Raw genomic sequence first — 56,547 nt, forward strand, 5'->3', positions numbered from 1 at the left:
GCTTCCATCCAGCGGGGAATGCCCGCTTGGTCAAAGAGAACCGCGAGGCGGTATCGTCGCAGCGTTCCAATGGCTCGTACCAGTTGGAATCGGCAACGATATACGGCCCGTAATTCGGGTCCACTTCCCCCCCTGTTCCTTGCCCGTGGGGAGTCCTCACTCATTGGCGCGCTGAGCGCCGAGTGGGCTCGAACTCCCGTGCCCCTATCGACATGACCCATGATTTGGGTTGGCCGCAAGAATGACAACCTTTTTAGAGTCAGCTTAAGCGGAACATCGAATTACGGGTGGCGGCCTATGCCAGGCGTCCGGGGTGCGAGGGCGCAAGCCGCCACGCGCGGGAGCGAAGTCTGTTGTTTGAGCGCCGGGTGACACAAGGCCGCACGGCTCGCTGGAATCCGATCCGTCGCGCAGCAGATGGCGGCCGAGCGTGGTGACGGTGTGCACGACCTGACTGCCGCTACGGCGGCTCGAGATCAGTCCGGCATTCCGCAGCGTGGCGGTGTGCTGGCTTACCGCTGCTGGGGAGACGCCCAGCTTCTGGGCGAGATCGCCGTTGCTGCAGCCGTCCCGCAAGGCGTGGAGGATCGCTGCCCGGGTCCTGCCCACCAGGCCGGCCAGGCTCTCCTGTGGTCGGTGGGTTGCGGCAGGCACGGACGACAGGCCCTTGTCCGAGAGCACAGCGCACTGGTCACTGGGACGGTCGGGGAAGATCAGGACCGGGCTTCCACCCGCAGCCCCCGGAGACGACGGGATCACCACGCCGGCGTCCTGCAGGAAGAGAGAAGGTGACAGCAGCAGTCCCCGGCCGTCCGGCTTGATATGTGCGGTGCTTTCGGAGTCGATTTCCAGTACGGGCGCGGTCCACCGTATTCCCGGACCAAGACTGTTTAGTAGGGCCTCGATTCCGTCACCACACATGATGTCTCGACGGAAATCCCGGGTCGAGGCGAGATGAGCGTAAATGCGACTCCAATGCGGCTGCACGGCCACCTGGTACATATCTTCGACGGCGGATAATAACTGTTTCGGCATCTCGAGGATGCCGGACTGGGTGGTACTCGACGTGCCTGTGGCACCTGACCAGGCGGACAGGATCTCCCGGGACCCACCGTGCACCCTGGCCAGTCGTCGCACTCCGTCAAGCCGTTGACCTGCATGCAGGATTCTCGCATTGACCCTTCGGCGCCAGGCCCGGAAGAATTCGCTTTTCGTGTTGCGCAAGGCGTCCACAGCGAAAATCGCCTCAACTTGTCGCCCGAGCGGGTAGGCGATTCTGATTCGTGCCAGGTCGTCGGCGCAAAGGGTTATGCGTTGCATGAGTGACCATTCCTTCCTTCCCCTACGGGAATTAAGTGTGGAAAAGATGCGAGAAGGCCCGGTGTAACTGCCCCGAAAGGGCGGGGTGGTGCGCATTTGGTCTTTGTGTCGTGCCGCCCGGATCAAGGCGGCAGGCTCCGCATGAACGCAAACACACACGTGGCATGGATTCTCGCCAAGTGCGGCTGAGGGAAAGCCGAACTAGGCAGGTCGCTATCGCGGCTGCCGGACTCGGCTAAATCTGCCGGAAAGGTCGCCTCGGGCGCCGTATCGATTCCCTGTAATGCACGCAGCTCTACCCCGTTTACCCCCGTGCCCTCCCTTGTCCGGAAGAGCTTTCCCCGAGCCTTGAATGCTTCCACAGGAGCGCTGTCGCGGTCGGCGCCATGAGGAGAGAAGAGCCTGATCTGATGTGACCTGAAATAGCGTGTGTCAAAGGAGCCTGACGGCCATCTGGGAGTTCATGAGGCGGAGTGTCATGATCCTGTTCATTCGCTACGTGCCCATATTACTCAGCATGATCGGAAAGTTTCGAAGTCTCTCTTTGGTGCCTACTTGGGTCAGGGTGCATTCAGGCCACGCGTTCAGGCGGTGCCATTGGGCGTATGCGGCCAAGGTGGCTCGAAATTCGTTTCATCCGCATGGAACATGACTGTGTTGGCCTGAAGCTGCACTTTCGCTCGGCGTATGGGCTTGCTTGCCGTACGCTGCGCCGTTTGGATCTGGTGCCGCGGACTGGAATGGACTGACCCCTCGGGCTGTTCGGTGACGTCGGCGTGGACGTCCGTGCGCGCGATTTCATGGCCCATTGACCAGGTCCGGAGCGGGTTGCCGAGAGGGGGGACGGTGAAGCGGTGAGTCCGAGCCTGAGCAACCGCGAACTCCCTTGATCCATAGAACTGTTCGCAGCGGAGGGGGGCGGGTGCTCAGGACCACGAGCCTTTCCTCGGAAGGCCGCGCGAAGTGGCTCCCGGCGCCGCCGCGCGGGAAACCGGCCGAGGTCGGCCCGTCGCCACAGCCGTTTCGGGCATCGAGGAGATGACGGCATCGAGTCCAGTAGGCCGGTCTGTGCCGGATGGTGTTGATCCATCGGGGGAAATGTCGGGGTCTGGCGACCCGCCCGCTCACGCAAGCGGCCCCGGACAAGGAGTCCGGGGCCGACTGGAGCGCCTCCCCGGAGGAACCCCAGGTTGGAGCGGTCATGCATGGTGCCCCCGGCAGGATTCGAACCTGCGACACCCGCTTTAGGAGAGCGGTGCTCTATCCCCTGAGCTACGGAGGCAAGGCCTGAGCCCCTGACAGGGTAGCTGATGCGTTCGCTGTAGTTCGCTTCTGTTGGGGGTGGGGGTGGTTGTCGTTGCTTGTGGCGACGGTGCGGTCGAGGGCGGTGGTCCGGGGGACCACCGCCCTCGGCGGTGTGTGCCGTGCCGGGCCGGCTGTTGCGTGGTGGCCCGGTGGGTGGGGTGTCAGCCGCCGATGTGCCAGCTGACGGTGCCGTCCGTGGTGGTGAGGAGGGCCAGGAGGAGGAGGTCGGCGATGCCGAGGGTGATGCCCAGGAGGGCGCGGCCGCGGCGGGTGGTGCCGCGGGCCAGGGACAGGCCGCCGAGGACCAGGGCGCAGGGGCCGAGCACGATGTTGAGGACCAGGGTGCCGAGCAGGCCGAGGATGAAGGAGGCCACGGCCATGCCGTCCGCCTGGGGGCGGAGGCGCGGGGCGGGCCGGTGCGGGGCCTGGGGCTCGATGGTCTGCGCGGACGGGGTCGTCCGGGCGGCTTCGCTGAGCGTGGTCATCGGGAGGTCACCTCGTCGTGGTGGCGGCGTTCGCGGAGGAAGAAGACGAGCAGCCAGCCGGCGATGACGGCGGCCGCGACCAGGGTGACGGGGACGGGGAGGTGTGCCGCGGTGCCCAGCATGATCCCCATCAGGAGGAGGGCTGCGACGAGGAAGAGCATGATCTTCCTTTCCGATTCCAGAGGACAGTTGTTCACTCAGTTCCTTCAGTCTACGACTGCCCACGGGTGGAGTAGTTCAGAGAACGGTTGTTTACTGGATGACATGAGTCACAGTCTTGGAGTCCGGCAGGCCCAGAAACAGAAGACCCGTCAGGCGTTGCTCGACGCGGCGCTCGGCCTGCTGGAGGAGCAGAGCCTGAGCAGCCTGGGGCTGCGGGAGGTGACGCGGGTGGTGGGGATCGCCCCGACCGCGTTCTACCGGCACTTCCGGGACATGGGGGAGCTGGGCGTGGTCCTGGTCGAGGAGGCGCTGGGGAGCCTGCATGTGATGGTGCGGGCGATCCTCGCCGAGCAGGACGGGGCCGAGGAGCGGATCGACCGTACGGTCGCGGTCGTCGAGCAGCATGTGCGCCGGTATCCGCTGCACATCAGGTTCGTGGCGCGCGAACGGCACGGCGGCGTACGGGCCGTGCGGCAGGCCATCGCGGACGAGCTGGACCGGTTCGCGGAGGAGGTCGCGGCGGCGCTCAAGTCCCAGCCGGTGTCGGAGGGCTGGCGCGATGACGACATACGGATGCTGGCGGAGCTGTACGTGGACCGGCTGGTGACGACGGCCGCGGCGCTGCTCGACGCGGAGGCGGACGGGGCCGAGGGGGCGGCCGGACAGGTGGTGCGGGTCGCGCGCCGGCAGCTGCGGCTGATCAGCATCGGGCGACGCCACTGGCGGGAGGAGGGGCGGGGGGACGACGACGGGGGAGGGTAGGGAGAGCAGGGGCGGGGGTGTCCGCCTGTGGTGTTCGTCTTCGGCGGGCGTGTGCGGGGGTGTCCGCCTGCGGTGTTCGTCTTCGGCGGGTGTGTGCGGGGCGCCCGCGTGCGGTGTTCGTTCTCGGCGGGCGTGTGTCGCTGCGTCCGGCCGCCTGTCCGTCCTGGTCGGCCCCGGGCCGCCCCCCCGCCCGTCGTCGTCAGCCCCGGGCCGGGGTGACCCGTACGCGGTAGGTGCCGTCCGGGTTTTCCGTGAGGACGGTGACGGCGGCGCCGCTGTGGCGGTCGGTGTAGGTGTCGCCGGGGAGGAAGGTGGCGTCGGTGAGTTCCGGGTCGACGTATTTGTTGTCCTGGTAGCAGCCGCCGCTGTGCGGGGTGGCGTCCACGATGCGCAGGGGGCCGCGGCCCGAGGGGACGTCGGTGGCGACGCGGTAGACGAGGATGCCGGGGCGGCAGACCGTGGGGTCGAGCGCGCTGCGGGTGCGGGCCTCGACGACCAGGGCGGTGCGGGGGGAGGTCGGGATGACGACGATCTTGGTGCCGCCGGGGGTGGAGATCGGGGTGAGGGTGTGTTCGCCGGGCGTCCCGCGGTGCGGGGCGCAGTGCACCTGGTCGGGGGAGAGCCAGCCCAGTTTCCACTTGTGCCAGCCGACGAAGTCGTTGCTCGGGCCCCAGTCCTCGTCCATCGGGTCCCAGTGCCCCGCCGCGGGCGGGTCGTCGCGGTCGTCGGTGTAGTAGAGGTCGGGCAGGCCGAAGCTGTGGGCGTTCTCGTGGTTGAGGACGCGGAAGGCGCTCACCCCGGTCTGCCGGCTCCAGATGAAGGACGCGTTCCGGAACGGCACCCGGTCGGCGGTCCTCAGGCCCATGTCGCCGCCGCTGAAGGTGACCGAGAGGACGGTACGGGTCGCGGGCGGGCCCGCGTTGGGCGTGGCGATGACGTTGATGACGTCGTAGTCGCGGAAGTCGACGACCGGGTCGACGGCGCGGACGATCTCCCGGGAGAGGGCGTGGTAGCCGTCGTCGGAGGCCGGGTCGAAGTTGGCGCCCCGTCCGATGCCGTACGCCGCGAGCGGGCGCGACATGTGGATCCACCGGAACAGCGGCACGGGGCGGTAGGTCAGCCTGCCGTACGAGCTGGTGCGGAAGTAGTCCGTCGCGGCCGGGAAGAACTCGGCGAACCGGTCCTGGGGGGACAGCGTGGCCGGGGCGTCCGGGAAGTCGATGAAGAGGGTGAGCGCCCTGACGGTGCCGGACGAGCGGGCGTAGCCGGCGGGGGTCTCGGCGGTTTCGGCGACGTCGTCGGTGATGCCGCGCAGGGCGCAGGGGCCGCTCGGCGCGGCGCCGGGCACGGCGGGTATGGCGACGGCGCTGGGCGGTGAGCCCAGGGCTATGGCCGCGGCCGCGGTGGCCGCGCCCGCGGCCAGAACCGCCGAAACCTTGTGCTTCATATCGATCACCTTGTGGCGGCGGGGGACCGCTCGCGCGCGGGGTTACGTCAACCGGAGGCATGGCGGGGCCGGATGGGTCGGTGCGAGCGGTGCGGGCCGTGGGCCGGACCGGGTGGTGGGTCGGCGCGGGCGCGTACGGGGGCGGGTGCCGTCGCGCGCCGGAGGGGGAGCGGACGGGGTGTGGCTCAGGTCACGTGTGGGCGTGAAATATCCGGGGACTGTCTCCCCGTTTAACCAGGCGTCCGGATGAACCGGGGAGCGTCTCCCCGGTTCGCGCCGGGTCCCGGTCGGCCGCCTGCTCCTTCGCACGTCGGCCAGTCGTCCGCTCGTCGCCCGCCCCTCGGTTCACCCGACCGGGCGCGCGGGGCGAGGTCCGGCCGGGAACCGGGACCTCCGGGAAGTGCCGAGAGCCGAGGGGAGTGAGCTGCCGTGACCGCTGTCGCCGCATGCGTGAAGACCGGGGGAAAGGGGCAGCCGCCCCGCCTGCGGGCCGACGCGCTGCGCAACCGGGAGCGGATCGTCGCGGCCGCGCGCGAGACGATGGTCGAGTGCGGGCCCGAGGTCCCGCTCGATGAAATCGCTCGACGCGCGGGTGTCGGCAATGCGACGCTCTATCGTCACTTCGCGGATCGCCTGGAGTTGATCCACCACGTCACGCTCGCCGTCATGTCCCGTACCGCGGACCGCGCGGAGCGTGCCCTTGCCGAGGAGTCCGATGCTTTCCATGCGCTGAGGCGCTTCGTCCACGCTGCCGTGGAGGAGCGGATCGGGGCCCTGTGCCCGCTGCTCTCCGACGGGGTCGACCGGGATCACCCCGATCTGGTCGCGGCGCGCGACCGCCTGGAGGCGGCCGTCGAGGCCGTGATGGGCGCGGCGCGCGACAGCGGCAGGCTGCGGGCCGATGTCGCGGCCGGTGATCTGATGGTCGCGATCACCCAGCTCACCCGGCCGCTGCCGGGCAGCAGTTGCGCGAACTTCGACCAGTTCGTGCACCGTCATCTGCAGCTGTTCCTGGACGGTCTGCAGGCGCCCGCCCGTTCCGAACTCCCCGGCTCCGCGGCCACCTTGGACGATCTGAGGCGCCGCTCGTAGACCGGGCCGCGGGCCCCGGCGGCCCGACGCCTTCCCGCACGCCCCTGGCCCCTGGCCCGCAGCCCGTTCTCCACGTCCGTACGCCCGTTTCCCCTCTTCGTCCGTCCCGTTCCTCTTCGCTCGTCCCGTCCCGTCCCGTCCCGTCCCGTTCTTCGCTCCTGTTCGCTCACCGCACCACTAGGTGGATACCGCCATGCCCGAAGCAGCCGCATACGTCGATCCCCGGCGCTGGAAAGCGCTGATATTCATCGCCCTCGCCCAGCTGATGGTCGTCCTCGACGCGACCATCGTGAACATCGCGCTGCCCTCCGCGCAGCAGGATCTCGGCATCACCGACGCCAACCGGCAGTGGGTGATCACCGCCTACGCGCTGGCCTTCGGCGGGCTGCTGCTCTTCGGCGGGCGCGTCGCCGACCTGTGGGGCCGCAAGCGGACCTTCATCATCGGCCTGACCGGCTTCGCGGTCGCCTCCGCGCTCGGCGGGGCCGCGGTCAACCAGGGGATGCTGCTGGGCGCGCGTGCGCTGCAGGGTGTCTTCGGCGCGCTGCTGGCGCCGGCCGCGCTGTCGCTGCTGGCCGTGACCTTCACCGAGGCCAAGGAGCGTGCCAAGGCGTTCGGCATCTTCGGCGCGATCGCCGGTGGCGGCGGCGCCGTGGGCCTGATCCTCGGCGGCGTGCTGACCGAGTACATGAACTGGCGCTGGACCTTCTTCGTCAACATCCCGTTCGCCGTGGTGGCCGCGACCGGCGCGTACCTGGTCATCCGCGAGCCCGCGGGCAGCCGCAACACCTCCCGGCTGGACGTCCCCGGCGTCATCCTGGCCACGCTGGGCCTGGTCTCGCTGGTCTACGGGTTCACCCGGGCCGAGTCGGACGGCTGGCTGGCCGGCTGGACGCTGGCCCTGTTCGCCGCGGCCGTCGTGCTGCTGCTGGCGTTCGTGCTGGTCGAGTCCAAGGTGAAGGCCCCGCTGCTGCCGCTGCGGGTGGTCGCGGAGCGCAACCGCGCCGGCATCTACGCGTCCCTGGGCCTGGCCGTGATCGGCATGTTCGGTCTCTTCCTCTTCCTGACCTACTACCTGCAGATCGTGAAGGGCTACACCCCGGTCACGACCGGTCTGGCGTTCCTGCCGATGATCGTCGGCATGATCACCGGCTCGACGCAGATCGGCGCCCGGCTGATGACCAGGGTCCGCCCGCGGCTGCTGATGGCGCCGGGCTTCACGGTCGCCGCGCTCGGCATGCTGGTGCTGACCCAGATCGACCTGGACACGTCCTACCCGGCGCTGATCCTGCCCGGCTTCCTGCTGATGGGGCTCGGCATGGGTACGGCGTTCATGCCGGCCATGTCGCTGGCCACGCACGGGGTGCAGGCGCGGGACGCCGGAGTCGCCTCCGCGATGGTCAACACTTCGCAGCAGGTCGGCGGCGCGATCGGTACGGCCCTGTTGAACACCATCGCGGCCAGCGCCACCACCGCGTACGCCACCTCGCACGCGGCCGGCGCGCGCTCGCTGGATCTGCTCAAGCTCCAGGCGATGGTGCACGGCTACACCACCGCCATCTGGTGGGCGGTCGGCATCCTGGCCCTGGCGGGCGTGATCGCCTTCACCTTCATCAACGCCGGGAACCCGGGCGGCGGCCGGCAGGTGGCCTCCTCGGAGGACGGCGAGGGCGCGGCCCACGAGGACGAGGTGCACGTTCCGGTGATGGCGCACTGATCGTGCGGGGGTGAGGCGGGGCGGGGTGGCCGTACGGCCCGCCGCCTCGGCTCACCCGCCGTTCTCTTACCGCATTCCTACCCGGCTCCTGGGCAGGCCCGCTCGGGAGCGCGCCCGCCTTCCGCCGTCGCCGGCCTCCTCCGGCCCGCCGATCCGTCAGCGGAGCCAGGGGAGGTCGGCGCCTTTCGGCTGCAGTCCTTCGACCATGACCTGGCAGATCTCGGCCAGTTGGGACACCTGCTCCGGGGAGAGCCGGTCGAAGATCGCGGCGCGTACGGCGGCGACGTGCCCGGGGGCGGCCTTCTCCAGGACCCGCATCCCCTCGTCCGTGAGGTGGGCGTTCTGGCCGCGCTTGTCGGAGGGGCAGTTCTCGCGTTGTACCCAGCCGTTCCGCTCCAGCCGCGCGATGGCGTGGGAGAGCCGGGAGCGGGTGATCTTGGCGTTCTGGGCCAGCTCGGTCATCCGCATCCGGCGCCGCGGCGCACGGGAGAGCTGGACGAGCAGGCCGTAGTAGACGTGCGGCATTCCGGCGTCCCGCTGCAGCTGGCGGTCGAGGTGATCCTCCAGGAGCGTGGTGGCGTGGAGGTAGCACTGCCAGGCGAACTGCTCCTCGTCACTGAGCCAGCGCGGCTCTGCTGCGGGTTCGATGCTCATACCATCCACTCTCTCACCACTCGGAGAGTTGTTTAAGTTTGAATAACGTCGAGATGCCCCGGTTCTCGGCGTCTGAACCTTTTCGGCCTTCGTCGTCCGCGGCGGTCGAATCGTCACGCGCACCGACTACTGCCCAGTGTGCCGCCGCGAGGTGGCGTTGTCCGCAAGACCGGTGCGCTCACTCCGATCCGGGGGTTGAAGCTGCCGCTGCGGCAGCTTCTACCGTCCTGAACAGGGCCGGACAGACCGGCCCGGTGAAGCGACTGTGAGGGGGACGGCGATGGACTGGCCGATCGCGGAGGTCGCCCGGATGTCGGGCGTGACGGCCCGGACGCTGCGGCACTACGACGAGATCGGCCTGCTGCCGCCCGCGCGGATCGGGGCCAACGGCCACCGCTACTACGCGCAGCACCAGCTCCTGCTGCTGCAGCAGATCCTCGTGCTGCGCGCGCTGGGCCTGGGGCTGCCGGAGATCGGCAGGGTCCTGGCCGACCAGGTCGACGAGGTGGCGGCCCTGCGCGGGCACCACCGGCGGCTGCTCGCCGAGCGGGACCGGATCGGCGCCCTGGCCCGCACCGTCTCCCGCACCATCGCCGAACTGGAACAGTCCAGGAAGGACGGCACACCCATGACCACCGTCAACCGGCCGGAGAACCTGTTCGAGGGCGTGCGGCCCGCCCAGTACGAGGCCACCCTGCGGGACTTTCCCGAGCACGCCGAGGCGGTCGCCCGCCGGGTCGCCGGGATGACCCCGCAGGACGTCGAGGCCGGGCAGCGCGAGCGTACGGCGCTGATGATCCGGCTGGCCGAGCTGATGGCGGCCGGCCACCCGGCCGACGCCGAGCCCGTCCAGGCCGAGATCGACGCCCAGTACCGGGCCCTGGCCGGCCTGCGGGCCGTCTCCACCGAGGAGTACCGCGCCATGGGCCGCGCCTGTGTGGACAACGAGGCGTGGCGCGCCGCGTACGACACCATCGCGCCGGGCCTGTCCGCCTTCCAGCGGGACGCCATCGAGGCGTACGCCGCCGCCAGGCTCGACTGACCCGGGGCCGGGCCGCCCGGGGGACCACCCGCCCCGGGCGGCCCGCGCCCCCGCCTGCCGTCCGTCGCTCCCGCCACGCGGCCCCGTCTCACGCGGACCCGTCTCGCTCGGCCACGTCTCACTCGTCCTCGTCGATCAGGGCGAGGGCGTTCAGGGCCGCCGACAGGGCGCGGGTGTCGCCGTCGTCGGAGGCGGCGGCCACGTCCAGCGCGGTGTCCGCGAACTTGATCGCATGCTCGTTGCCGTGGGCGACCGCCCGCTCGAAGACCTCGCCGGGCGTGGCCGAGGCGGCGTCCGGGGCCTGGCGCGGGGCGTCGGCGGCGTAGATCGCGGTGATCGCGGACGTCGCCGCCCAGGCCACCGCGTACGAGCTCGCCCACAGGTCCCGGGGGAGCGCGGGCAGGGTGCGCAGCACCGCGTTGGGCGCGGTGGCGGCGTGCACCAGCATGATGCCGTTTCCGTGGCCGTAGCGCCCGTAGTTGAGGGTGGCGGCGCGCACGAGCGCGGTCAGGCCCGCCCGCGCGGCCTCGGGGTCCTCGGGGACGTGCAGGGACTCGGTGGTGCTCAACCACGCGGGAGTGCCGGGGAGTTGCGCGTAGCCGTCCTGCGGCGACACGCGCTGGTCGGTGATGCGGGGGAGGGCGGCCAGCGCCTCGGCCGGGGTGGCGCGGCCCGCGGGGCGTACGGCGACGGGCAGGGGCAGATGGCGGGCGGCCCAGTAGCCGAGAGCGTGGGCGAACTCCGCCAGCCGCGCCGTGTCCTCACCGTCCGTCAGCAGGCTGCGCACGGCGTGGCCCATACGGATCGCCGGGTGGGTGGCGGCGCCGGCGATGCCGGGCAGCAGGCACGGCCACCAGGTGGCGAGGAGCGCGCGCCAGGGCCGCTCGGCGAGCTGGTCGGTGAAGTACGCGGTCCAGTCGGTGACCCGGCTCGGATCGCCCAGCGCCGCACGCCAGTTGGCGGGGGTGATCCGGGCGTGCGCACGCGGTACGTCCTCCAGTCTGGCCGCGTAGGAGTCGAGCCAGCGGTGGACGGTCCGGGCCTGGCCGTTGCGGATCATGGCTTCCACGGCCATCGGTCCGTGATTGCTCAGAAAACCCCGGAACTCGGGGCCGGCGGCGTGCAGGCGCGACAGGGCTTCGTCGAGTGTGCCGGTAGAGGGCTCCATGGGGTGGAGGCTAGGAGCGCGGGCCGGCACGCGTAACGGGCTTCCGGCCTACCTCGCCGACGGTCTTCCGGCTTAGACCGCTGGGCTTACGGCGGATGACCGGGGCCGGGGGAGGGCCGGGGGTGAAGGCCGGTCCGGGGCCGGTCCAAAACTGGTCCGGGGGCGGTCCGAGGCCGGTGACGGTGGTGCCTGCCCGAACCGCCGTCTCGAACCCGTCTCCCTACCCGACAGAAGGTGTCAGGTATTGCCGGGAGAGCGGCCGTCATAACCCGGGGCCGGGCACCGATCTGTCCGGCGGTGACGTACGGGTGTCCGGGCGGGCCGTGGAGGTGACGGACCCCGCGGTGGTCGCGCGCTATGCCGCGGCGGTGGGGCCGCCGGAGCCGTTCCACCTCTTCCGGGCGGAGCTGACGGAGGCGGTGCGTACGTATACCGAGGACGGCTGGGTGGTGCTGGAGAGCTGGGCGCCGCGGCGGCCGCTGCGCACCCTCCGCAGGACGTCGGACGATCCGGCGCTCCGGGTGGAGTGAGGGGCGCCCGCTCTCCTGCGGCGCTGTCTCCGCGGGTGTCTCAGTGGGGCCTCAGTGGGTGGCCACGGGGAGGCTGGGGCTGCGGGAGTGCTGCTTGTGGTGATGGGGGCGGTGGCGGCCGTGCGGCTCGCGGACGCGGTGGGTGCGGAAGACGTAGAGGGAGACGACGAACATCACGGCGCCCATGGTGAGGCCGAAGGCGCACGACTTGAGGATGGCTTCCCCGCCGAGGCTGTACACCCAGCCCAGGGAGCAGCCGAAGAGCGCGCCGTAGGCGAGTGCCCGGGTCTCGGTGATCAGCGACGACTGGAAGTGGGCCACCACCAGCCCGAGCGCCCCGGAGACCACGAACGCGGCAAGCCCGTACAGCATGGCCGGGCCGCCCTTGGTGCCGTCGGTGTGGGTGCGGAAGATGGTGAAGAGGCCGAAGGCGAGGGCCGTGACGAGCGGCAGGACCACGGTCGCCGGGAGGTGCTTGGCCCGCTCCGCCAGGCCGGCCCGGCCGGCCGGCAGCGAGGTCCGCTGCGGGGCGCGGGAACGGCCGTCCGCCGTCGCGCCGTGTTCCCCGTCGACGGTGCCGTGTGAGCCGGCGGCCCTTGCTCCGTGCCGCTGAGCGTGCTGGTCCATGACGGGCTCCTCTCGTTCGCCCCCTGTCCCGCTGCCCCTCCTGTCCAGGCGACACCAGGGGGCCGTCGGCGGCAACCGGAACGGCGGGTGCCGGAGCCCGGCCCCTCAGCGCAGATCCTTCTGGTACCAGGCCACGTCCCAGTAGCGGCCGAACTTGCGGCCCACCTCCGTGAACGTCCCGACGTGCCGGAAGCCGAAGCGGGTGTGCAGGCGGGTGGAGGCCGCGTTCGGCTGGGTGATCCCGGCGTAGGCGCGGTGGACGTCCTCGTCGGCCAGTGCCCGGAACAGGGACGTGTAGAGCAGCGTGCCGATGCCGCGGCCGGCGGCGTGCGGGGCGCAGTAGACGGTGACCTCGACGGAGGGGGCGTAGGCGGCCTTGGGGCGGAACGCGCTGCTGGTCGCGTAGCCGAGCAGGGCGCCTCCGGGGTGCCCGGCCCCGGACGCGGCCACGTCGGATTCCGGCGCCCCGGAGATCGTCGCCCCGGGTGCCGTCGCCCCGGCCCGAGGTCCGCTCGCCGGCCCGTTGTGCGGGTTTTTCGTCCGGTCTGTCGCCTCCTGGGCAACCAGAAGGCGGTGCGGCCCGTCTTGGGGGTGGGAGAGCAGCCACGGGCGGCGCTGATCCGGGGTGAAGGGCTCCAGGTCGAAGGTGATGCATGTCTCACGGATGTAGTGGTTGTAAAGATCCGTAAGGGCCGGAAGGTCGGCTTCCGCGCCCGCCCTGACCTGCACTTCTCCCTGCTCACGCAGCATGTGACCTCCCTAGGTGGGGGCGCAGGGTACTGCATGATCAGAAAAATAGCGGGGCCGCGTGGGAATTCTGTCCGGATTCCAGCCGTTGTTTCCTTCGGACGGTTCGCTCGGTGAGCATCGGGTGCGATGCCCCTTCCGACCCGCCCATCGTCCCGCGACCGACTCATCGCAGAGGGAGCACACGCATGGCAACCCGTGCCGTCGCCCGACGTCAGGAAAGCAGCAGCGGTTCTGACGGGGCCAACAGTGTTCGCGCCGTAGGCGGGGAGATCGCCGACCGCGACCTGGTCGGCATGTACCTCGACGAGATCGCGCGTACGCCACTGCTCGACGCCGCCAAGGAGGTCGAGCTGTCCCAGACCATCGAGGCGGGCGTCTACGCCCAGCAGATCCTGGACGGCGAGGTGACCGACGGCAACGCCGCGGGCGCCGGCCGCGAGGAGCTCGAAGCGCTGGTCGAGGAGAGTGCGAAGGCCAAGGACATCTTCATCCGCTCCAACCTCCGCCTGGTCGTGGCGGTCGCCCGCCGCTACCCACGCGCCGGACTTCCCCTGCTGGACCTGATCCAGGAGGGCAACGCCGGTCTGGTGCGTGCCGTGGAGAAGTTCGACTACGCCAAGGGCTTCAAGTTCTCGACGTACGCGACGTGGTGGATCCGCCAGGCCATCACCCGCTCCATCGCCGACCAGTCGCGCACCATCCGGCTGCCCGTGCACCTCGTCGAGGAGCTGGGCCGCATCCGGCGGGTGCAGCGCGAGTTCAACCGTGAGAACGGCCGTGACCCGGAGCCGGCGGAGGTCGCCGGCGAGCTGGGCTCGACGCCCGCCCGCGTCACCGACGTCCTCGACTGGGCGCGCGACCCGGTCAGCCTCAACATGTCGGTGGACGACGACGGCGACACCCAGTTCGGCGACCTGCTGGAGGACACCTCCGCCGCCTCGCCCGAGCAGTCCGTGCTCTCGCTGCTGCGCAGCGAGGAGCTGGAGGACCTGATCGACCGCCTCGACCACCGCACCGCCTCGATCATCAAGGCGCGCTACGGCATCGAGGACGGCCGTGAGCGCACGCTGACCGAGGTCGGCAAGCAGCACGGCCTGACCCGCGAGCGGATCCGGCAGATAGAGAAGCACGCCCTGCTGGAGCTGAAGCGGATGGCGCGTGACACGGGGTTCGACGCGGCCGCTTGACGGGTGCGCGCCCCGTCGCGCGCGCGAGCCCCCGCCCCTGGTGAGACGTGTGTCCGCAGCGGACGAGCCCCGGTGCCCTTCGTGGCAGCGGGGCTCCGCTGTGTCCGGGGCGGGGTGTAACAGGGGGGCCAGAGCGTGCCCGTTTGAGTCCGACCCAAGTCCGTTTGTCTTTACTCTGCGGGAATCTCGCCGTAGCATCGCGGTGAAACCACAGGTTCGGGCATGAGAACGGACACAGACGCAGATGTATGCACCGGAGCGCCAGCAGGAGATTCTGCGGCTCGCCCGTGAAGGCGGGCGGGTCGATGTGCTGTCCCTGGCGGAGGAGTTCCAGGTCACCGCCGAGACCGTACGACGCGACCTGAAGGCGCTGGACCGGGCCGGCCTGGTGCGCCGGGTGCACGGCGGAGCCATCCCGGCCGGCCGCCTGGACTTCGAGCCCGACCTCGCCGAGCGGGACGCCGTCGCCGCCGACGAGAAGCAGCGCATCGCGCGGGCCGCCCTCGCCGAGCTCCCCGGCGGCGAAGGCGCCGGCTCCGGGAGCGTCATCCTGGACGCGGGCACGACCGCCGTCCGGCTCGCCGCCGAGATCCCGCTGGAAGCCGAGCTGACCGTCGTCACCCACGGCCTGCCGGTCGCCGCGCGGCTCGCCGACCACCCCGGCCTCACCCTCCACCTCGTCGGCGGCCGGATCCGGCGCCGCACCCGGGCCGCGGTCGACGACTGGGCGCTGCGCGCCTACCGCGAGATCAACGCCGATGTGCTGTTCCTCGCGACCAACGGCTTCTCGCCCGACGGCGGCCTGACCACCCCCGACCTCGCGGAGGCCGCCGTCAAGCGGGCGCTGATCGCCGCCGCCCGCCGGGTCGTCCTCCTCGCCGACTCCGCCAAGTTCGGGCAGCAGCACTTCGCCCGCTTCGGCGAGCTGTCGGACGTGGACCTGCTCATCACCGACACCGGCCTGAGCCCCGACGACGCCCTCGCCCTCGAACGCGCGGGCACGGAAGTGGTACGCGCATGATCCTCACCGTCACCCCCAACCCCAGCCTGGACCGGACGTACGAGATCCCGGCGCTGGACCGCGGTGCCGTGCTCCGGGCCACCGCCGACCGGATCGACCCCGGCGGCAAGGGCGTCAACGTCTCGCGGGCGGTGGCCGCCGCCGGCCACCGCACCGTGGCCGTACTGCCCCTGGGCGGTCCGGCCGGCGCCGCGCTGGCCGGGCTGCTGGAGGCCGAGGGCATCGAGGTGGCGGAGGTGGCGGTGGCCGGCCAGACCCGCTCCAACATCTCGGTCGCCGAACCCGACGGCACCCTGACGAAGATCAACGCGACCGGGCCCGAACTGACCGCCGCCGAGTCGGAAGCGCTGCTCGGCGTGGTCGGCGAGCGTTCCGCGGGCGCCGACTGGATCGTCTGCTGCGGCAGCCTGCCGCGCGGTCTGGCGCCCGAGTGGTACGCGGAGCTGGTGGCCCGCGCCCACCGCGCCGGCGCCCGGATCGCCCTGGACACCTCGGGCCGGTCGCTGACCGCGGCGCTGCGCGAACGCCCCGACGTCGTCAAGCCGAACGCCGAGGAGCTGGCGCAGGCCGTCGGCCGTCCGCTCACGACCCTCGGCGACGCGGTCAAGGCCGCCGAGGAGCTGCGCGCGGGGGGAGCCCGCGCCGTCCTGGCCTCCCTCGGGGCGGACGGCCAGCTCCTGGTCGACGACGAGGGCGCCTACTTCGGCAGCGCCCCGGTCGTCGCCGTCCGCAGCAATGTCGGCGCGGGCGACGCCTCGCTCGCGGGCTTCCTCACCGCGGGCGGGACGGGACCGATGGCGCTGGCCGCCGCCCTGGCCCATGGTGCGGCCGCCGTCCAACTGCCCGGCAGCCAGATGCCGGCCCCCGCCGATCTGGACACGTCGGCCGTCACCACCACCGACGCGGTGCCGCTCAACCGCCTCCTCACGGAGCCGGTGTCATGAGAGCCGCGGGGAGACCGGGCGGGGCGGTGGTGACGGTCGGCCCGGTGAGTTCCGCTTCCGGCGGGCGGAGCGCCGTTCGCGCGGCCGGAGTTCCGGGACCGTGCCGCGCGCCCGGCCCGTCCGCGGGCGCCGCGGACTCCTGGGCCCCTGCGGCCTTCAGGTCCCCCGTCGCCGTGGCCTTCTGGCTCTCCGCGGACTCCTGGCTCTCCGCGGACTCCTGGCCCGTCCTGCCCCTTGGCCCCCGCGACCTCTCCCCGGTCCCCCGCGGCCCCTCGATCCCGTCCTCCGGCCGTCGCCGGAAGGACACTTCAGCCACCCCCCCCGTTCCGTCCCCACCGTCCCCGTGGCGGTACCGCGCGCAAGGGAGCCCGCGATGAGTGAGCTGATCACCGCGGAACTGGTCGACCTCGACCTGTCCGCAGAAACGAAGGACGCCGCCGCACGGTCCCTGGCCGAGCGGATGGCCGCCCACGGTCGCGTCACCGACCTGGAGGGCTTCCTCGCGGACGTGGCCGCACGGGAGGCCCAGATGCCGACCGGTCTGGACGGGGGAATCGGCATCCCGCACTGCCGCAGCGCGCATGTCACGGAGCCGACCCTGGCCTTCGGACGCAGCGCCTCCGGTATCGACTTCGGCGCGCCGGACGGCCCGGCCGACCTGATCTTCCTGATCGCGGCCCCGGCGGGCGGCGACGCGGACCACCTGTCGATCCTCTCGACCCTCGCCCGGCACCTGATGGACGACTCCTTCACCGGCGCGCTGCGGTCCGCCACCGAGGCGGAGCCCGCGGCGGCACTGATCCGCGGGGACGCGCCCCCGGAGGAGCCCCCGCCCGGGGAGCCGCCAACGGACACGCGATCGGCACCGGCCCCCGAGCCGGAACCCACCACTGCCTCGAAGTCCGCCCCCGAGCCGCAGGGCGTCTCCGAGCCCGCCCCCGAGCCGCAGCCCACCCCCGCCGCGACCCCTCACACCCCCTCCGCCGAGGCCCCCTCCGCCCCCGCCCCCTCCGCCCCCGCCCCCTTCCGTATCGTCGCCATCACCTCCTGTCCCACCGGCATCGCGCACACCTACATGGCCGCCGAGTCGCTGGAGAAGGCCGGGCAGGCCGCCGGCGTGGAGGTGTTCGTCGAGACCCAGGGCTCGGCGGGGTTCGAGCGGCTCGATCCCCGGCTCGTCGCGGACGCGGACGGCGTGATCTTCGCGCATGACGTCGAGGTCCGGGAGAAGGAGCGGTTCGCCGGGAAGCCGACCGTCGACGTCGGGGTGAAGGCGGGCATCAACCGCCCCGCCGAACTCATCGCCGAGGTGCGGCAGAAGGCCGAGCGCGGCGAGGTGGCCGCCCCCGCGCGCGCCGCCGCGCCCATGGACAAGGACGCCGCCACGGGCGACGGCTTCGCCACCCGCCTGCGCAAGTGGCTGATGACCGGCGTCAGCTACATGGTCCCGTTCGTCGCCGCGGGCGGTCTGCTCATCGCGCTGGCCTTCGCGATCGGCGGCTACACGATCAACAAGGCGCCGTCCGTCGCCGACCACTTCCTGTGGACCGATGCCACGAGCTGGGCGGCGCTGCTCTTCCAGGTCGGCAACGTCGCGTTCGGCTTCCTCGTCCCGGTGCTGGCGGGGTTCATCGCGTACGGCATGGCGGACCGGCCCGGCCTGGTGCCCGGTTTCGTCGGCGGCGCCATCGCGCTGACCATCAACGCGGGCTTCCTCGGCGGTCTGATCGCCGGACTGATCGCGGGCGCGGTGGTGAGGGCGATTCAGCGGGTGGCGGTCCCGCCGGTGCTGCGCGGCATCATGCCGGTCGTGGTCATCCCGCTGATCTCCTCGGCGCTCGTCGGCTTCCTGATGTTCCTCGTGATCGGCAAGCCGGTCGCCGCGCTGCAGAAGGGCCTGACCGACTGGCTGTCCGGCCTCACCGGCGCCAACGCGATCATCCTGGGCGTGATACTCGGCCTGATGATGTGCTTCGACCTGGGCGGCCCGCTCAACAAGGTCGCCTACGCCTTCGCGGTCGGCGGCCTCGCCAACCCCAACGAGGGCAGCCTGAAGGTCATGGCCGCGGTGATGGCGGCCGGGATGGTGCCGCCGTTGGCGATGGCGCTGGCCACGACCGTCCGCGGGCGGCTCTTCACCAAGACCGAACGGGACAACGGCAAGGCGGCCTGGGTCCTCGGCGCCTCCTTCATCACCGAGGGCGCGATCCCCTTCGCCGCCGCCGACCCGCTGCGCGTCATCCCCGCCGCGATGGCCGGCGGGGCGGTCACCGGAGCCCTGTCGATGGCCTTCGGCTGCACCCTGCGCGCCCCGCACGGCGGCATCTTCGTCGTCCCGCTGATCGGCCAGCCGTTCGTCTACCTGCTCGCCATCGCCGCGGGGACGGGCGTCAGCGCGGCCCTGGTGATCCTCCTCAAGGGCCTCGGCACGCGGCGGCGGGCCGGCGCGGCGGACGCGCCTGCCGACGGCGGCGCCGAGGTGAAGGCCGCCGCATGAGGCCCCGGGCCGCCGCCTGATCCGCGGCCGCCTCCCGGCCGTCCAGAGGCCCTCACCGGACACCCGGCGGGGGCCTCGGCGCGTGTGCCGCCCTCCCCGGGGCCGCCCGCCAAAACCCGCGCTGACGGGGCGTAAGGCGTGGTTACCGGTGCGTTAGCCGACCTTTAGCGACCGCGACGAGAGTCATGGGTGTCAGGCCGACGGGTCCGCTCACCGCCCGCTCACCATCCGCTCACCAGTCGGGGGACTCCTCATGTCGCTCTCCACCACCACCCTGCGCCGGGGGCGCCGGGTCGCCGCAGCCTCCCTCGTCGCGGCCGCGGCGCTGTCGCTGACCGCCTGCCAGAGCGGGGACGGCAAGGCGTCGGACGTGCCCTCCGCGTCGAGCGGCCAGGACGCGCCCGGTGGCGCGGCGGCGCACGCCATGTCCGGCGGTCCCACGGCGGGCGGGCAGGCGGGCGGCGACTCCGCGACCGGGACGGGCAAGCGCGCCCCGGGCGGCGCCCCGGCCGACCTCAGCGGCGTCAGCGGCAGTTGGGTCGGCAAGCTGAAGTGGCTCAGCGAGGACAAGCTCTCGGTGGCCCCGGACTACGGTCCGGAGCAGGCGTTCCACATCGCCGGCAGCACCAGGGCGCTCGGCGCGGCGGCGCTCTGCGAGGCCCCCGACGGCCGCGTCCACACGGACGGCCCCGGCTACGGCACCACCGCGTGCACCCTCGACGACCTGCGCAAGGCGGCCAGGATGGGCACCGTCGACGTGCGGGTGACCGTGCAGGGCGGCGTCGCCGCGAAGATCGCCGAGCGCTACCACCCGTAGATCCGCACCGTCCCCCTCCAGCCGAAACGGCGGTGGCCGGCCCCCTCCCGGGGACCGGCCACCGCCGTTCGCGTGCAGGCTCGGTGAGCGCCGTCCGTCAGACCGCGCTGCCCGCCTTCCAGTCGGACCAGGACAGGTTCCAGCCGTTGAGGCCGTTGTCGGGCTGGACGGTCTTGTCGTGCGAGTTCTTCACGATGACGACGTCGCCGACCAGCGACTGGTCGAAGAACCACTTGCCGGGGGTGTCGCCGCCGCCGCCCTTGTTGTCGCGCAGGCCGACGCAGCCGTGGCTCGTGCCGGAGTTGCCGAACACGGACGAGGAGCCCCAGTAGTTGCCGTGGATGAAGGTCCCGGAGGACGACAGGCGCATGGCGTGCGGGACGTCCTTGATGTCGTACTCACCGCCGAAGCCGACCGTGGAGCCGTCCATGCGGGTCTGCTCGAACTTCTCGGAGATGACCATCCGGCCGTTGTAGGTGGGGTGCTCGGGGCTGCCGCCGGAGATCGGGATGGACTTGTAGGTCTTGCCGTCACGCTTGACCGTCATGGTCTGGGTGTTCATGTCGACGGTGGAGACCTGGGAGCGGCCGATGGTGAAGGTGACCGTCTTGGACTGGACGCCGGTGATGCCCTGGCCGCCCTTCACGCCGTCCAGGTCGATCTTCATGGTGATCTTGGAGCCGGCCTTCCAGTAGTCCTCGGGCCGGAAGTCGAGGCGCTGGGCGCCGAACCAGTGGCCGACGACCTCCTGGCCGCTGCTGGAGCTCACCTTGATGTGGGACTGGACGTCCTTCTTGTTGGTGATCGCCTTGTCGAAGTTGAAGGACACCGGCATGCCGACGCCGACGGTCTTGCCGTCGTCGGGGGTGTAGGAGCCGATGAAGCTGTTGGCCGAGGAGACCGTGGTGAAGGTGGTGTTCTCGGTCGCGGAGCGGCCCTTGGAGTCCTTGGCGTTCGCGACGATCTTGTACTTGGTGCCCCGCTCCAGCTGGACGCCGGGCTTCCAGGAGGCGCCGTCGGGCGATATGGCACCGGCGACGTCCTTGCCGGAATCGGCCTCGGTGAGCTTCACATCGGTCAACTTGCCACCGGTGACCTTCACACCGGTGTCGTTGATGCTGGCGTTGGTGGCGCCGTCCTTCGAGGACACCGTGATCTTGGCGTCCGAGGCGTCCTTCTTGGCCGCGGCGTCCGCACCGGCCTGCCCGTTCTTGCCGTCGTCGTTGCCACCGGCCGAGGCGTCCCCGCCACAGGCGGACAGGGCCAGCGCACCCGCCGCGAACAGGGCGGTAACGGCCAGGGTGCGGCGCATCCGGCGGCGCGGGCGCGGTGCCCCGGCCGCCTGCTGCTCGGCTGACGGGAGCAGCTGGTGCGGGGTGCGGGACCGAGCGGGCGCGGGGTTGTCCGGCGATGTCACGAGCTGCTCCATACAAGGGTGTTGTGATTCCGTGCTGATAAACAGCACCTACGGGCGAATTCGGTTGCGGGTGGGGCCCGGTTGTGACGAAGGTCACATTCACGTAGGGAGAGGTTGGTCGGCCGGTCCCGACAGCCAGGTTCGCAGTGGCGTGCCGTGTTCGTCCAGGCGGGGTGGAGCCGAGGGTTGGGCCACCGGCGTGGCCGAAAGGCGGAGCGGGCTGGCGACTTGGGGGATACGGCCCGCGCCGACGGGGGTCACCGGGTCGAGCCCGAGGCGCTCCGCCAACTCCAGGGCCTGCGAGAGGCTGTTGACGGGACCGCAGGGCACCGAGACCGCGGTCAGCCGCTCGGCCCAGCCCTGCGGGGTGTCGGCGGCCAGTCGGATTTCCAGCGCTTTGATGAGATCTGTACGGTTTTGCACCCGGTCCTGATTGCGGGCGAACCGGACGTCGTCGGCGAGCTGCGGTGCGCCCAGCTCCTGTGCCAGTGCCCGGAACTGACGGTCGTTCCCCACCGCCACCGCGAGTGGCTGCCCGTCCCGGCAGGCCAGCGTCTCGTACGGGGCGATGCTCGGATGGCGGTTGCCCATCGGCCCCGGGTCGCGCCCGGTGGCCAGATGCCCGGTGGCCTGGTTCACCAGCGAGCCCAGCAGAGAAGAGAGCAGATTCACTTCCACCAACTGCCCCCGGCCGGTGCGGGCGCGGTGGTGCAGGGCGGCCAGGATGCCGGTGGCGGCGTCCTTCGCGGTCAGCACGTCCACCAGCGCGACCCCCGCCTTCAGGGGCGGACCGCCGGGCTCGCCGGTGATGCTCATCAGCCCGCCGACGGCCTGCACCACGAAGTCGTAGCCGGGCAGTTCCGCGCCCGCGCCGGAGCCGAAGCCGGTGATGGTGCAGTGCACCAGGCCCGGGTTGGCGGCCCGGGTGGCGGTGTGGTCCAGGCCGTAGCGGGCGAGCGAGCCGGGGCGGAAGTTCTCGATCAGCACGTCGGCCCGGCGCGCCAGCTCGCGGGCCGCGGCGGCGTCGTCCGGATCGGCGAGGTCGAGGGCCAGGCCGCGCTTGGAGCGGTTCGCGGCGTCGAAGTACGCGGCCGTCCCGTCCCTGAACGGCGGGCCCCAGGCGCGGGTGTCGTCACCGGTGCCGGGCCGCTCCACCTTGATCACGTCGGCGCCGAGGTCGGCGAGGGTCGCGGCGGCCAGCGGGCCGGCCAGCACCCGGCTGAAGTCCGCGACGAGGATCCCGTCCAGGGCGCGGGCGGGCGGCTCGCCGGGCGGGGCGGCGGTGGTGGCGTCCGTGGTGGCGGTTGCCGTGTCGGCGTCGGTGGACGGCCGGGGCTGCGGCCGGTGCGGCTGCGGCACGTGCGTGCTCCTCACGTCGCGGACGAAGTGCCGTCATCGTCCGCGACGATCTTCGCCGGGGGAAGGCTCCGGGGTGTCCAACGGGGCGGCGGGCACCCTGCCGTGGCGGCCTCCTGGGCGGCCCGTTGTGCCGCACCGTGAGGGGAATGTAGCGAAATGTCATAGGAGATGCGTCACTTCGGGACTTAAGTCCCAAGATCCCCTGTCGGAAGGCCCGAGATGTGGTGTCTACTGGCTCTGCCCCAGCGCCCTTACCCGTCCGGGAGGACCGCATGCTCCCCTCCGCTTCGATTCTGCAGCAGATCGGCCTCGGCGCGCTGCTCGCGGTGGCCCTCGTCTGGACCCTCGGGCTGGCCAGACTCCTGCGGCGGGGGCGGTACGAGACGGCCATGTGGCGCGACCAGCGGGAGATGCGGGCGCGGTACGCGCCGCGCGGGCGGCTCGCCCCGCCCGGCCCGGCGGGGCTGCCCGCACAGCCGGGCCTGCTCGGCTCCGTGCCGCGGCAGACCGGTCCGGCCGGTCCGCCGTCGGAGTGCGTGGAGCTGAGCGCCGCCGAGCGCGCGGCCTTCGAGGGTCTCGTACGGCAGTTGTCCGGCCGGAGCTGACCGGACGGCGGCCGCGGGCTGCGCGCACCGGGCCCGGCCTCAGTGCACCGGGCCCAGCCTCAGCAGGGCGAGCGCGGCCAGCATCTGCACCGACACCGCCGCCGCCGACTTCCCCGTCGACAGGTGGTGCTGGCCCCGTATGAGCAGGACGGCCAGGACGTAGCCGAAGCCCCAGGTCGTCCAGGTCGCGGCCTGCACGAACGTGGCGTCGGTCGGCAGCCAGGCCGCGATCGCCATCCGCGGCAGGTCCGTCACCCAGAAGAGGACGATGAACAGGCTCGCCGTGGGCGCGAACCGGCCTATCCCGCCGAGCGTCCGGGCGATCGCGTGGGCGACCGAGCCCAGCGCGAGGCTGGCGGCCAGCACGCCCGCCTCGCCCAGCCCGAGCAGCTTGAGCGCCGCGGCGTGGTCGACGGCCCACTGGGTGTGGAACGCGTCCACCGACAGCACCCCGATGCCGCCGCTGATCAGGGACAGCAGCACCGCCGCGCTCCAGGTGCTGCGGTCCCGCGCCTCGTCGAACACCTCCACCGGGCGGTACCAGAGCCCGAATATCAGCTGGTGCCACCACAGACGGCGGCGTGGCGCCGGCTTCCGGGGAGCCGGCTGGACGAGCGTGGGCGGTGGCGGCTGGGGAGGCGGGGAGGGGGGTGGTGCGGACATGAGCCGTTTCTACCACCGGCCAATTCGGGCCGGGGGCGGGGGCGTCGGGCGGGGGCACGCGCGGGGCGGATGAGACGCTCTGCCGATGACCGATCAGACACCGGAGCACGACGAGGCGCACGGCGGCGGGCTCGGCAGCCGCCTCAACTGGCTGCGGGCCGCGGTCCTCGGCGCCAACGACGGCATCGTCTCCACCGCCGGACTCGTCGTCGGGGTGGCCGGAGCCACCGATTCGCGCGGCGCCCTGCTGACGGCGGGGCTGGCCGGACTGCTGGCCGGGTCCCTGTCGATGGCGGCCGGCGAATACGTCTCGGTCTCCACCCAGCGGGACTCGGAGAAGGCCGCGCTCGCCCAGGAGAAGCGGGAGCTGGTACGCGAACCGCAGGCCGAACTCATCGAGCTCACCGAGATGCTGGCGGACAAGGGGCTGGACGAGCAGCTGGCCCGGGAGGTCGCCGAGCAGCTCACCGAGCACGATGCGCTGCGCGCGCACGCGGAGGTGGAGCTGGGCATCGACCCCGACCAGCTCACCAACCCCTGGCATGCGGCGGGCGCGAGCTTCCTCGCGTTCACCGTGGGGGCGTTGCTGCCGCTGCTGGCGATCGTGCTGCCGCCGGCCGCCCACCGCCTGTGGATCACGGTCGTCGCGGTGCTGGCGGCGCTGGCGCTGTGCGGCTGGAGCAGCGCCCGGCTGGGCGCCGCGCCGGTGGGCCGGGCGGTGCTGCGCAACGTCGGCGGCGGCGCCGTGGCGATGGGCGTGACGTACGCCGCGGGGTCGGTGCTGGGGGCGGTGGGGGTGTGACCGCCCCGGCCGGCCGCGGTCAGCCCGTCCCGTAGAGGTCCCGGTACGAGGGGAAGACCCCGCCGGGGCCGTCCACCGTCTCCGCCGCGAGGGCGGCCCGCACCACGGCGCGGGTCAGGACGTCCGCGCCGGCGGCGAGGATCTCGTTGAGGGCCCCGGCCTCGATATGGACGCCGAAGGCCGCCTCGGCGCCGGCCGCTTCGGGGGCGAGCGGGCGCGCGCCGGTGGACAGCGCGAAGACGGTGTCGCCGTCGGACAGCAGATGGACCGGGCGGACGGCGCGGGCCAGCCCGTCGTGGGCGGTGCCGGCCAGTTTGTGGGCCTGGGCGCGGGTGAGGGCGGTGTCCGTGGCGACCACGGCGAGGGTGGTGTTCAGCGGCGGGCGGACGGACGCGGCCGAGCGGGCCCCGGTTATCTCCCGGGCCTCGGCCAGCCGGCGGACGGCGGCGGCGTGCACCCCGGGGGCGGGCAGGGCCGCCGGGTCCTCGTACAGGCGGCCGTAGAGGGCGCCGGTGCGCGGGTCGGTGACGGAGCCCGCGGCGTTGACGGCGGCCAGCGCGGCGACGGTGGCGCCCGAGGGCAGGACCGCGCTCGCGGTGCCGATGCCGCCCTTGAGGCCGCCGATCACCGCGCCCGTGCCGGCGCCCGTGTTGCCCTCGGCGACCGGGGCGCCGGGCCCGGTGTCCGCCGCGGCCGCGGCCGCCGCCCGGCCCAGCGCGGCGTCCGGGCGGGCCCGCCAGTCGCCGCCGCGCCCCAGGTCGAAGAGGGCGGCGGCCGGCACGACGGGCACGACCTGGGCGGGGTCGGGCCCGACGCGGAACCCGCGTCCGTGGTCCTCCAGCCAGGCGGCGACACCGGAAGCGGCGTCCAGGCCGAAGGCGCTGCCGCCGGTCAGCACGACCGCCTCGACGCGCTGGACGAGGTTGCGCGGATCGAGCGCGTCGGTCTCGCGGGTGCCGGGCCCGCCGCCGCGGACGTCGACGGCCGCGACCGCGCCGCCCTCGGGGGCGAGGACGACGGTGGTCCCGGTCAGGTACCCGCCGCCGGTCCGCTCGGCGTGGCCGACCCGCAGGCCGGGGACGTCGGTCAGCGCGTCCCGCGGCCCCGCGGGGTGCGGCGGGTGCTCAGTAATCGGCCGGTCCCATCACGACGACCGGGTGCAGGTCGGGGTCGAGGGTGCGCAGCAGTTCCCGCATCACCTTGGGCTTGAGGCTCACACAGCCCTGGGTGGGGCCGTCGTGGTCCACGTGCAGCCAGACGCCGCCGCCCTTGGCATCGCCCCAGGGACGCCGCTGGTCCAGGGGGGAGGCGCCGGCCTCCCGGTTGTAGTTGATGGCGATGACGTAGTCGAAGGCACCGGCCAGCGGCTCGCCCTCCACACCGGTGCCGTCGGCGACGAAGCTGGTGTTGTGGTCGTAGGGGAGCTTGGTGCCCTCGGGCGCGGACAGCAGGCCGCCGGCGTCGGTGAGGGAGAAGACGCCGATGGGGGAGCGCAGGTCGCCGTAGTGGTGGTCGTCCGTCCAGCCGTGGGCTGCGTTGTGCGCGGACCAGGTGGGGCCCGGCTCCCAGTCGTCGGAGCCCTCCTCGCGGGTGTAGAGGACGACCCGGGAGTCGAAGGAGTCCATGCCCTTGCCCGTGACGACCAGGGCCTGGCGGGCGTCGGCCGGTATGCGCTTCCTGGCGGCGTCGCTGAGGCCCGGGATGGGCCGGCCGGCGGGCGCGTTCGGTGCGGCGTTCGGGGCCGATTTCGCGGCGGACACGGGGACGCGTGGCGTGTCCGGGCCGGAAGCCGTCGTGGACGTGGTGCTCTTGGCGTCGGTCGCGCTGTTGTGGTCGTCGCCCGACGCCGGCCACGCCCACAGGGCGGTGCCGACCAGCGTGGAGAGGGCGAGGCCGCCCACGGCCTTGCTGCGCCGGGACAGTCTCGTCCGCGCGCGGGACTGAGCGTGGCGGGCCATGGCTGGCGTCTCCTCAGGTACGGACGGTGGTCGGACCCCGGGATTCCTGCGGCTCTTTCCCGGGCGCCCCTGTCATAAAAAGGGCAATCTGCACCCTACCGCTTCAGAGTCGGCGCGCCTCCGCTGGCCCCGGTGAACAGTGGGGAACAAGGGCACCAAGTGGCGGGAAGTAGGGTCCATTGGTGGGTAATTGACGGGGTATGGGGCGTCGCTGCGGCCGGGGGGCTCCGCTGGTGAGGGCGCCCCCTCCGGCGGAGGGGGGAAGATGGCCGAATCTGATGCGGGATCAGGGCGATTGCGGAGGTTTGCACGACCGTTCGGCACACTTATGGGGGAAGCGGCCGGGGGCCCCGCGGGTGCGCCGGGCGGCCCCTCGGGGCCCGTTTCCCCGGATCGGTGCCCCGACGCTCGCCGAGACGGGTGACGCCGCGCCCGCTCCTACTCCACCAGGGCGGTTTCCTGACGGGATGTGAGGGACACGCCGGCCGCGACCGCGCCGCACGCCACCAGGCCGGCCGCCGGGACCGCCCAGGGCCCGGCGAGGGTGCACGCCAGCACCAGCAGCGAACACACCGGCAGCACCAGCTGCTGGGCCGGGCCGCGCTTCTGGTGCCGGGAGTGGATCAGCCACACCGTCGCCATGAACAGCGCGGCCGGCACCGTCACACAGGCGGCCGCCGCGAACGCCGACAGGCGCGCCGCGCCGGACGCCTCCTCCACCGCGACCTCGATGCCCGCCCCGACCGCGGCCGCCGACCCGAACACCAGGTAGTGGCCGTAGCCCCACAGGAACGCCTGGCGGTTCGAGCGCAGGTGCTGGTGGACGGGCGCCGCGAAGTAGATCCAGTACGCGGCGAAGACCAGCAGCAGCCCGCCGCCCGCGACCGGCAGCAGCGTGCCCAGCCCGGCGTGCTCGTCCAGCGCCGACTGCACGGCGAGGGTGGCCGCCGCGATGGTCTCGCCCAGCACGATGAGGGTGAACAGGCCGTAGCGCTCGGCGATGTGACGGGGATGCCAGCTCGTCCCGCGCTCCCGCTCGGCCAGCGCGGGGACGGCCAGCTCCATCGGACCCACGACCACGAACACCCACGGCACGTCACCCCTGGGCGCCGCGAGCAGGCCCAGCCAGCCGATCTGGCACACCGTCATCCCCAGGGCGTAGCGCAGCGCGGTGCGCCGCTCGGCGCCCCGGCAGGCGAGCGCGGCCCGCAGCCACTGGGCGACCATGGCCAGCCGCATCACCAGATACCCGAACCAGATCACCGTGAAGTCGCTGTCGGCGAAGGCCCGCGGCACGCCGGCGGCCAGCACCAGCACGCCCGCCATCTGGACCAGGGTCACCACGCGATAGAGCGGGTCGTCGGTGTCGTACGCCGAGGCGAACCAGCTGAAGTTCATCCACGCCCACCACACGGCGAAGAAGAGCATCAGGTAGCCGAGGACGCCGTGCCCCGGATGGCCCTCGGCCAGCGCGTGCGCCAGCTGGCGCCCCGCCGCGGCGACCGCCACCACGAAACACAGGTCGAAGAAGAGCTCCAGCGGGGTGGCGGTGCGGTGCTCCTCGTCGCGGCGGCGCGCCCGCATGAGGACCGGCACGTCAGCTCCTCTCGTCGGCCGGAGCGGCCGGCATCAGTACAGCGCGGGCGGGCGGCGGTGCCCACGAGGGAGCGGGGCGCGGCGTGTCGTGCCGCGGGGCGGCTACTCGGCGACGGCCTCCACGATCGAGGGGAAGGCCGCGGTGGGCAGCACCCGGGTGAGCCGGAACCCGCCGGCCGACAGCAGGGCGGCGAACTCCTCCGCGGTCCGCTCCCGCCCGTCGACCACCGCCATCATGGCGACGTCCAGGGTCTTGCCGAAGTGCGGGGCGTTGCCCGGCGGCAGCACCGCGTCGATGACCAGCAGCCGGCGGCCCGTCGCCATGGCCCGGTGGCAGCTGCGCAGGATGCGCAGGCAGGACTCGTCCGGCCAGTCGTGCAGGACGTGCTTGAGGACGTAGACGTCGCCGCCCTCCGGTACGGACGCGAAGAAGTCGCCCTCCCGGGTGCGCCAGCGGCCCTTCAACTCCTCCTCGTCCAGAAGGTGGTGGGCCAGCGGCGGCGCCTGGTCGAAGAGCACCCCGGTCAGCCGCGGGTGGCGGCGCAGCGCGGCGCGCAGCAGCCCGCCGCGGCCGCCGCCGACGTCCACGACCGTGCCGGCCTCGGGGAACGGGTACACCTCCGCCACCGCCGCGTCGACCGGGGCGGACAGCGAGGACATCCCCTCGTCGAAGAGCCGCCGGGTGGCCGGGTCCGTCCGCAGATGCTCGAAGAGGGGCGCCCCGGCGATCCGCTCGAAGGACGCGCCGCTGTGCCGTACGGCCTCCGGGACGGTCTGCGAGGTCTGCCGGAACAGCGCGTCGGTCAGCATCATCACGGCCGGGTGCAGCGAGTCGGGGACGTCGGTGCGCAGGGGGGCGGCGGCCGGCGTCAGGTGGAAGGCGCCCACGGCGTCCTCCCGGAAGAAGCCGCGGGTGGCGAGGTAGCGCAGGACGCGGCGCAGGTGCGGGGCGTGGGTGCCGGTGGCGGCGGCCAGCTGTCCGGCGGTGCGCGGGCCCGCGGCGAGATGGTCGGCGATGCGGTGCTCGGCCGCGGTGCGCAGGGCGGCGGAGAAGAGGTGGCCCATGGCCTGCTCCACCAGATACGTCATGAGGTCGCGGGGCTCGCCGGTCGAAGGGGTGGGGGAAGTGGCCAACGTCGGCCTCCAGTCGTCGGCTTGGGCTTGCCGGTTCCGGCCACGGGCAGGGTGATTCACCGTTGCAGTCACGGGCCCCGGTGTCACGGGCGGCCGCGGCGGCACCCGCGAAGTCCGGCCAGGGCGGGGCGGTGTGCGGGCGGCGGGCCGGGCACCGGGCCCGTAGGGGGCGGCTCCGGGGCGAGTGGGGGATGTTTGCTCGGTGCGCAGCGGCGGCGCATGGTCGAATGCGTGTATGAGCGACAGCGACACGACCGGCCCGACCCGCCCGACCGATGACGCCGAGCACAGCGACGGCCCCGCCGCCGTCCTGGCCCCGCTCGACGACCGCCTCGCGGACCTCGTGGCCCTCTACGAAGACCTCCACCGCCACCCCGAACTCGGCTTCCAGGAGACCCGTACCGCCGCCGAGGCCGCCCGCCGGCTGACCGGCTGCGGCTACGACGTCACCACCGGCATCGCCGAAACCGGCGTCGTCGGCGTGCTGCGCAACGGCCCGGGACCCGTGGTCCTGCTGCGCGCCGACATGGACGCCCTGCCCGTCACCGAGAACTCCGGCCTGGAGTACGCCTCCACCGTCCCCGGCCGGATGCACGCCTGCGGGCACGACGTCCATGTGACCTGCCTGCTGGGCGCCGCCGACCTGCTCGCGGCGGGCCGCGACCGCTGGTCCGGCACCCTGGTCGTGCTCTTCCAGCCCGCCGAGGAGGTCGGCAGCGGCGCCCGCGCCATGCTCGACGCCGGCCTCTACAGCAAGGGCCTGGTCCCCACGCCCGACGTGGTGCTGGCCCAGCACGTCGCCCCCTTCGGCGCCGGGCTCCTCGCGTACTGCCCGGGGCCCTGCATGGCCGCCGCCGACAGCCTGGAGATCACCTTCCACGGCACCGGCGGCCACGGCTCGCGCCCCGAGACCACCGTCGACCCGATCCTGATGGCGGCCGCCTTCGTGCAGCGGGTGCAGTCGGTGGTGGCCCGCGAGGTCGCGCCGCAGGACCGGGCGGTGGTCAGCGTCGGCTCCTTCCACGCCGGGGACGGCGCCAACGTCATCCCCGACCGCGCCGTCGTACGGCTCAGTGTGCGGACCTTCGACGAGACGGTGCGCACGGCCGTGCTGGCCGCCGTCGACCGCATCGCGCGTGCCGAGGCCGCCGCCTCCGGCGCGGACCGCGCACCCGAGACCGAGGTCCTGGACTCCTTCCCCGTCACCGTCAACGACCCCGCGATCCTGCGGCAGGTCAACGAGCAGTTCACCGGACTCTTCGGCGAGCAGCGGCTGTTCGCCTACGGCCCGGCGACCGGCAGCGAGGACGCCGGGCTGCTGGCGACCGCCGCCGGGGCGCCGCTCTACTACTGGTGGCTGGGCGGCTGGGACCCCGAGGAGTTCCGAACGGCGCTGGCGGCCGGCCGGCTCGCCCAGGACATACCGTCCAACCACTCGCCGTACTTCGTCCCGGTGGTCCGGCCCACCCTCACCATGGGCGTCCAGGCGCTGACCGCCGCCGCGCTCAACCAGCTGGCACCCGCGGAGCGCACCCCGGCCGAGACCGCGGGGCCCGGCGGCCGGGACGGGGCGGCGGCCGCCGGTTGACCTTGTCCTTGGGGGAAGCCCCAGCATCGGTCGTACCGGGCGAGGCGCCCGGTACGAGGAGGGCGGACGGGTGGAGCGACGCGGGACCGCGGCTGCTGGCCGTGGCCGACGGCTACGGCTCCAGCGGCGACCTCGCCGCGACGGCCGCCATCGAGGCGCTCAAGGACCTGGAACACCAGGACCTGACCTCGGCGGACCTGCCGGCCGCCCTGGAGGAGGCGGCCCGGCGCGCGCACGACGCCGCCCCGTCGGCCGACGAGGCCACCGGCAGCACCCTGACCGCACTGCTGCGCTCCGGCACCCGGCTGGCGCTGCTGCACCTCGGGGACTCGCGCGCCTACGTCCTGCGCGACTCCGGCCTCTTCCGCATCACCCACGACCACACCTGGGTCCAGTCGCTGGTCGACGAGGGCCGTCTCACCCCCGAGGAGGCCGCCTCGCACCCCCAGCGCGCCCGGCTGCTGCGCGCCCTCGACGGGACCACCGGCTTCGCCCCCGACCTGCAACTGCTCCAGGCCCGGCCCGGGGAGCGCTATCTGCTGTGCACCGACGGCCTGACCTCGGTCGTGCCGCCCGAGACGATCCAGGACGTGCTGACCGCGGCCGACGACCCCGACCTGGCCGTACGGGAGCTGATCCGCCTGGCCCGCGAGGCCGGGGCACCGGACAACGTGGCCTGTGTGGTGGGGGAGTTGACGGCGGCGGAGGCGGCTGCCTAGGGGACGCCCCTACGGCCCCTCCGGGGAGGCCCTGAGGGGGTGGTGCGGCGGCGGGACGGGGGACCGCCGCCGCACCGGGCCGCCGGAGGGGTCAGGCCAGGCCCTTGAGCATCCCCTTGAAGTAGAGCTGCGGCAGGCCGTAGCGCTTGAGGAACCACATGTCGGTGCGTTCCCGGGTGGTGTCGATGAAGGGGATCGACGGGGTGGGCTGCAGGTCGTAGTCGAACTCGGCGAGCAGCATCTTGTGCCGGGCGGTGACCAGCGGACAGGAGGTGTAGCCGTCGTAGCGGGCGGTGGCGGGGCGCCCGCGCAGACCGGCGAGGAGGTTGGCGACGACGACCGGCGCCTGCTTGCGGATCGCGGCACCCGTCTTGGACGTCGGCAGGTTGGCGACGTCACCGAGCACGAACACATTCGGGAAATCCGGGTGTTGGAGCGTCTCCCGGTCGGCCTTGACGTACCCGTAGGGGGAAGCGGGGTCGGCCAGCGGGCCGTCGGCCAGCCACTCGGGGGCGCGCTGCGGCGGCACGGCGTGCAGCAGGTCGTAGCGCACGGTCTCGGTCTTGCCGGTGGTGTGATCCGTGATCTCCGCCTCGCGGGCCGCACCGTCGAGCCGGGTCATCTCCGAGCTCAGCCGCACCTCGATGCCGTACCGCCGGGCCGTCTCCGTCAGCGCGCGGGAGAAGACCGGCACCTTGAACATCGCGGGCTCCGGCAGCACCAGGATGGTGCGGATCGCGCCCAGTACGCCGCGCTTGCGCCAGTGGTCGGCCGCCAGATACGCGATCTTCTGCGGGGCGCCGCCGCACTTCACCGGCCCGGACGGCATGGTGAACACGGCCGTACCGCTTCGCATCCGCCGGATCAGATCCCAGGTGAGCGGCGCGAGATCGGGCCGGTAGTTGCTGCTCACCCCGCCGTGCCCGAGGGCCTCGGCCAGGCCCGGCACGCCGTCCCAGTCGAGCTGCAGCCCGGGGGCGAGCACCAGCCGCCCGTAGGAGAGGACCCGGCCGGAGGCCGTGGTGACCGTACGCGCGGCCGGGTCGACGGCGCTCGCGCGCTCCCGCAGCCAGCGCACACCGGGCGGCATCACGTCCGCCTCGGTGCGCAGCGCGGCGCGCAGCGGGGCCTGGCCGCCGCCGACCAGCGTCCACAGCGGCTGGTACCAGTGCGTCTCGGACGGCTCCAGCAGCGCGATGCCGCGCACTCCGGCACGGCGTAACCGGGCGGCGACGGTGATGCCTGCGGTGCCGCCGCCGACGATGAGGACCTGGTGATGGGACGGGGCGGCGGGTGCGGGGGCGGGGGCCATGTGCTTCCTCCTGGTGGGTGAGGGGACGGGCGGTGGTGAAGGGGTCTGGGAGAGGGGTGTCGGTGTGTGCGGGCGGTCCCGTAGGGGGCCGGTGCGGTCAGGGGCTCCAGAGGCGGGGGAGGGCGGTGGCCGCCATGGTGACGGCGAGGACGGTGACGAGGGCGGCGAAGGCCGTGGTCAGGGTCTGGGGGCGCAGCCGGGTGGTGAGGCGGTTGCCGAGGTGGCTGCCCAGTGCCGCACAGGCCGCGAAGCCCGCCAGCAGCGGCCAGTCCAGGTTCCCGGTGCCCGCTCTGGTGGCCAGCGCCGTCAGGGAGTTGAGGAGGATGACGAGGAGCGAGGTCCCTATGGCGACCGGCATCTCCAGGCCCAGGACCAGGGTGAGGGCCGGTACGACCACGAAGCCGCCACCGACCCCGAAGAACCCGGTGAGGAGGCCGACGCCGGAGGCGGTCACGGCGAACCGTACGGGGCGGGCGCGGCGGGAGCCGGAGCGGGCGCCGGGGACGCCGTCCGACGGCGCGCGCCCAGGGGCCTCGCAGGAGGGCGTGCGCTCCGGGCCGTCACGTAAGGGCACGGCTTCCGGGGCCTCGGGGGAGCGCGGGGGCTCCGGTCCGTCACGTAAAGGCACCGCTTCCCTCCGCCCTTCCGAGTCCGCCGTCTCCGTCTCGGTCTCCGCCCCTGTCCCGGTCCCTGTCTCCGTCTCCGTGGCCCCCCGTAAGGGGCGCACGCCGTCCGCCCCCCGCCGCTCGCGCAGACTCCGTGACACCAGCATCGCCGCCACCACGAGCAGCAGTCCCGCGAATGCCGCCATCAGCACCGTCGGATCCAGCGCCGCGCTCCACCGGGAGCCGACGTAGCTGCCGGCCGTGCCCAGCGCCCCGAAGACCGTGCCGGCCGCCCACCGGACCCGCCCGGCACGGGCATGGCAGACCAGCCCCGTCACCGCGCCGACCGTGACCACGATCAGCGCGCCCGCGGTCGCCTCGTGCGGCGACTGCCCCAGCAGGTAGACCAGCGCGGGCACCGCCAGCACCGACCCGCCGCCGCCGAGCGAGCCCAGCAGCAGCCCGATCAGCAGCCCGCACGGCAGCGCCGCGGCGGCTATGAGGACGGACACGAGGCCCGCGGCGCCAGGGCGACGGCCCGGCTCTCGCCGGACCACTCCGCGACGAAGGCGAACCGGTCGCCGCGGACCACCGTCTCGCGCCACTCCACCGGCCGCTCCCCGGCCCGCCCCAGCCGCTCGATGGTGAACGCGGGCTCCCGGTCGGCCAGCCCCAGCAGCCACGCCTGCCGGATGTCCGGCAGGAACGGCTGGATCCGCTCCCGGCCGCCGGTGACCTTCACCCCGCAGCGCCGCGTCAGCTCGCCGTACAGCGAGGTGTGCCCGAAGTCGGCGCCCAGCAGCGGCTCGGCGACCTCGGCGGGCAGGTACGCGGTGTCGTGCGCGAGCGGTTCGCCGTCCGCGAGCCGCAGCCGCTCCAGCACGACCAGCGGGGCGTCCGGAATCAGCCCCAGATGCCCGGCGACCGTCCCGTCCGCCGTCCGCTCCAGCCGCAGCACCTCGCTGCGCTGCTCCACACCCTGGCCCTCCAGCTCCCGGAAGAGGCTGTAGAGCGAGCCGAGCGGCTGCTGTATGCGGCGGGTGTCGAGCCGGCTGGTACGGCCGCGCTCGGCGATCACCAGCCCGTCGGCGCGCAGTTTGCGCAGCGCCTCGCGGACGGTGTGCCGGCTGACCTCGTACTCGCCCGTGAGCCGGTGCTCGGCCGGGAACTCCGCGCTGAATTCGCCGGCTTCCATCCGGCGGCGCAGATCGTCGAAGAGCTGCGCCCACAGGGGCAGCGGCGAGCGCCGGTCCAGGGGACGCGGGCCGTGCGCGCCGTCCGGCGGCTCGGTCGTCATGGTGGGTTCCTCCGCGGGCGTACGGGCTGGTGGTGTTGGGTGCGGTCGTCTGCGCCGGACCGGTCGTACGAGTCGGCCGGCGCGCGGGTGGTGCGGCGGACGGGGCGGGCGTGGTGCGTGAGCCGTGCGTAAACGGTGCGCAGAGCCGCATATGAAGCTGAGGCGGCGTCACGCGAGGTCCGTACGAGGCGCCATCGCACCCTCACGTCCGTACGGGACGACGCCGCCCACGCCGTCCCTCACACCCCTGCCGGACGACGTCGCGCGGCGTGATGCCTGCCACGTCGTCACGCAAGTGCGCCTGGTGCGGCGTCACATGATGCGCCTGGGCGGCGGTCACGGCTTGTCGCCCGCCACCCGGCTCCCTAATGTACGTACATCCGTGCATCCGCACAACGCACCCTGCCTGAGGGGGCCCAGCCGCCGCGCACGGGCCCCGCGCACCCCTGGAGGCCGACCGTGCACTTCGCGCAGTACTACCTCGACTGCCTCTCCCAGGCGTCGTATCTGATCGGCGACAAGACCACCGGACGCGCCGTCCTCGTCGACCCGCGCCGCGACATCGACGACTACCTCCACGACGCGGAAGCCGCCGGCCTGCGCATCGAACTCGTCGTCGAGACGCACATCCACGCCGACTTCCTCTCCGGCCACCTCGAACTCGCCCGCGCCACCGGCGCCGCCATCGCCTTCGGCGAGGCCGCCGAAACCGGCTTCCCCGTACGGCGGTTACGGGACGGCGAGCGCCTCTCGCTCGGCCCCGACGACGGCGAGGGCGTCACCCTCACCGTTCTCGCGACTCCCGGCCACACCCTCGAATCCATCTGCCTGGTCATCCACGAGCACCCCGACGACGAGGTCCCGTTCGGCGTCCTCACCGGCGACACCCTCTTCGTCGGCGATGTCGGCCGCCCCGACCTGCTCTCCGCCGCCGGCCACTCCGCTCACGACATGGCCGCCCGGCTGCACCGCTCCCTGCACACCAAACTCCTGACCCTCCCGGACGCGACCCGGGTCTTTCCCGCACACGGCGCCGGCTCCGCCTGCGGCCGCAGCCTCTCCAGCGAGACCAGCTCCACCATCGGCGACCAGCGCCGCTTCAACTACGCCCTGCAGCCCATGCCGGAGGCCGACTTCGTCCGGCTGGTCACGGCCGGACAGCCCACCGCCCCCGGCTACTTCGCCCATGACGCGGCCCTCAACCGCGACGGCCACCCCCTCCTGGAGCCCGGCCCGCCGACCGCCCTCACCCTGAACGAGGCACTCGAAGCCCGCGACCGGCAGGGCGCCGTCCTCCTCGACTGCCGCCCACTGGCCGCCTACACCCGCGCACACCTGGCCGGTTCGCTCCATACGAGCCTGGACACCCGGTTCGCGGAATACGCCGGCACCGTGGTCGCCCCGGGCACCCCCATCGTGCTGCTCGCCGACCCCGGCACCGAACAGGAGGCCCGCCTCCGCCTCGCCCGCATCGGCTACGACCACGTCCTCGGCCATCTCCCCGACCCCTCCGCCGTCTTGGACCGCACCCCCACCCTCACCCGCAGCAGCCACCGGATCCGCCATGACGAACTCGACGGCGGCCCGGCGGGGGCCGGCCTGACGGGTGCCGGTCCGGGCGGAGTCGGCGGGGCAGGGGCTGACGCGACGGGGGCCGAAACGGCCGGAGGCGGTCCAGCCGCTCCCACGCACCGCTCGCCCATCCAGCTGATCGACGTCCGGAATCCCGCCGAGTACGAGGCGGGCGCCCTCCCCGGCGCCCGCAACATCCCCCTCGCCGGACTCCCGCACCGCATCGACGAACTGGACCCGGCCCGCCCGGTGGTCCTCTACTGCCGCAGCGGCAACCGCTCGGTGATCGCGGCGGCACTGCTGGAGGCCCGCGGCTTCGAGGACGTCTGCGACGTGGTGGGGGGCTACGAGGCAGCGGCCGCGGGCGTCGGGTGAGCGCGCGTCCGACGGGCCGTTGGGCCTCGGCCGGCGCGACGGGCGGCTGAGCGAGAGAAGGGGCGTACGTCGCACGGAGAGCGGCAGAGAGCGGCACAGGGAGCGGCGGGGAGCGGAAGGAGAGGATGGAATGCAGAGGATGGAAGACCGGGGAATAGGGCAGCAAGAAACAGGGCAGGAAGCCTGGGGCGCCGAGCCGTGCCCGGCTCACCGACTGACCGGCTGACCGCTGACCGACCGGCGAACTCCGGCGCGAGTACCTGCAGCGCGGCTACGGCCGAGAGTGCCGAGAGCCGAGCGAGCGCCTCATAAAGCGGACGTTCAGCGAACGTTGATCGGTGATCTCCATCCTGATCCGCATGTTGCGCCGTCTGATCTCAGAGCATGCAGAAGACACCCGGGAGCCGCAGGAGCCCGAGGCGTCGCGGATCGCCCTCACCTGGAGCGGGGAGCCCGGCCGCCAGGAGGAGCTGACGCACGGCATGCTCCTGGACCGGGCCGAGCGCGCCGCGGCCGCGCTCACCCGGCTCGGCGTGCGCGCCGGTGACCGGGTCGCGGTGCACCTGCCGCTGGTCCCCGAATCGGTGATCGCCACGCTCGCCTGCGGCCGACTGGACGCGATACGCACCACACTGCCCGTCTCGCTGACGGTGCCCGAACTCGTCGCGCGGACCCGTGAGTCCTCGGCCCGGGTGCTGATCACGGCCGACGCGGCGTTCTGGGACGGCGCCGTACGCCCGGTGAAGCCGCTGCTGGACCACGCACTGGCACGCAGCGCGACCTCGGGAAGCGCACCCGACCGCACCGTGCTGGTGGTCAACCGGTGCTCCCGCCCGGTCTCCTGGAAGCCCGGCCGCGACCTGTGGTGGCACGAGGCCCTGGGCGTCCCGGCAGCCACCCACTGAGGACGCGCCCGCCCGAGGCGGAGAACCCGAGCGCGGATCCGACGGGCCTGCGCCTACCGGGACACCTGCCTATGGGGGACGGGGAGCCTGCCCATGGGGGGGGAGGAGCCTGTCCATTGGGGATAGGGCGTGCGCATTCGCGGGGTTGGAGCCCCGTCCCGGCACAAAGGGGCGCACGAAGGTGGGCGATGGCCTCCGCCCACCACCAATGGAAGGCGCGGCTCTGGTCCAGCACCGTGGCGAAAATTCACCCACTGAGACCGCAAAACAAGCCGTTTGCCGTATACGTACCTAGCGTGGGTTCCGTGCCACAGCCATCAGACGCCCCACCCGCCCCGGCTGCAAAGCCCGAGGCATCAGTGGCGCCCCCTAGGCCGAGGCCCCGGACGGCCCCGGCGATCCCTGCGGCCCACACGCCCTGCACACCCCTCACGTTCCATGCGTTCCTGGCGTCCGGCGATCCCTCCGACCTCCATGGTCCGCGCGACGCCGATGAGATCGCCCCTCGCGCTTCTCCTGATGGCTGCCACCTTCCCCCCGACCGGAAAGGCCGCCACCCCATGGCCCGTCATGAGTACGCACACCCCCGCCATCCCCTGCCCGGCACCACCCGGAACCGCCCCCTGCGACGCGGACACGGCTCACAGGGCCCACCGGCCCGCCCCCAGGACCGGCACCGCCCCCGCCCCATACCCACCCACGACAAGGGCCACTAGCCCGACAGCCACAGCCCGCTCCACGCCTCTTCGACTCGCCCCTTCTCCTGGGGCCCCCCCCCCCCGCCCCCCGGCCCCCTCCCACCCCGCCCCACCGCCCGCGCACAACGGTCGGACCGCTGGCGCTCGCAGCCGTCCCCGCGCGCACACCACCAGCCGTACCCGAGCTCGCAGTCGCCGCCCCCGCGCTCGCACCCTCAGCCGTCCTGCACTCGCACCCGCAGCCGTCCCCGCGCTCGCACCCACAGCCGTCGCTGCACTCGCCTCCCCTCCCGAGCCCGCCCCGCCCTCCTCCCGCAGGCCGGTGGCAGCGTCCGGCCCGCGCGTGCGCCTGAACCGTCAACCCACCGGCCGGCGCTTCACCCGGCAATGACAGGATGGCGCAATGGCGACAAATTCCTCGGCCTCTTCGGAGGACCGTCCGGCAGGTATCGAGCCTTGGGCGGGTGAGGATTCACTGCATGAGGACCTCCTCGTGGCGAAGGCGCGGGTGTACGACCCTTGCGGATTCGTCTGCTCCCGGCCGGTGCCCGAGGCCGAGAGCGCTGAGTATGCGGCGCATGAGTTCACGCTCGACGGCAGCTCCGTCAGGTTCCGGGTGGCCAAGACGACCCCGACGAAGGTCGGTCAGTTCGTCACGGTGTGGAAGAGGAGCCCCGGCGGGCCGATTGCTCCGTTCGACTCCGAGGATCCGGTCGACCTCTTCGTCATCAGCTCCCGCGACGAGCGGAATGCCGGGCACTTCGTCTTTCCGCGGGATGTGCTCTGCCAACGGGACATCGTTTCCAGGAACGGTTCCGGCGGAAAGCGGGCGTTCCGCGTCTACCCGCCGTGGGTGGAGACGACCAACCGCCAGGCCCGCAGCACCCAGGCATGGCAGGTGAAGTACTTCCTGCCGCTCCCCGATGACGCCCCTCTCGACACGGCCCGTGCCCAAGCCCTCTACCGCCCCTGAGCGAAGGACTCCGCGAACGGGCACGGGCACCGCGCGCGGCCGTACGCTGCCACCGCCCGTCCCCAGGCCCGCGCCGACCACCGACCGCCCCCGGCCCGCCCGTACCCTGGACGGGTGAGCACCAGCCCCGAGCCGCAGCCGGCCCCCGAACCCCAGTCGGCCCCCGCCTCCTCCCAGGAAGCGGTCGACGGCGCGGCCGCGCAGGAGTCCGTGTCCGCCCCCGCGTCCTCGGCGCGCCCGGCCCGTAAGCCCGCGGTGAAGCTGATCTTCGATGATCCGCTGAACCAGCAGTCCTCGGACGACACCGACCGGGGCTGGGGCGAGCGCGCGGACGGCAGGGACAGCGCAGCCGATCTCGCCCGCTTCCTCGACGAAAAGCCGCCCCACCACCTCTGAGCGAGGCGACGGGGCGGCGTGTGCCGGCCGCTGTGAGCGCCCGCTACTGCTGAGACTTCTGCGTGCCGATGATCCCCGCGTGGGAGGAGGGCACGGACGGCGATCCGGCGCGCTGCGCGAGCAGCGCGTCGCGGATCTCGATGAGCAGCTCGACCTCGGTGGGGTCCACCGGGACGTCCTCGACCGGCTTCCTGGCCGCCAGGCGCTCCTTCCACTTGTTGAGCGGAAGGATCATGAGGAAGTAGACGACCGCGGCGGTGATCAGGAAGGTCAGGGCGGCGCTGAGCACCGAGCCCCAGAGCAGGTAGATCCCGCTGGTGTACTCGCCCGTCTTCTTGTTCACCTCGCACGACGCGCTGAGGCAGGCCTTGTAATTGTCGAGGTTCTGCGAGCCCAGGGCGCCGATGATCGGGTTGATCACGCCCTTGACCACGGCGTTCACGATGTTCGTGAAGGCAGCACCGACGACCACCGCGACCGCGAGTTCGATGACGTTGCCGCGCATCAGGAATTCCTTGAATCCCTGAAGGACGCCCTTGCTCTCGCTCACCTGACAGCCTCTTTCCACGCTCACGGGGGATGGTGCACCAATGTTCAGCACCGCAACTTACGGCAGGGCAGGGCGGAGGTGTCCAGTCGTCCACCACGAACCGGCGATCGGCCGAGGCGGCGGTGCGCGTCCGGCGGAGGGGTTCGGCCCTGCGGACGCCGTGGACGGATACCGCGAGGGTGGTGCGGTGAGCACGCCCCCATTGGCGCGCGGCGGATGCCCCGCCACTCGCAGCAGTGTGGCGTGAGGGGAATGCGGTGGCCACTTGATCTTGGAGCATGGTCACCGACCTCCCGCGGCCGCCGACGACGGGCAGCCGGGAGCGGGAGCGGGTCGTACGGCACCGTACGAGGCTCCGCCGGCCAATGCTGCGGCGGTCATCGCCAGACCGGCGGCCAGCATCCGCTGCCGGGCGCCACGCCCCCGTCCGCGCCGCCCGCCGCCCGCCCGCACGGGAGCGAAGTGCGGTACCTCACACGGCGGCGGCGCGGGAAGCGGCGGTGAGAGAAGACCGGGATCCGGCAGTCGACGGGGATCGAGAGCGCCGGACGGAGAAGGGGAGGCAGACGGGAAAACCGCCGAAGGGGGAGAGGAAGAGGAGGCGGACGTCCCTGTCGACGCCGAGGCCGACATCGAAAGGGCAGTCGACCGAGAAGTCGACAGAGGAGACGAACAAGAACCCAGACAACCACGAGCCATGCCACACACCACCTGAGGCGAGGGGATCGGAAGGACCGGCCTCACCACCGTCCCCGAATCCGCTCCGGCCCGCCGTGGGCTGTGGACCGCCGGGCGGTTGTGGACAACCCGGCCACCCGCGAGGGGGAGGCCGGGTGGGTTCGTGGGGGCGTTACGGCAGGTCGATGCCCAGGTCCCAGCCGGTGTGGACGTCGGTGCACAGGCAGCTGCGGTCGGTGGTGTCGGGGAGGGCGGCGACCGCGTCGAAGAGGACCGCGCGCAGCCGGCCGACGTTCTCGGCGAACACCCGGAAGACTTCCTCGTGGGAGACGCCGTCGCCGGTCTCGGTGCCCGCGTCCAGGTCGGTGACCAGCGCCAATGACGTGTAGCACAGGCTCAGTTCGCGGGCCAGGACGGCTTCGGGGTGGCCGGTCATGCCGACCACCGACCAGCCCTGCGCGGCGTGCCAGCGCGATTCGGCGCGGGTCGAGAAGCGGGGGCCCTCGATCACGACCAGGGTGCCGCCGTCGACCGGCTCCCAGTCCCGGCCGCGGGCGGCCTTGAGAGCGGCCTGCCGGCCGGTGGGGCAGTACGGGTCGGCGAAGGTCAGGTGGACGACGTTGGGGGTCGTCCCGTCGGGGAGCGGCTCGCCGTCGAAGTAGGTCTGGGGACGGGACTTGGTGCGGTCGACGAGCTGGTCGGGGACCAGCAGGGTGCCGGGGCCGTACTCGGGGCGCAGGCCGCCGACCGCGCACGGGGCGAGGACCTGGCGCACGCCGAGCGAGCGCAGTGCCCAGAGGTTGGCGCGGTAGTTGATGCGGTGCGGCGGGAGGTGGTGGCCGCGGCCGTGCCGGGGCAGGAACGCGACCCGGCGGCCGGCGATCTCGCCCAGGAACAGCGAGTCGCTGGGGCGCCCGTAGGGGGTGTCCACCGTGATCTCGGTCACGTCGTCGAGGAAGGAGTAGAACCCCGAGCCGCCGATTACACCAATCTCCGCGTCAGCCATGCCGGTCACACTATCGGGGGACGGTGGCCCGGAGGGGGCGGGCGGCGGAGGTGAAAGGAATCCGTAAGGCAGCGGGCCCCGCCGTCGGTGACGGCGGGGCCCGGAGAGCTGTGGGTCAGGCGGCGGAGCTGGTGCCCGAGGTGGTGCCGGACGACGAGGCGGCGGCCGGCGCGGAGGACTTGCTGTCCGAGCCGCCGGACGAGGAGCCCGTCGAGCCGGCGGAGCCCGAGGAGTCCGACGAGGACGTGCTCGACGCGGAGGAGTTCTTCGCGGGGCTGCTGCTGGACGACGAGCCGCGGCTGTCGTTGCGGTAGAAGCCGGAGCCCTTGAAGACGATGCCGACCGCGGAGAAGACCTTCTTGAGGCGTCCGTTGCAGGCGGGGCACTCCGTGAGAGCGTCGTCGGTGAACTTCTGCACCGCCTCGAGGCCCTCGCCGCACTCGGTGCACTGGTACTGGTAGGTCGGCACTTGTCTTCCTCCTGGCACTCTCACTCGATGAGTGCTAACGACGCTCCATATTGCAGTATTCCCGCCCGTCAGTCCACCGTGATCGCGCGACGGTGACCGACTCCACGTCCGTTCAGGCGCGTGCCAGCTCCCGTTCCCGGTCCTCGGAGCCCGCCGGGACCAGGTCGTCCACGCCGTATCCGGGGCCGTCGGCGGACGCGGCCGACGCGGACGGCAGCAGGTGGGCGCGGAGCGCCAGCAGCACCGTCAGGGCCAGGGCCGTGCCGGCCAGCGGCACCAGGAAGCCGGTGCTCGGCCCGAAGCCGTCCGCGAGCTGGCCGGCCGAGGTGGCGGCGGCCGCCTGGCCCAGCGCGACCGCGCCGGTCAGCCAGGTGAACGCCTCGGTGCGGGCGGCGGCCGGCACCAGCGACTCGACCAGCGTGTAGCCGGTGATCAGGGCCGGGGCGATGCACAGGCCTACGACCAGGCCGACCGCGCCGAGCAGCGGCAGTGCGGTCACCGCCCACAGCGGGGTGGTGGCCAGCGCCAGCAGCCCGTAGGCGACCAGCAGCCGGCGCCGCGGGCCGACCTTCCAGGAGACGACCCCGCAGGCGATGCCGGCGAGCATGTTGCCGCCCGCGAAGATGCCGTAGAGCACGCCGTTGATGCCGGGCTGCCCGATGTGCTGGGTGAACGCGGTCAGCGAGACCTGCATCCCGCCGAAGACCGAGCCGATGCCCAGGAAGGCCACGATCAGCACGCGGACACCCGGGACGGACAGCGCCGAGACGCGCGCCCGCTCGCCGGCCCGCGCCCGGTGCACCGCCGGCTGGCTGCGCCGCTGGGCGGCGAACAGCAGCCCGCCGGCCAGGGTCAGCACGGCCTCGGCGACCAGACCGGCCGCCGGGTGGACGCCGGTGCACAGCGCGGTCGCCAGCACCGGGCCGACGACGAAGGTGAACTCGTCGGTCACCGACTCGAAGGCGGCGGCCGTCGGCATCAGCGGGCTGCCGCCGAGCCGGGCGGCCCAGCGGGCCCGCACCATCGGGCCGACCTGCGGCGTCGAGGCGCCCGTGGGGACGGCCACCGCGAACAGCGCCCACAGGGGGGCGTGGGCGAGGGCGAGGGCGATCAGCGCGGCGACGCCCGCGGCGTGCACCAGGACGCCGGGGACCAGCACCGCGCGCTGCCCGAAACGGTCGGCGAGCTTGCCGCTCTGCGGGGCGAACAGGGCCATCGAGACGCCGGTCGTGGCGGAGACCGCGCCCGCGGTGCCGTACGAGCCGGTGGTGGATTCGACGAGCAGCACGATGCCGATCGTCAGCATGGCGAAGGGCTGCCGGGCCAGGAAGCCGGGCAGCAGGAATGTCCATGCACCAGGGGTGCGGAGCAGTGGTCCGTATCCGGAACGGGAGTCCTTGACCGCGGATGCCACGGCCGGGCCTTTCTGCCGCCTGGTAGCGCGCCGCCCGCGAGGTCGTCACAGGTGCGCGCCGAGAGCTGTCCTCTCGCGCAGGACCGAGTGATACCGCGTGGTCCGCACCGGAAGGGTGGCTGCGTGGGGCAGGGGGACCGCGGCCGCCGAGCGGTCGCGCCAGCTCTGCATCAGGCAGAGTTGGTTCGTCGATGTGCCTTTTCATCCTACAGGCCGAAACGCGTGAAGCCCTGGGATTGACCAGGGCTTCACGGGAATTTCCTTGGGATCCGTGGAGATGTGCACCACATTTCCCGCTCCGGGGAGCGCGGGACGCGCCGTGGTGCCCGCGCCGGCCTCAGCGGTGCCGGTGGCCGCCGCGCCCCGCGGGCCCGCCGGTCCCCAGCCAGCCGGCCAGCTTGCCGCCCTGCGAGACCGCCTGCAGCCGCCGCTCGGCCGCGTCGCGCACCGGGTCGGTGGCGACCACCAGCAGCTCGTCGCCGTGCCGCAGCACCGTCGACGGCGACGGCACGAAGCTGGAGCCGTCCCGGACGACGAGGGTGACCGCGGCGCCCGCCGGCATCCGCAGCTCGCCGACCTCGACGCCGTGCATCCGGGACGCCGGGCCGATGGACGTGGACAGCAGATGGCCGCGCAGCCGCTCCAGCGGCGCCGACTCGATGCCCAGGTCCGCGGCCTCCTCGCCGTCGCCCAGCCGCAGCCGCCTGGCGAGCCAGGGCAGGGTCGGCCCCTGGACGAGGGTGTAGACCACGACCAGGACGAAGACGATGTTGAAGACCCGCTCGCTGCCGGGGACGTCGCCCACCATCGGGATGGTGGCCAGCACGATCGGCACCGCGCCGCGCAGCCCGGCCCACGACAGCAGGGTCTTCTCCCGCCAGGGCACCCGGAACGGCAGCAGCGCCACGAAGACGGACATCGGCCGGGCCACCAGCGTGAGGATCATGCCGATCAGCAGCGCGGGCACGAAGTCGTCCAGCAGGTTGTGCGGGGTGACCAGCAGGCCGAGCAGCACGAACATGCCGATCTGGCCGATCCAGCCCAGCCCCTCGGCGAAGCCGCGGGTGGCCGGCGCGTGCGGCAGCTTGGCGTTGCCGAGGATCATCGCGGCCAGATAGACGGCGAGGAAGCCGGAGCCGTGCGCCAGCGCGCCGGCCGCGTAGGCGGAGACCGCGATGGCCATGACGGCGATCGGGTACAGGCCGGACGCCGGCAGTGCCACATGCCGCAGGCCGTAGGCGCCGAGCCAGCCGAACGCCAGCCCGACGGCGGCGCCGATCGCCAGCTCCAGGGCGATCTCACCGAGCAGGACGTACCAGTGTTCGACCGGCCCCGCGGTGGAGAAGGCGACGACGAGGATGACCACGGGGGCGTCGTTGAAGCCGGATTCGGCTTCGAGCACACCGGTCAGGCGGGCCGGCAGCGGCACGCTGCGCAGCACGGAGAAGACGGCCGCGGCGTCCGTGGAGGAGACCACGGCGCCGATCAGCAGCGCCTGACGCCAGTCGAGCCCGCCGAGATAGTGCGCTCCGGCCGCGGTGACCCCCACGCTCACCGCGACGCCGACCGTCGAGAGCGACACCGCCCGGGGCAGCGCCGGCTTGATCTCTTTCCACTTGGTGCCCAGTCCGCCCTCGGCGAGGATCACGACCAGCGCGGTGTAGCCGAGGAGTTGGGTCAGCTCGGCGTTGTCGAAGACGACGCCGCCCAGGCCGTCCTGGCCTATGGCGACGCCTATCCCCAGGTAGATGAGCAGGCTGGGGAGCCCGCTGCGCGAGGACAGCCGTACTGCGGCAACGGCGATGAGCAGTACGAGCGAGCAGATCAGCAGGAGTTCGTTGAGGTGGTCGACGTTCAGGAGCTGGTCCTTCCTCGCACGGGTTCCGGAGGGGTCTTTCCTTACCGTATCTAGTTACTGAGGCTAACAATTTACCATTGCTTGAATATTGAAGGTGCTGGCGGTGACTCCGCGTAGGGGTAGCCGAACCCGTGCGCCTATGGTTGCTCCAGCACTCCCACCCTGCCCCTCGAAGGACCGAGATGCCCGCCAACAAGTCCGGCCCAGTCCCCAGGAAGAAGAAGGGGCGGCGCGGCCGTCTCGTCGCGATCACGGTCGTGCTGTTGCTCGTGGCGGGCATCGGCGTCGGCGCGTTCTGGGGGGTCAGTACCGTCCGTGCCTCATTGCCGCAGACCACCGGCTCGCTCAAACTCCCGGGCCTGACCAACCCGGTGGACGTCGTGCGCGACGGCAACGGCATTCCGCAGATCTACGCCGACACCGACGAAGACCTCTTCCGCGCCCAGGGCTACGTCCAGGCCCAGGACCGCTTCTGGGAGATGGACGTCCGGCGCCACATGACCGCCGGCCGGCTCTCCGAGATGTTCGGCAAGAGCCAGGTCAAGACCGACTCGTTCCTGCGCACCCTCGGCTGGCACGAGGTGGCGCAGAAGGAGTACGACACCAAGCTGTCGCCCAGCACCAAGAAGTACCTCCAGTCCTACAGCGCGGGCGTCAACGCCTACCTCAAGGACCACGAGGGCTCCGCGGTCTCCCTGGAGTACGCGGCGCTGGACTTCCAGAACGACTACAAGCCCGAGAAGTGGACGCCGGTCGACTCGGTGGCCTGGCTCAAGGCGATGGCCTGGGACCTGCGCGGCAACATGCAGGAGGAGATCGACCGCTCCCTGATGACCAGCCGCTTCACCCCGGAGCAGATCGCCCAGCTCTACCCGGCGTACCCGTACAAGCGGAACAAGCCGATCGTCCAGGACGGCGCGGTCGACCCCGCCACCAAGAAGTTCTCGCCCAAGGGTTCGGCGAACTCCACGCCCGCCGGCGCCGCCTCCGGCCTGCAGTCGGGCCTGTCCGCGCTGGCGGAGACCACCGACAAGATCCCGGCGCTGCTCGGGCCCAACGGCAACGGCATCGGCTCCAACTCCTGGGTCGTCTCCGGCGCGCACACCACCACCGGCAAGCCGCTGCTCGCCAACGACCCGCACCTGGCCCCGCAGATGCCCTCGCTCTGGTACCAGATGGGCCTGCACTGCCGCACCACCGGCCCCAAGTGCAACTACGACGCCTCCGGCTTCACCTTCTCCGGTATGCCCGGCGTCGTCATCGGCCACAACCAGGACATCTCCTGGGGCATGACCAACCTGGGCGCCGACGTCACCGACCTCTACCTGGAGAAGGTCAACGCCGAGGGCTACCTCTACGACAACAAGCAGCAGCCCTTCATAACCCGCAAGGAGACCATCAAGGTCGCCGACGGCGAGAGCCGCCACATCACCGTCCGCTCCACCAACAACGGGCCGATCGTCTCCGACCGCGACGGCGAGCTCGCCGACGTCGGCAAGGACGCCCCCGTCGGCAACGCCGCACCCGACCGCGGCGACGGCTACGCCGTCTCGCTGCGCTGGACCGCGCTGAACCCCGGCAGGTCCATGGACGCCGTCTTCGAGATGAACCGCGCCAAGGACTGGAACGGCTTCCGCAAGGCCGCCGAGCACTTCGAGGTCCCGTCCCAGAACCTGATCTACGCCGACACCAAGGGCAACATCGGCTACCAGGCCCCCGGCCGGATCCCGGTCCGCGGCAAGGGGGACGGCCACTTCGACGGCACCTACCCGGCGCCCGGCTGGGACCCGCGGTACCGGTGGACCGGCTTCGTCCCGCAGAAGGCCCTGCCGTACGAGTACAACCCGCAGCGCGGCTACATCGTCACCGCCAACCAGGCCGTCACCGACGAGAAGTACCCCTACCTCCTCACCAAGGACTGGGGCTACGGCTCCCGCAGCCAGCGGATCAACGACCTGATCGAGTCCAAGATCAAGGACGGCGGCAAGGTCTCCACCGACGACATGCAGGCCTTCCAGAAGGACAACAGCAGCGAGATCGCGCGCCTGCTGACGCCCTACCTGACGAAGATCGACATCAAGGACAAGTACGTCCGCGACGCCCAGCAGCTGCTGGACGGCTGGGACTTCACCCAGGAGCCCGACTCCGCCGCGGCCGCCTACTTCAACGCCGTCTGGCGCAACACCCTCAAGCTCGCCTTCGGCAACAAGATGCCCAAGGAGCTGCGCCCCGACGGCCAGTGCCTGACCGTCCGCCCCGCGGACGAGACCGGCCCCGCCGACGAGAACGACAAGTACATCCGCGAGTGCGGCGAGCGGGACGGCGACACCGCCCAGCCCGACGGCGGCGACCGCTGGTACGAGGTCGTCCGCGACATCCTCGACGACCCCAACAACGCCTGGTGGAAGACCGAGGACCGGCCCGGCCGCCCCGGCGACAAGAACCGCGACCAGCTCCTCGCGCACGCCATGAAGGACGCGCGCTACGAGCTCACCTCCAAGCTGGGCAAGAACATCGACAACTGGAGCTGGGGCCGCCTGCACCAGATGTACCTGAAGAACCAGACGCTGGGCACGGACGGTCCTGGCTTCCTGCAGGGCCTGTTCAACCGCGGCCCCTGGAACGTCGGCGGCGGCGAGGCCGCGGTCGACGCCACCGGCTGGAACGCCGCCGGCGGCTACAAGGTCACCTGGGTCCCGTCGATGCGGATGGTGGTCAACCTCGCCGACCTCGACAAGTCCCGCTGGATCAACCTCACCGGCGCCTCCGGGCACGCCTACGACGCCCACTACTACGACCAGACCGACAAGTGGGCCAAGGGCGACCTGCTCCCCTGGGCGTACAGCGAGGACGCCGTCAAGAAGGCGGGCAAGGACACGCTGACCCTGTCGCCGTAGGGCAGGGCGGCGCTCCCGCCGCCCCGGGTGAGTGCTGACGCCGTCGGGCGGGCCGGAGACATCCGGCCCGCCCGACGGCGTTCGTGTCCCGCCTCAGCGCTCCGTACGGCCCCCGGGCGCCGTGAACCGGTGCACCGCCGACGGGGTCACCGCGGCGTGCACCCGCCGGTCGTGCGGCTCGGCCGGCACCTCGGCCAGCACCTCGTCGTCGTAGAGCAGCACCACCAGCGACGCCCGCGCCCCGGCCCGCTCCAGCCGGGCCAGCACCCGGTCGTAGGAGCCGCCGCCGCGCCCCAGCCGCAGCCCGCCGCGGTCCACCGCGAGCCCCGGCAGCAGCACCACGTCCGCCTCCGTGACGGCCTGAGGGCCCAGCCGCGGCCCGTCCGGCTCCAGCAGCCCCCGGCCGGCCCGTACGAGCCGCTCGGCGCCCTCGTAGCGCGCCCAGTCCAGGTCGTTGTCCGCCAGCAGCACCGGCAGCAGCACCCGCACCCCGGCGGCCCGCAGCCGGTCCAGCAGGGCGCGGGTGGACGGCTCGCCGCCGATCGACACATAAGCGGCGACGGTCGGCGGGGCGCCGGCGCCCGTCGGGACGGGCCCGGCCAGCTCGTCCAGCTCCAGCGTCCGTCGGGCCAGCGCCTCGCCCGTCGCGGCGACGACACCCGCCGGCAACGCTCTCCTCATCTCTAGGAGATCCCGCCGCAACCTGCGCTTTCTACCGTGATCGGTGCTCACTGTGCGCCCTGCTCCCGCTCTCATGCCGTATTCACCGGACTCTCATCATGGTGCCGATAGGGCCGGTTATGGTGTCGCGCATGACCCCATCGCACACACGGATCAGCAAGGCTGTCATCCCCGCGGCCGGCCTCGGCACCAGGTTTCTCCCCGCCACCAAGGCCACCCCCAAGGAGATGCTCCCGGTCGTCGACAAGCCCGCCATCCAGTACGTGGTGGAGGAGGCGGCCGCCGCCGGACTCTCCGACGTGCTGATGGTGACCGGACGCAACAAGCGGCCGCTGGAGGACCACTTCGACCGCAACTACGAGCTCGAAGAGGCCCTGCACCGCAAGGGCGACGAGTCCCGGCTCGCCAAGGTGCAGGAGTCCAGCGACCTGGCGACCATGCACTACGTACGCCAGGGCGACCCGAGGGGCCTGGGCCACGCGGTGCTGTGTGCCGCACCGCACGTGGGCGACCAGCCCTTCGCGGTCCTCCTCGGCGACGACCTGATCGACCCCCGCGACCCGCTGCTGGCGCGCATGGTCGAGATACAGGAGCAGCACGGCGGCTCCGTCATCGCCCTCATGGAGGTCGACCCCGCGCAGATCCACCTCTACGGCTGCGCGGCCGCCGCCCCCACCGGCGACGACGACGTCGTGGTCGTCTCCGACCTGGTCGAGAAGCCCGACCCGGCCGAGGCGCCCAGCAACCTCGCCATCATCGGCCGCTACGTCCTCGACCCGGCCGTCTTCGAGGTGCTGCGCAAGACCGCCCCGGGCCGCGGCGGCGAGATCCAGCTCACCGACGCCCTCCAGGCGCTGGCCGCCGACCCCGCCCTCGGCGGCCCCGTCCACGGCGTGGTCTTCAAGGGCCGCCGCTATGACACCGGCGACCGCGGCGACTATCTGCGTGCCATTGTCAGACTGGCATGCGAACGTGAGGACCTGGGCCCGGACTTCCGGACCTGGCTGCGCAGTTACGTCACCGAGGAGATGTAGGACGTTGAACCACGCCACCGGCCGGACCCGCCACCAGGAACGCGTCTGGTCGGTGGCCGAGCATCTCGACGACATCCTGGCGAAGATCGCCCCGCTGGAACCGATCGAGCTGCAGATCCTCGAAGCCCAGGGCTGTGTCCTGGTCGAGGACATCACGGTCCCCGTCTCCCTGCCGCCCTTCGACAACAGCTCCATGGACGGCTACGCGGTCCGCGCCGCCGACGTCGCGGACGCCACCGAGAGCGCCCCGGCCGTCCTCACCGTCATCGGCGACGTCGCGGCCGGCAGCGGCGAGCTGCCGGAGGTCGGCCCCGGCCGGGCCGCCCGCATCATGACCGGCGCCCCGCTGCCGCCCGGCGCCGAGGCCGTCGTCCCCGTCGAATGGACCGACGGCGGCACGGGCGGGGGCCCGGCCGCGACGATGCGCGCCCACAGCGCCGCCCCCGAGGACGCCGCGGGCGAGGTCCGCGTCCACCGCCCGGCCGCCGCCGGCGCCCACATCCGCGCCCGCGGCAGCGACGTCACCGAGGGCGAGCCGGCCCTGCGCGCGGGCACGGTCCTCGGCCCCTCCCAGATCGGCCTGCTCGCCGCGATCGGCCGCGGCACGGTCACGGTCCGCCCCCGCCCCCGCGTCGTGGTGATGTCCACCGGCAGCGAACTCGTCCCGCCCGGCGAGGCGTTGGGCCCCGGCCAGATCCACGACTCCAACAGCTACCAGCTCACCGCCGCCGCCCGCGCCGCCGGCGCCATCCCCTACCGCGTCGGCGCCGTCGCCGACGACGCCGAGACCCTCCGCTCCACCCTGGAGGACCAGCTCATCCGGGCCGACATCCTCGTCACCAGCGGCGGCGTCAGCGTCGGCGCCTACGACGTGGTCAAGGAGACCCTGACCGCCCTGTCCGCCACGGAGCCCGACGGCTCGACCCTCGCGGGCGGCGCCGTCGAGTTCCGCACGCTCGCCATGCAGCCCGGCAAGCCCCAGGGCTTCGGCCTCATCGGCCCCGACCGCACCCCGCTCCTCGCGCTGCCCGGCAACCCCGTCAGCTCGTACGTCTCCTTCGAACTCTTCGTCCGCCCCGCCATCCGCGCCCTGATGGGGCTGCCCGACGTCCACCGCCCCACCACCCCCGCCCGGTGCACCGAGCCCATCGCCTCCTCGCCGCGGGGCAAGCGCCAGTTCCTGCGCGGCTCCTACGACGCCGACGCCGGCACGGTCACCCCCGTCGGCGGCGCCGGCTCCCACCTGATCAAGGCCATGGCGCACGCCAACGCGCTGATCGTCGTCCCCGAGGAGACCACCGAGGTCGCCGCGGGCGCGGAAGTGGACCTCGTCCTGCTCGGGTAGCCCGCTGCCGCCGGGGGTACGGTGTCGTCCCACAGGCGGCAGTTTGGTACCGGGAGAACGATGAGCAGCGGCCAGCAACACCTCACCCATCTCGACGCGGCGGGCGCGGCGCGGATGGTCGACGTCTCCGCGAAGGACGTCACCGCCCGCACCGCCGCCGCCCGCGGCCGCGTCCTGGTCTCCGCGCAGGTCATCGAGCTGCTGCGGGGCGAGGGCATGCCCAAGGGCGACGCCCTGGCCACCGCCCGGATCGCCGGCATCATGGGCGCCAAGCGCACCCCCGAGCTGATCCCGCTCTGCCATCCGCTGGCCGTCTCCGGCGTCACGGTCGACCTCTCCCTCACCGACGACGCCGTCGAGATCACGGCCACCGTCAAGACCACCGACCGCACCGGCGTCGAGATGGAGGCCCTGACCGCCGTCTCCGTCGCCGCGCTCACCGTCGTCGACATGGTCAAGGCCGTCGACAAGGCCGCGGTGATCACCGACATCCGCGTGGAGGAGAAGACCGGCGGCAAGTCCGGCGACTGGAGCCGGTCGTGACGGCCGCCCGCGCCCTGGTCGTCACCGCCTCCAACCGCGCCGCGGCCGGCGTCTACCCCGACAGGGGCGGCCCGCTGCTCGCCGAGGGCCTGGCCGCCATGGGCTTCGAGGTCGACGGCCCCCAGGTGGTGCCCGACGGCGAACCGGTGGAGGCCGCCCTGCGCGGCGCCGTCGCCTCCGCCCGCTACGCCGTCGTCCTCACCACCGGCGGCACGGGCCTCTCGCCCACCGACCGCACCCCCGAGGCCACCCGCCGGGTCCTGGACTACGAGGTCCCCGGCATCCCCGAGGCGATCCGCGCCGCCGGCCGCACGCAGGTCCCCACCGCCGCGCTCTCCCGGGGCCTGGCGGGCGTCGCCGGCCGGACCCTGATCGTCAACCTCCCCGGCTCGACCGGCGGCGTCCGCGACGGCCTCGCCGTCCTCGCGGAACTCCTCCCGCACGCCGTCGACCAGATCCGCGGCGGCGACCACCCCGGACCTGCCGGGAGCCCGAGCTGAACGCGCCCTGGCCGGTGGTCCTCACGGACGGAGTGGTGACCCTCCGCCCGATAAAGCTGCGCGACCAACGGTCCTGGCGCGAGGTCAACCGCCGCAACCGCGACTGGCTGCGCCCCTGGGAGGCGACCGTCCCGCCGCCCCCGCCCGGCCTCGTCCCGCCGCACCGTCCCACGTACCGTCAGATGGTCCGTCACCTGCGCGCGGAGGCGCACGCCGGCCGGATGCTGCCCTTCGTCGTCGAATACCGCGGGCAGCTCGTCGGCCAGCTGACGGTCGCGGGCATCACCTGGGGCTCGATGTGCTCGGGCCATATCGGCTACTGGGTCGACCGGGACGTGGCCGGCCGCGGCGTCATCCCGACCGCCGTGGCGCTCGCCGTCGACCACTGTTTCCGGTCCGTGGGACTGCACCGCATCGAGATCTGCATTCGCCCGGAGAACGTCCCCAGCCGCCGGGTCGTCGAAAAGCTCGGCTTTCGCGAAGAGGGCATCCGCCCGCGCTACCTCCACATCGACGGCGCCTGGCGCGACCACCTGGTTTTCGCCCTCACCGCGGAGGAGGTGCCCGAGGGCCTGCTCAACCGCTGGCGCCGGGAGAAGCCGAGCACTCCTGGCACACCCCACAAATAAAATAAATGTTCGAATGCATTCCCTGATTGACCGGATCGGTGGAGGCGCTGATCTCTACCATCACAAAAAAGTTCGAGATATCAGCCAGATCGTGCGACACACCGGCCCAATTGGCGGATGGCCCCCTGCAAACCCCTCTACCGTGTGAGTTGTGAGAAGCAGCGGCCTCATCTACGCAGTCATCGTCGGGGCCTGGGCCGCCTATTTGGTGCCGATGTGGCTCCGTAGGCAGGACGAGCTCAACGAGGCCCGTCCGACCGAGCGCTTCAGCACCGCCATCCGGCTGCTGTCCGGACGGGCGGCGATGCAGCGCCGTTACGACAAGGCGAACGGGGGACACCCCGCCGACGATGCGGGCGACGACGTGGACCCGGACGCCCCGGCCGACGAGGCCGCCGCCCGGGCCTTCGGCGACCCCTCGGCGGCGGACCCGGCCGGCGCCGTGCACACCCGGGTGCAGGCCGCCCCGCCGCGCCCCTCCGCCGCCGAGCGGACCAAGCGCGCCAAGGTCCTCGCCCGCCGCCGGCGCACCACCACCATCCTGTTCCTCGCCTTCACCGCGGGCGCCATCGTCGCCGCCGTCGGCGGCGTCCCCTTCCTCTGGGCCCCCGCCCTGCCCGCCCTCCTGCTGACCGCGTACATCATTTACCTGCGCGTCCAGGAGCGGCGGCGCTTCACGTTCACCATGGACCGCCGCAAGGCGGAGGCGGCGGCCCAGCGGCTGCGCGAGGGCCGGCGGCCCCGCCCCCAGGCCGCCGACCAGCCGCCCGCCGACGACCACCCGGCCGACGTCTGCGCGGACGCCCCGGCCGACGCCGCTCCGGAACCGCCGCGCCCCGCCATCCCCGCCCACACCGCGGGCCGCCGCGCCCTGGTCGAGGAGACCGACCACGCCGAGTGGGTCGACCAGCAGCGCGAACGCGAGCGCCCGCGCCCCGCCGCCGGCAGCTGGGACCCGGTCCCCGTCCCCCTCCCCACCTACGTCACCGCGCCGGTCGCCCCCCGGGCCACCAGCCACGTCGACCTGGACGCCGAGGACGCCTGGAGCTCCGCCCGATCCAGCGCCGCCGCCGACCACCCCCAGCCCGACACCCCGGCCCAGGACCGCCCCACCCACCCCGGCCGCCGCACCCGCGGCCGTACCCCCCTCTTCGACCAGTACGAGGACGAGGACCGCCCACGCGCGGCGAACGAGTGACGGCCCTCCGCTGACCAGCACCGGAAGCGATTTCCGAGCACCGCGATCGAGATGCTAGAGTTTCACTCGTCGCAAGGGCCTGTGGCGCAGCTGGTAGCGCACCTCGTTCGCAACGAGGGGGTCAGGGGTTCGAATCCCCTCAGGTCCACAGCACGTCAAAGCCCCCGCCGGGGATATCCGGTGGGGGCTTTTTCGCGCCGTACAGCAGCGAAGTACAGCAACTACGCGTGATCGCCCTGGTTGCCGAGGTGCTTGCCGAGCTTGCGCAGAGCCTTCCGCGTCGACTCCGACGGCACGTGCGTGTAGATCTCCATGGTCACTGCGATCTTGCTGTGCCGCAGGATCTGCATCGCGATCCGGGGGTGCACGTCGAGGGCGGCGAGCAGCGATCCGCAGGTGTGGCGCGTGTCATGCAGGCGGATCTTTCGAACGCCGGCCTTGTCCGAACGGGCGGTGAACTCCCGGTTGAAGTTCCTCGGCTCGATCGGGGTGCCGTACCGCGTGGTGAACACGAAGCCCGAGTCCGTCCACAACTCTCCGGCCGCTTGCTTCGCTGCCTCTTGAGCCTTCCGGCGCAGCTGAAGGGCCGTCACGCAGATGTCGGGCAGCGGCAGCACCGCGGTTGAAGCCTCGGTCTTCGTCTCCGCATGCACCAGTTGTCGGGCAATGCGCTGAAGCTGCTGTTCCACCGTGACCTCTCCAGCGTTGAGATTCACGCTGTCCCAGGTGAGGCCCAGCACCTCACCGCGGCGGAACCCCAGCACCAGGACGAGCACGTACGCGGGGTACAGCGGATCGCCAGCCGCCCGGGCAGCTTCGAGGAAGGTCCGGGCCTCTTCCACCGACCACGGCTTCGGCTTGGGCGTACGGGCCGACCGCACCCGGACGAGGGCCGCGACGTTCTTCGAGATCAGCTCCTCCCGCATGGCGTTGCTGAGAGCCGAGCGCAGAACGGTCCGGGCATCCTGAACTGTCCGGTGAGAGACGGTCTGCTTGCAGCACCGGCCGATCGCGCAGCACCGCTGCCGGCGTGTGGGGTTCTTGTCCACCTTGGGGCGCGCGGCATCCTTCCCCTGAGCACAGCACTGGCACTGAGTCCGCAGCTTGTTGAGCCAGGTCTGTACGTCGCGCACGGACAGCTTGTCGAGCCGCTTCGTGCCGAGCCCGGGCGTGATGTACAGGCGAACGTGCATGCCGTACGTCTCGACCGCTTTCGGCTTGAGGTCAGGTTCCACCACCTCCTTCAACCAGTACGCGAGGTACTGCGCGACCGTCGGAGACTTGGTCGCCACCGGCCCCTTCTTCGCCTCGGAGTGAAGCTTGATCCACTTGTCGTGGACGTCTTCGCGGGTCTTGCCGTAGACGTACTTGCGCTTCTTCTTGCCGTCGGGGGTGGTGACCCAGGCGTAGGCGGCGAAGCCGTTCTTGTACGGGTAGATGGAGCCTTCGCCGTTGCCGCGCTTGCCGCTCATGCCGACCACTGCTCCTCAGCCTCACGGGCGAGCCGCTCGACGTACTCGTCGACCCAGCGGGGCAGGATGCGGCGGTTGCGCCCGTCCTTGATCGAGCGAATCTCGCCGGTGAGCACGAGCATCTTGGTCTTGGACAGTCCGTAGCCGAGCATCTGCGCGACTTCGGCGGTGGTGTGCCACTTCCTCGCGATCACGGTCGTGGTCATGACCAGGCGTCTCCTTCTTCGGCTTCCAGTTCGGCGCGTGCTTGGCGGGCGGTTTCGCGGTTGTGCTGGATATCGCGGGCGAGGTTGGCGGCGAGCCAGGATTCGCCGGGGGTGTGGCCATGGCCGGCGTAGGCCCAGTGCGCGAGGGTCAGGGTGGTGGCCTCTGGGTGGTCGTCGGGGTCGGGCAGGCCGAGGGCGGCGCGTTGCTGGGCGGCGCGGTAGTCGGCGCGGACCTGGCGCAGGGCACCGAGGGTGGTGGAGTACCGGCGGGACTTGGTGGAGAAGTGGCCGCGGAAGCCGAGCATGTGGGCCCACTGCCACAGCCGCCGGTCGGGGTAGAGCGCGTCGAGGTCCCAGCAGGCGCGGATCAGGCGGAGGGTGTGGTCGGGCAGGCCGGGGAGCTTGTCGAGTTCGGCGAGTTCGCCGATGCGGCGGTCGACGGTGCCCGTGGTCTCGGCGGCCTTGGTGGCGTACTTGGCCACGTAGGAAGCCACGGCCTGTTCGGTGAGGTCTTCGCCGCTGCCGAAGGCGCCGATGGGCTGAACGTCGAGCTGGGTGCCCCAGCG

At 72.5% G+C, this 56,547-nt stretch carries 51 protein-coding genes, 2 tRNA genes and 2 pseudogenes (2 of these 55 only partly in view); 26 read left to right on the forward strand and 29 right to left on the reverse strand.

The genetic code is table 11. From position 1 onward, the window contains the following. The 5 genes from lanKC to K7396_RS21260 form a co-directional block, all read right to left on the reverse strand. On the reverse strand, window positions 1–124 hold the 5' portion of the coding sequence (gene lanKC / locus K7396_RS21240) for a class III lanthionine synthetase LanKC (protein ID WP_143589291.1). Its footprint begins 1,709 nt before the window's first position; only the first 124 of its 1,833 coding nucleotides appear in the window; it begins with the start codon at window positions 122–124; its stop codon lies beyond the left edge, outside the window. 140 nt (window positions 125–264) lie between these two features. Next, entirely contained in the window at window positions 265–1,320 is a 1,056-nt protein-coding gene (locus K7396_RS21245) for an ArsR/SmtB family transcription factor (RefSeq protein WP_158101205.1), read from the reverse strand. A 1,206-nt stretch (window positions 1,321–2,526) separates the two neighbouring features. Further along, window positions 2,527–2,602 (reverse strand) — tRNA-Arg (locus tag K7396_RS21250). A gap of 184 nt (window positions 2,603–2,786) precedes the next feature. Next, complete coding sequence (locus K7396_RS21255) at window positions 2,787–3,110, reverse strand: hypothetical protein (protein WP_152105120.1); 324 nt, start codon at window positions 3,108–3,110, stop codon at window positions 2,787–2,789. Continuing rightward, entirely contained in the window at window positions 3,107–3,307 is a 201-nt protein-coding gene (locus tag K7396_RS21260; protein ID WP_152105119.1) for a hypothetical protein, read from the reverse strand. The genes K7396_RS21255 and K7396_RS21260 overlap by 4 nt, the downstream gene beginning before the upstream one ends. A 67-nt stretch (window positions 3,308–3,374) precedes the next feature. Here K7396_RS21260 and K7396_RS21265 point away from each other — a divergent pair, with 67 nt between their 5' ends. Further along, window positions 3,375–4,034, forward strand: a complete 660-nt coding sequence (locus tag K7396_RS21265) for a TetR family transcriptional regulator (RefSeq protein ID WP_152105118.1) — start codon at window positions 3,375–3,377, stop codon at window positions 4,032–4,034. Window positions 4,035–4,233: 199 nt separating this feature from the next. Here K7396_RS21265 and K7396_RS21270 read toward each other — a convergent pair whose 3' ends face one another. After that, on the reverse strand, window positions 4,234–5,481 hold the full coding sequence (locus tag K7396_RS21270; protein ID WP_086716271.1) for a M6 family metalloprotease domain-containing protein: 1,248 nt from the start codon (window positions 5,479–5,481) through the stop codon (window positions 4,234–4,236). Window positions 5,482–5,910: 429 nt separating this feature from the next. On the opposite strand from K7396_RS21270, the gene K7396_RS21275 reads away from it, so the two are divergent. Together K7396_RS21275 and K7396_RS21280 are read left to right on the forward strand one after the other, a co-directional pair. Further along, window positions 5,911–6,573, forward strand: coding sequence for a TetR/AcrR family transcriptional regulator (locus K7396_RS21275; RefSeq protein ID WP_086716269.1), 663 nt, complete (start codon window positions 5,911–5,913; stop codon window positions 6,571–6,573). 193 nt (window positions 6,574–6,766) lie between these two features. Further along, on the forward strand, window positions 6,767–8,290 hold the full coding sequence (locus tag K7396_RS21280) for an MFS transporter (RefSeq protein ID WP_086716267.1): 1,524 nt from the start codon (window positions 6,767–6,769) through the stop codon (window positions 8,288–8,290). Window positions 8,291–8,446: 156 nt separating this feature from the next. Here K7396_RS21280 and K7396_RS21285 read toward each other — a convergent pair whose 3' ends face one another. Then, a complete protein-coding gene (locus K7396_RS21285) occupies window positions 8,447–8,944 on the reverse strand; it encodes a MarR family winged helix-turn-helix transcriptional regulator (RefSeq protein WP_086716265.1) in 498 nt (165 codons plus the stop codon). A 280-nt stretch (window positions 8,945–9,224) separates the two neighbouring features. Between K7396_RS21285 and K7396_RS21290 the strand changes: the two genes are divergently transcribed. Next, window positions 9,225–9,986, forward strand: coding sequence for a MerR family transcriptional regulator (locus K7396_RS21290; RefSeq protein WP_086716263.1), 762 nt, complete (start codon window positions 9,225–9,227; stop codon window positions 9,984–9,986). 118 nt (window positions 9,987–10,104) lie between these two features. Here K7396_RS21290 and K7396_RS21295 read toward each other — a convergent pair whose 3' ends face one another. Then, window positions 10,105–11,154 (reverse strand): questin oxidase family protein, encoded by a 1,050-nt coding sequence (locus K7396_RS21295; protein ID WP_086716261.1) that lies wholly within the window; start codon window positions 11,152–11,154, stop codon window positions 10,105–10,107. Between the two features lie 266 nt (window positions 11,155–11,420). Here K7396_RS21295 and K7396_RS21300 point away from each other — a divergent pair. Next, window positions 11,421–11,684: pseudogene (locus tag K7396_RS21300) on the forward strand (pyridoxamine 5'-phosphate oxidase family protein); the annotation flags it as partial. Between the two features lie 51 nt (window positions 11,685–11,735). On the opposite strand, the gene K7396_RS21305 reads toward K7396_RS21300, so the two are convergent. Together K7396_RS21305 and K7396_RS21310 are read right to left on the reverse strand one after the other, a co-directional pair. Beyond that, window positions 11,736–12,311: a hypothetical protein gene (locus K7396_RS21305; protein WP_086716259.1), complete on the reverse strand. Its 576-nt coding sequence runs from the start codon at window positions 12,309–12,311 to the stop codon at window positions 11,736–11,738. Window positions 12,312–12,416: 105 nt separating this feature from the next. Beyond that, entirely contained in the window at window positions 12,417–13,061 is a 645-nt protein-coding gene (locus tag K7396_RS21310) for a GNAT family N-acetyltransferase (RefSeq protein ID WP_086716257.1), read from the reverse strand. A gap of 185 nt (window positions 13,062–13,246) precedes the next feature. Here K7396_RS21310 and K7396_RS21315 point away from each other — a divergent pair, with 185 nt between their 5' ends. The 5 genes from K7396_RS21315 to K7396_RS21335 all read left to right on the forward strand — a co-directional run bounded on the left by K7396_RS21315 (window position 13,247) and on the right by K7396_RS21335 (window position 19,527). Next, the gene (locus K7396_RS21315) at window positions 13,247–14,248 is read left to right on the forward strand and encodes a sigma-70 family RNA polymerase sigma factor (protein WP_086716255.1); all 1,002 of its coding nucleotides are present in this window, start codon (window positions 13,247–13,249) and stop codon (window positions 14,246–14,248) included. A 244-nt stretch (window positions 14,249–14,492) separates the two neighbouring features. Further along, window positions 14,493–15,269 (forward strand): DeoR/GlpR family DNA-binding transcription regulator, encoded by a 777-nt coding sequence (locus tag K7396_RS21320; protein ID WP_086716253.1) that lies wholly within the window; start codon window positions 14,493–14,495, stop codon window positions 15,267–15,269. Next, window positions 15,266–16,213: a 1-phosphofructokinase gene (gene pfkB, locus K7396_RS21325; RefSeq protein ID WP_086716251.1), complete on the forward strand. Its 948-nt coding sequence runs from the start codon at window positions 15,266–15,268 to the stop codon at window positions 16,211–16,213. Before K7396_RS21320 ends, pfkB begins: the two co-directional genes overlap by 4 nt. A gap of 373 nt (window positions 16,214–16,586) precedes the next feature. Further along, window positions 16,587–18,710, forward strand: a complete 2,124-nt coding sequence (locus K7396_RS21330) for a fructose-specific PTS transporter subunit EIIC (RefSeq protein WP_152105117.1) — start codon at window positions 16,587–16,589, stop codon at window positions 18,708–18,710. Between the two features lie 253 nt (window positions 18,711–18,963). After that, window positions 18,964–19,527, forward strand: coding sequence for a hypothetical protein (locus tag K7396_RS21335; protein WP_143589280.1), 564 nt, complete (start codon window positions 18,964–18,966; stop codon window positions 19,525–19,527). Between the two features lie 97 nt (window positions 19,528–19,624). On the opposite strand, the gene K7396_RS21340 is transcribed toward K7396_RS21335, so the two are convergent. Continuing rightward, complete coding sequence (locus K7396_RS21340) at window positions 19,625–20,956, reverse strand: L,D-transpeptidase (RefSeq protein WP_223660148.1); 1,332 nt, start codon at window positions 20,954–20,956, stop codon at window positions 19,625–19,627. Window positions 20,957–21,043: 87 nt separating this feature from the next. Next, window positions 21,044–22,183 (reverse strand): CaiB/BaiF CoA transferase family protein, encoded by a 1,140-nt coding sequence (locus tag K7396_RS21345; RefSeq protein WP_223660407.1) that lies wholly within the window; start codon window positions 22,181–22,183, stop codon window positions 21,044–21,046. A gap of 392 nt (window positions 22,184–22,575) precedes the next feature. Here K7396_RS21345 and K7396_RS21350 point away from each other — a divergent pair, with 392 nt between their 5' ends. Further along, window positions 22,576–22,908, forward strand: coding sequence for a hypothetical protein (locus K7396_RS21350; protein WP_086721803.1), 333 nt, complete (start codon window positions 22,576–22,578; stop codon window positions 22,906–22,908). Between the two features lie 39 nt (window positions 22,909–22,947). On the opposite strand, the gene K7396_RS21355 is transcribed toward K7396_RS21350, so the two are convergent. Beyond that, window positions 22,948–23,571, reverse strand: a complete 624-nt coding sequence (locus K7396_RS21355; RefSeq protein WP_223660149.1) for a YIP1 family protein — start codon at window positions 23,569–23,571, stop codon at window positions 22,948–22,950. Window positions 23,572–23,656: 85 nt separating this feature from the next. On the opposite strand from K7396_RS21355, the gene K7396_RS21360 reads away from it, so the two are divergent. Further along, window positions 23,657–24,373: a VIT1/CCC1 transporter family protein gene (locus K7396_RS21360; protein WP_152104908.1), complete on the forward strand. Its 717-nt coding sequence runs from the start codon at window positions 23,657–23,659 to the stop codon at window positions 24,371–24,373. A 19-nt stretch (window positions 24,374–24,392) separates the two neighbouring features. On the opposite strand, the gene K7396_RS21365 is transcribed toward K7396_RS21360, so the two are convergent. From K7396_RS21365 to K7396_RS21380, 4 genes are all read right to left on the reverse strand, one after another. Continuing rightward, the gene (locus K7396_RS21365) at window positions 24,393–25,505 is read right to left on the reverse strand and encodes a P1 family peptidase (protein ID WP_086718802.1); all 1,113 of its coding nucleotides are present in this window, start codon (window positions 25,503–25,505) and stop codon (window positions 24,393–24,395) included. Further along, complete coding sequence (locus K7396_RS21370) at window positions 25,498–26,331, reverse strand: L,D-transpeptidase family protein (RefSeq protein ID WP_086718804.1); 834 nt, start codon at window positions 26,329–26,331, stop codon at window positions 25,498–25,500. Before K7396_RS21370 ends, K7396_RS21365 begins: the two co-directional genes overlap by 8 nt. A gap of 438 nt (window positions 26,332–26,769) precedes the next feature. Continuing rightward, on the reverse strand, window positions 26,770–27,927 hold the full coding sequence (locus K7396_RS21375; protein ID WP_086718805.1) for a low temperature requirement protein A: 1,158 nt from the start codon (window positions 27,925–27,927) through the stop codon (window positions 26,770–26,772). A gap of 102 nt (window positions 27,928–28,029) precedes the next feature. Further along, window positions 28,030–29,061, reverse strand: coding sequence for a methyltransferase (locus K7396_RS21380; RefSeq protein ID WP_152104907.1), 1,032 nt, complete (start codon window positions 29,059–29,061; stop codon window positions 28,030–28,032). A 235-nt stretch (window positions 29,062–29,296) separates the two neighbouring features. On the opposite strand from K7396_RS21380, the gene K7396_RS21385 reads away from it, so the two are divergent. Next, on the forward strand, window positions 29,297–30,649 hold the full coding sequence (locus K7396_RS21385; protein ID WP_223660150.1) for an amidohydrolase: 1,353 nt from the start codon (window positions 29,297–29,299) through the stop codon (window positions 30,647–30,649). An 80-nt stretch (window positions 30,650–30,729) separates the two neighbouring features. Further along, window positions 30,730–31,368, forward strand: a pseudogene (locus K7396_RS21390) (PP2C family protein-serine/threonine phosphatase); the annotation flags it as partial. A 91-nt stretch (window positions 31,369–31,459) separates the two neighbouring features. Here the strand turns inward: K7396_RS21390 and K7396_RS21395 are convergent. The 3 genes from K7396_RS21395 to K7396_RS21405 form a co-directional block, all read right to left on the reverse strand. Next, window positions 31,460–32,680 carry an NAD(P)/FAD-dependent oxidoreductase gene (locus tag K7396_RS21395; protein WP_152104906.1) on the reverse strand — a complete coding sequence of 407 codons (1,221 nt, stop codon included), beginning with the start codon at window positions 32,678–32,680 and terminating at the stop codon, window positions 31,460–31,462. Window positions 32,681–32,777: 97 nt separating this feature from the next. Continuing rightward, window positions 32,778–33,797 (reverse strand): sulfite exporter TauE/SafE family protein, encoded by a 1,020-nt coding sequence (locus tag K7396_RS21400; protein ID WP_086721988.1) that lies wholly within the window; start codon window positions 33,795–33,797, stop codon window positions 32,778–32,780. Continuing rightward, window positions 33,782–34,582 (reverse strand): GntR family transcriptional regulator, encoded by an 801-nt coding sequence (locus K7396_RS21405; protein WP_086721987.1) that lies wholly within the window; start codon window positions 34,580–34,582, stop codon window positions 33,782–33,784. Before K7396_RS21405 ends, K7396_RS21400 begins: the two co-directional genes overlap by 16 nt. Before the next feature lie 459 nt (window positions 34,583–35,041). On the opposite strand from K7396_RS21405, the gene K7396_RS21410 reads away from it, so the two are divergent. The 4 genes from K7396_RS21410 to K7396_RS21425 all read left to right on the forward strand — a co-directional run bounded on the left by K7396_RS21410 (window position 35,042) and on the right by K7396_RS21425 (window position 39,501). After that, window positions 35,042–36,529 carry an MBL fold metallo-hydrolase gene (locus tag K7396_RS21410; RefSeq protein ID WP_152104905.1) on the forward strand — a complete coding sequence of 496 codons (1,488 nt, stop codon included), beginning with the start codon at window positions 35,042–35,044 and terminating at the stop codon, window positions 36,527–36,529. A gap of 359 nt (window positions 36,530–36,888) precedes the next feature. Then, complete coding sequence (locus K7396_RS21415; protein ID WP_086720438.1) at window positions 36,889–37,434, forward strand: AMP-binding protein; 546 nt, start codon at window positions 36,889–36,891, stop codon at window positions 37,432–37,434. Between the two features lie 1,206 nt (window positions 37,435–38,640). Continuing rightward, window positions 38,641–39,105, forward strand: a complete 465-nt coding sequence (locus K7396_RS21420; RefSeq protein WP_223660408.1) for a MepB family protein — start codon at window positions 38,641–38,643, stop codon at window positions 39,103–39,105. Between the two features lie 114 nt (window positions 39,106–39,219). Next, on the forward strand, window positions 39,220–39,501 hold the full coding sequence (locus K7396_RS21425; protein ID WP_223660151.1) for a hypothetical protein: 282 nt from the start codon (window positions 39,220–39,222) through the stop codon (window positions 39,499–39,501). Between the two features lie 43 nt (window positions 39,502–39,544). On the opposite strand, the gene mscL is transcribed toward K7396_RS21425, so the two are convergent. From mscL to K7396_RS21450, 5 genes are all read right to left on the reverse strand, one after another. Further along, a complete protein-coding gene (mscL, locus tag K7396_RS21430) occupies window positions 39,545–40,051 on the reverse strand; it encodes a large conductance mechanosensitive channel protein MscL (protein WP_152104903.1) in 507 nt (168 codons plus the stop codon). 850 nt (window positions 40,052–40,901) lie between these two features. Beyond that, window positions 40,902–41,735, reverse strand: a complete 834-nt coding sequence (locus tag K7396_RS21435; protein ID WP_086720845.1) for an S-methyl-5'-thioadenosine phosphorylase — start codon at window positions 41,733–41,735, stop codon at window positions 40,902–40,904. Window positions 41,736–41,850: 115 nt separating this feature from the next. Beyond that, window positions 41,851–42,204 carry an FmdB family zinc ribbon protein gene (locus K7396_RS21440; protein WP_086720844.1) on the reverse strand — a complete coding sequence of 118 codons (354 nt, stop codon included), beginning with the start codon at window positions 42,202–42,204 and terminating at the stop codon, window positions 41,851–41,853. A 112-nt stretch (window positions 42,205–42,316) separates the two neighbouring features. Beyond that, window positions 42,317–43,618, reverse strand: a complete 1,302-nt coding sequence (locus tag K7396_RS21445) for an MFS transporter (protein ID WP_086720843.1) — start codon at window positions 43,616–43,618, stop codon at window positions 42,317–42,319. 337 nt (window positions 43,619–43,955) lie between these two features. Beyond that, complete coding sequence (locus K7396_RS21450; protein ID WP_086720842.1) at window positions 43,956–45,476, reverse strand: potassium/proton antiporter; 1,521 nt, start codon at window positions 45,474–45,476, stop codon at window positions 43,956–43,958. 182 nt (window positions 45,477–45,658) lie between these two features. On the opposite strand from K7396_RS21450, the gene K7396_RS21455 reads away from it, so the two are divergent. Beyond that, window positions 45,659–48,373, forward strand: coding sequence for a penicillin acylase family protein (locus K7396_RS21455; protein WP_086720841.1), 2,715 nt, complete (start codon window positions 45,659–45,661; stop codon window positions 48,371–48,373). A gap of 93 nt (window positions 48,374–48,466) precedes the next feature. Here K7396_RS21455 and K7396_RS21460 read toward each other — a convergent pair whose 3' ends face one another. Next, entirely contained in the window at window positions 48,467–49,129 is a 663-nt protein-coding gene (locus K7396_RS21460; RefSeq protein WP_174886973.1) for a 5-formyltetrahydrofolate cyclo-ligase, read from the reverse strand. A gap of 56 nt (window positions 49,130–49,185) precedes the next feature. On the opposite strand from K7396_RS21460, the gene galU reads away from it, so the two are divergent. The 7 genes from galU (at window position 49,186) to K7396_RS21495 (ending at window position 54,451) form a co-directional block, all read left to right on the forward strand. Continuing rightward, entirely contained in the window at window positions 49,186–50,088 is a 903-nt protein-coding gene (gene galU, locus K7396_RS21465) for a UTP--glucose-1-phosphate uridylyltransferase GalU (protein ID WP_086720839.1), read from the forward strand. Window positions 50,089–50,092: 4 nt separating this feature from the next. After that, window positions 50,093–51,433, forward strand: a complete 1,341-nt coding sequence (gene glp / locus K7396_RS21470) for a molybdotransferase-like divisome protein Glp (protein ID WP_086720838.1) — start codon at window positions 50,093–50,095, stop codon at window positions 51,431–51,433. A gap of 60 nt (window positions 51,434–51,493) precedes the next feature. After that, window positions 51,494–51,976 carry a cyclic pyranopterin monophosphate synthase MoaC gene (gene moaC, locus K7396_RS21475; RefSeq protein ID WP_152104902.1) on the forward strand — a complete coding sequence of 161 codons (483 nt, stop codon included), beginning with the start codon at window positions 51,494–51,496 and terminating at the stop codon, window positions 51,974–51,976. Beyond that, a complete protein-coding gene (locus tag K7396_RS21480) occupies window positions 51,973–52,476 on the forward strand; it encodes a MogA/MoaB family molybdenum cofactor biosynthesis protein (RefSeq protein ID WP_152104901.1) in 504 nt (167 codons plus the stop codon). The genes moaC and K7396_RS21480 overlap by 4 nt, the downstream gene beginning before the upstream one ends. Window positions 52,477–52,490: 14 nt before the next feature. Next, window positions 52,491–53,105 (forward strand): GNAT family N-acetyltransferase, encoded by a 615-nt coding sequence (locus K7396_RS21485; RefSeq protein WP_152104900.1) that lies wholly within the window; start codon window positions 52,491–52,493, stop codon window positions 53,103–53,105. A gap of 151 nt (window positions 53,106–53,256) precedes the next feature. Beyond that, window positions 53,257–54,303, forward strand: a complete 1,047-nt coding sequence (sepX, locus tag K7396_RS21490; RefSeq protein ID WP_152104899.1) for a divisome protein SepX/GlpR — start codon at window positions 53,257–53,259, stop codon at window positions 54,301–54,303. A 75-nt stretch (window positions 54,304–54,378) separates the two neighbouring features. Continuing rightward, a tRNA-Ala gene (locus K7396_RS21495) sits at window positions 54,379–54,451 on the forward strand. Window positions 54,452–54,524: 73 nt separating this feature from the next. Here K7396_RS21495 and K7396_RS21500 read toward each other — a convergent pair. The 3 genes in view from K7396_RS21500 to repSA are tightly spaced (each overlapping or abutting the next) and all read right to left on the reverse strand, a layout consistent with a single transcriptional unit that may run on beyond the window. Beyond that, window positions 54,525–55,784 carry a site-specific integrase gene (locus K7396_RS21500; RefSeq protein ID WP_208629111.1) on the reverse strand — a complete coding sequence of 420 codons (1,260 nt, stop codon included), beginning with the start codon at window positions 55,782–55,784 and terminating at the stop codon, window positions 54,525–54,527. Continuing rightward, window positions 55,772–55,981, reverse strand: coding sequence for an excisionase family DNA-binding protein (locus K7396_RS21505; protein ID WP_086717559.1), 210 nt, complete (start codon window positions 55,979–55,981; stop codon window positions 55,772–55,774). Before K7396_RS21505 ends, K7396_RS21500 begins: the two co-directional genes overlap by 13 nt. Continuing rightward, on the reverse strand, window positions 55,978–56,547 hold the 3' end of the coding sequence (gene repSA, locus K7396_RS21510) for a replication initiator protein RepSA (protein WP_086717558.1). The gene runs 831 nt beyond the window's last position; 570 of the gene's 1,401 nt are visible here — the last part of the coding sequence; the start codon falls outside the window, past its right edge; the stop codon is at window positions 55,978–55,980. Before repSA ends, K7396_RS21505 begins: the two co-directional genes overlap by 4 nt.

The sequence above is a fragment of the Streptomyces angustmyceticus genome, assembly GCF_019933235.1.
In the GTDB taxonomy this organism is placed as follows: Bacteria; Actinomycetota; Actinomycetes; order Streptomycetales; family Streptomycetaceae; genus Streptomyces; species Streptomyces angustmyceticus.

Coding starts and splice junctions, on each gene's coding strand:
- K7396_RS21455 (WP_086720841.1), top strand. CDS start 45,659: ATGCCCGCCAACAAGTCCGGCCCAGTCCCCAGGAAGAAGAAGGGGCGG.
- K7396_RS21340 (WP_223660148.1), bottom strand. CDS start 20,956: ATGGAGCAGCTCGTGACATCGCCGGACAACCCCGCGCCCGCTCGGTCC.
- K7396_RS21360 (WP_152104908.1), top strand. CDS start 23,657: ATGACCGATCAGACACCGGAGCACGACGAGGCGCACGGCGGCGGGCTC.
- K7396_RS21270 (WP_086716271.1), bottom strand. CDS start 5,481: ATGAAGCACAAGGTTTCGGCGGTTCTGGCCGCGGGCGCGGCCACCGCG.
- K7396_RS21305 (WP_086716259.1), bottom strand. CDS start 12,311: ATGGACCAGCACGCTCAGCGGCACGGAGCAAGGGCCGCCGGCTCACAC.
- moaC (WP_152104902.1), top strand. CDS start 51,494: ATGAGCAGCGGCCAGCAACACCTCACCCATCTCGACGCGGCGGGCGCG.
- K7396_RS21460 (WP_174886973.1), bottom strand. CDS start 49,129: ATGAGAGCGGGAGCAGGGCGCACAGTGAGCACCGATCACGGTAGAAAG.
- K7396_RS21370 (WP_086718804.1), bottom strand. CDS start 26,331: ATGGCCCGCCACGCTCAGTCCCGCGCGCGGACGAGACTGTCCCGGCGC.
- K7396_RS21265 (WP_152105118.1), top strand. CDS start 3,375: ATGAGTCACAGTCTTGGAGTCCGGCAGGCCCAGAAACAGAAGACCCGT.
- K7396_RS21505 (WP_086717559.1), bottom strand. CDS start 55,981: ATGACCACGACCGTGATCGCGAGGAAGTGGCACACCACCGCCGAAGTC.
- K7396_RS21315 (WP_086716255.1), top strand. CDS start 13,247: ATGGCAACCCGTGCCGTCGCCCGACGTCAGGAAAGCAGCAGCGGTTCT.
- K7396_RS21350 (WP_086721803.1), top strand. CDS start 22,576: ATGCTCCCCTCCGCTTCGATTCTGCAGCAGATCGGCCTCGGCGCGCTG.
- K7396_RS21310 (WP_086716257.1), bottom strand. CDS start 13,061: ATGCTGCGTGAGCAGGGAGAAGTGCAGGTCAGGGCGGGCGCGGAAGCC.
- K7396_RS21405 (WP_086721987.1), bottom strand. CDS start 34,582: ATGACGACCGAGCCGCCGGACGGCGCGCACGGCCCGCGTCCCCTGGAC.
- K7396_RS21295 (WP_086716261.1), bottom strand. CDS start 11,154: ATGGAGCCCTCTACCGGCACACTCGACGAAGCCCTGTCGCGCCTGCAC.
- galU (WP_086720839.1), top strand. CDS start 49,186: ATGACCCCATCGCACACACGGATCAGCAAGGCTGTCATCCCCGCGGCC.
- K7396_RS21435 (WP_086720845.1), bottom strand. CDS start 41,735: ATGGCTGACGCGGAGATTGGTGTAATCGGCGGCTCGGGGTTCTACTCC.
- K7396_RS21355 (WP_223660149.1), bottom strand. CDS start 23,571: ATGTCCGCACCACCCCCCTCCCCGCCTCCCCAGCCGCCACCGCCCACG.
- K7396_RS21245 (WP_158101205.1), bottom strand. CDS start 1,320: ATGCAACGCATAACCCTTTGCGCCGACGACCTGGCACGAATCAGAATC.
- K7396_RS21415 (WP_086720438.1), top strand. CDS start 36,889: ATGTTGCGCCGTCTGATCTCAGAGCATGCAGAAGACACCCGGGAGCCG.
- K7396_RS21290 (WP_086716263.1), top strand. CDS start 9,225: ATGGACTGGCCGATCGCGGAGGTCGCCCGGATGTCGGGCGTGACGGCC.
- K7396_RS21320 (WP_086716253.1), top strand. CDS start 14,493: ATGTATGCACCGGAGCGCCAGCAGGAGATTCTGCGGCTCGCCCGTGAA.
- K7396_RS21330 (WP_152105117.1), top strand. CDS start 16,587: ATGAGTGAGCTGATCACCGCGGAACTGGTCGACCTCGACCTGTCCGCA.
- K7396_RS21280 (WP_086716267.1), top strand. CDS start 6,767: ATGCCCGAAGCAGCCGCATACGTCGATCCCCGGCGCTGGAAAGCGCTG.
- K7396_RS21385 (WP_223660150.1), top strand. CDS start 29,297: ATGAGCGACAGCGACACGACCGGCCCGACCCGCCCGACCGATGACGCC.
- K7396_RS21255 (WP_152105120.1), bottom strand. CDS start 3,110: ATGACCACGCTCAGCGAAGCCGCCCGGACGACCCCGTCCGCGCAGACC.
- K7396_RS21395 (WP_152104906.1), bottom strand. CDS start 32,680: ATGGCCCCCGCCCCCGCACCCGCCGCCCCGTCCCATCACCAGGTCCTC.
- pfkB (WP_086716251.1), top strand. CDS start 15,266: ATGATCCTCACCGTCACCCCCAACCCCAGCCTGGACCGGACGTACGAG.
- K7396_RS21335 (WP_143589280.1), top strand. CDS start 18,964: ATGTCGCTCTCCACCACCACCCTGCGCCGGGGGCGCCGGGTCGCCGCA.
- K7396_RS21285 (WP_086716265.1), bottom strand. CDS start 8,944: ATGAGCATCGAACCCGCAGCAGAGCCGCGCTGGCTCAGTGACGAGGAG.